54 protein-coding genes, 1 tRNA gene and 1 pseudogene (2 of these 56 cut by a window edge) are annotated in these 57,671 nt (G+C 47.4%); 27 read left to right on the top strand and 29 right to left on the bottom strand.

Annotation, left to right across the window (positions count from 1 at the left end; translation table 11 throughout):
• Positions 1-256, bottom strand: the 5' end (the start) of a protein-coding gene (locus Q365_RS0112180; RefSeq protein WP_028023605.1) for a YjgN family protein. The gene continues 911 nt to the left of window position 1, outside the view; only the first 256 of its 1,167 coding nucleotides appear in the window; the start codon lies at positions 254-256; its stop codon lies beyond the left edge, outside the window.
• A 204-nt stretch (positions 257-460) separates the two neighbouring features.
• Between Q365_RS0112180 and Q365_RS26465 the strand changes: the two genes are divergently transcribed.
• Positions 461-1,375 (top strand): bifunctional helix-turn-helix transcriptional regulator/GNAT family N-acetyltransferase, encoded by a 915-nt coding sequence (locus Q365_RS26465; RefSeq protein WP_081796239.1) that lies wholly within the window; start codon positions 461-463, stop codon positions 1,373-1,375.
• Between the two features lie 104 nt (positions 1,376-1,479).
• Here Q365_RS26465 and rraB read toward each other — a convergent pair whose 3' ends face one another.
• Positions 1,480-1,887: a ribonuclease E inhibitor RraB gene (rraB, locus tag Q365_RS0112170; RefSeq protein ID WP_028023603.1), complete on the bottom strand. Its 408-nt coding sequence runs from the start codon at positions 1,885-1,887 to the stop codon at positions 1,480-1,482.
• A gap of 574 nt (positions 1,888-2,461) precedes the next feature.
• Between rraB and arcA the strand changes: the two genes are divergently transcribed.
• The 5 genes from arcA to Q365_RS0112145 all read left to right on the top strand — a co-directional run bounded on the left by arcA (position 2,462) and on the right by Q365_RS0112145 (position 7,311).
• Positions 2,462-3,682: an arginine deiminase gene (gene arcA / locus Q365_RS0112165; protein WP_028023602.1), complete on the top strand. Its 1,221-nt coding sequence runs from the start codon at positions 2,462-2,464 to the stop codon at positions 3,680-3,682.
• A gap of 206 nt (positions 3,683-3,888) precedes the next feature.
• Positions 3,889-4,893 carry an ornithine carbamoyltransferase gene (gene argF / locus Q365_RS0112160; protein WP_028023601.1) on the top strand — a complete coding sequence of 335 codons (1,005 nt, stop codon included), beginning with the start codon at positions 3,889-3,891 and terminating at the stop codon, positions 4,891-4,893.
• A 385-nt stretch (positions 4,894-5,278) separates the two neighbouring features.
• Entirely contained in the window at positions 5,279-6,208 is a 930-nt protein-coding gene (gene pyrB / locus Q365_RS0112155) for an aspartate carbamoyltransferase (protein ID WP_028023600.1), read from the top strand.
• A 16-nt stretch (positions 6,209-6,224) separates the two neighbouring features.
• Complete coding sequence (gene pyrI / locus Q365_RS0112150) at positions 6,225-6,692, top strand: aspartate carbamoyltransferase regulatory subunit (RefSeq protein WP_028023599.1); 468 nt, start codon at positions 6,225-6,227, stop codon at positions 6,690-6,692.
• 229 nt (positions 6,693-6,921) lie between these two features.
• A complete protein-coding gene (locus Q365_RS0112145; RefSeq protein ID WP_028023598.1) occupies positions 6,922-7,311 on the top strand; it encodes a RidA family protein in 390 nt (129 codons plus the stop codon).
• Between the two features lie 90 nt (positions 7,312-7,401).
• Here the strand turns inward: Q365_RS0112145 and idi are convergent, their stop codons facing one another.
• The 8 genes from idi to nudF form a co-directional block, all read right to left on the bottom strand.
• Positions 7,402-7,938, bottom strand: coding sequence for an isopentenyl-diphosphate Delta-isomerase (gene idi / locus Q365_RS0112140; RefSeq protein WP_028023597.1), 537 nt, complete (start codon positions 7,936-7,938; stop codon positions 7,402-7,404).
• Positions 7,939-8,071: 133 nt separating this feature from the next.
• On the bottom strand, positions 8,072-8,800 hold the full coding sequence (locus Q365_RS0112135; protein ID WP_028023596.1) for a 1-acylglycerol-3-phosphate O-acyltransferase: 729 nt from the start codon (positions 8,798-8,800) through the stop codon (positions 8,072-8,074).
• Positions 8,801-9,020: 220 nt separating this feature from the next.
• Positions 9,021-11,300 carry a DNA topoisomerase IV subunit A gene (gene parC, locus Q365_RS0112130; protein WP_028023595.1) on the bottom strand — a complete coding sequence of 760 codons (2,280 nt, stop codon included), beginning with the start codon at positions 11,298-11,300 and terminating at the stop codon, positions 9,021-9,023.
• Between the two features lie 26 nt (positions 11,301-11,326).
• Entirely contained in the window at positions 11,327-13,219 is a 1,893-nt protein-coding gene (gene parE, locus Q365_RS0112125; RefSeq protein ID WP_028023594.1) for a DNA topoisomerase IV subunit B, read from the bottom strand.
• A gap of 96 nt (positions 13,220-13,315) precedes the next feature.
• Complete coding sequence (gene yqiA, locus Q365_RS0112120) at positions 13,316-13,894, bottom strand: esterase YqiA (protein ID WP_028023593.1); 579 nt, start codon at positions 13,892-13,894, stop codon at positions 13,316-13,318.
• Positions 13,895-13,896: 2 nt separating this feature from the next.
• The gene (cpdA, locus tag Q365_RS0112115; RefSeq protein WP_028023592.1) at positions 13,897-14,721 is read right to left on the bottom strand and encodes a 3',5'-cyclic-AMP phosphodiesterase; all 825 of its coding nucleotides are present in this window, start codon (positions 14,719-14,721) and stop codon (positions 13,897-13,899) included.
• Positions 14,722-14,772: 51 nt separating this feature from the next.
• Complete coding sequence (locus Q365_RS0112110; RefSeq protein ID WP_028023591.1) at positions 14,773-15,201, bottom strand: DUF1249 family protein; 429 nt, start codon at positions 15,199-15,201, stop codon at positions 14,773-14,775.
• Between the two features lie 35 nt (positions 15,202-15,236).
• Positions 15,237-15,869, bottom strand: a complete 633-nt coding sequence (gene nudF, locus Q365_RS0112105) for an ADP-ribose diphosphatase (RefSeq protein ID WP_035024899.1) — start codon at positions 15,867-15,869, stop codon at positions 15,237-15,239.
• 243 nt (positions 15,870-16,112) lie between these two features.
• Between nudF and tolC the strand changes: the two genes are divergently transcribed.
• Positions 16,113-17,441 (top strand): outer membrane channel protein TolC, encoded by a 1,329-nt coding sequence (gene tolC / locus Q365_RS0112100; protein WP_028023589.1) that lies wholly within the window; start codon positions 16,113-16,115, stop codon positions 17,439-17,441.
• Positions 17,442-17,614: 173 nt separating this feature from the next.
• On the opposite strand, the gene hldE is transcribed toward tolC, so the two are convergent.
• On the bottom strand, positions 17,615-19,045 hold the full coding sequence (gene hldE / locus Q365_RS0112095) for a bifunctional D-glycero-beta-D-manno-heptose-7-phosphate kinase/D-glycero-beta-D-manno-heptose 1-phosphate adenylyltransferase HldE (RefSeq protein ID WP_028023588.1): 1,431 nt from the start codon (positions 19,043-19,045) through the stop codon (positions 17,615-17,617).
• Positions 19,046-19,261: 216 nt separating this feature from the next.
• On the opposite strand from hldE, the gene lpxL reads away from it, so the two are divergent.
• Positions 19,262-20,191: an LpxL/LpxP family Kdo(2)-lipid IV(A) lauroyl/palmitoleoyl acyltransferase gene (lpxL, locus tag Q365_RS0112090; protein WP_028023587.1), complete on the top strand. Its 930-nt coding sequence runs from the start codon at positions 19,262-19,264 to the stop codon at positions 20,189-20,191.
• Positions 20,192-20,288: 97 nt separating this feature from the next.
• Here lpxL and glnE read toward each other — a convergent pair whose 3' ends face one another.
• Entirely contained in the window at positions 20,289-23,135 is a 2,847-nt protein-coding gene (glnE, locus tag Q365_RS0112085) for a bifunctional [glutamate--ammonia ligase]-adenylyl-L-tyrosine phosphorylase/[glutamate--ammonia-ligase] adenylyltransferase (RefSeq protein WP_028023586.1), read from the bottom strand.
• A gap of 173 nt (positions 23,136-23,308) precedes the next feature.
• The gene (locus tag Q365_RS0112080; protein WP_028023585.1) at positions 23,309-24,907 is read right to left on the bottom strand and encodes a methyl-accepting chemotaxis protein; all 1,599 of its coding nucleotides are present in this window, start codon (positions 24,905-24,907) and stop codon (positions 23,309-23,311) included.
• Positions 24,908-25,021: 114 nt separating this feature from the next.
• On the opposite strand from Q365_RS0112080, the gene Q365_RS0112075 reads away from it, so the two are divergent.
• Entirely contained in the window at positions 25,022-25,822 is an 801-nt protein-coding gene (locus Q365_RS0112075) for a potassium channel family protein (protein ID WP_028023584.1), read from the top strand.
• A 61-nt stretch (positions 25,823-25,883) separates the two neighbouring features.
• Here the strand turns inward: Q365_RS0112075 and Q365_RS0112070 are convergent, their stop codons facing one another.
• A complete protein-coding gene (locus Q365_RS0112070; RefSeq protein ID WP_028023583.1) occupies positions 25,884-27,410 on the bottom strand; it encodes a CYTH and CHAD domain-containing protein in 1,527 nt (508 codons plus the stop codon).
• Positions 27,411-27,589: 179 nt separating this feature from the next.
• On the opposite strand from Q365_RS0112070, the gene Q365_RS0112065 reads away from it, so the two are divergent.
• The 3 genes from Q365_RS0112065 (at position 27,590) to Q365_RS0112055 (ending at position 30,417) form a co-directional block, all read left to right on the top strand.
• Positions 27,590-28,270 (top strand): TIGR00153 family protein, encoded by a 681-nt coding sequence (locus Q365_RS0112065; protein ID WP_028023582.1) that lies wholly within the window; start codon positions 27,590-27,592, stop codon positions 28,268-28,270.
• A 35-nt stretch (positions 28,271-28,305) separates the two neighbouring features.
• A complete protein-coding gene (locus Q365_RS0112060) occupies positions 28,306-29,574 on the top strand; it encodes an inorganic phosphate transporter (RefSeq protein ID WP_028023581.1) in 1,269 nt (422 codons plus the stop codon).
• Between the two features lie 228 nt (positions 29,575-29,802).
• On the top strand, positions 29,803-30,417 hold the full coding sequence (locus Q365_RS0112055) for a TIGR04211 family SH3 domain-containing protein (RefSeq protein WP_028023580.1): 615 nt from the start codon (positions 29,803-29,805) through the stop codon (positions 30,415-30,417).
• 119 nt (positions 30,418-30,536) lie between these two features.
• Here Q365_RS0112055 and Q365_RS0112050 read toward each other — a convergent pair whose 3' ends face one another.
• Positions 30,537-32,879 (bottom strand): AAA family ATPase, encoded by a 2,343-nt coding sequence (locus Q365_RS0112050; protein WP_028023579.1) that lies wholly within the window; start codon positions 32,877-32,879, stop codon positions 30,537-30,539.
• A gap of 216 nt (positions 32,880-33,095) precedes the next feature.
• Between Q365_RS0112050 and Q365_RS0112045 the strand changes: the two genes are divergently transcribed.
• Entirely contained in the window at positions 33,096-34,337 is a 1,242-nt protein-coding gene (locus Q365_RS0112045) for a multifunctional CCA addition/repair protein (RefSeq protein WP_028023578.1), read from the top strand.
• Positions 34,338-34,510: 173 nt separating this feature from the next.
• On the opposite strand, the gene Q365_RS0112040 is transcribed toward Q365_RS0112045, so the two are convergent.
• From Q365_RS0112040 to folB, 3 genes are read right to left on the bottom strand one after another with little or no spacing between them, the layout of a single operon-like run.
• The gene (locus tag Q365_RS0112040) at positions 34,511-35,314 is read right to left on the bottom strand and encodes an undecaprenyl-diphosphate phosphatase (RefSeq protein WP_028023577.1); all 804 of its coding nucleotides are present in this window, start codon (positions 35,312-35,314) and stop codon (positions 34,511-34,513) included.
• 39 nt (positions 35,315-35,353) lie between these two features.
• The gene (gene folK / locus Q365_RS0112035; RefSeq protein ID WP_028023576.1) at positions 35,354-35,839 is read right to left on the bottom strand and encodes a 2-amino-4-hydroxy-6-hydroxymethyldihydropteridine diphosphokinase; all 486 of its coding nucleotides are present in this window, start codon (positions 35,837-35,839) and stop codon (positions 35,354-35,356) included.
• The gene (folB, locus tag Q365_RS0112030) at positions 35,836-36,195 is read right to left on the bottom strand and encodes a dihydroneopterin aldolase (protein WP_028023575.1); all 360 of its coding nucleotides are present in this window, start codon (positions 36,193-36,195) and stop codon (positions 35,836-35,838) included. Before folB ends, folK begins: the two co-directional genes overlap by 4 nt.
• Before the next feature lie 179 nt (positions 36,196-36,374).
• On the opposite strand from folB, the gene plsY reads away from it, so the two are divergent.
• A complete protein-coding gene (gene plsY / locus Q365_RS0112025; RefSeq protein ID WP_028023574.1) occupies positions 36,375-37,007 on the top strand; it encodes a glycerol-3-phosphate 1-O-acyltransferase PlsY in 633 nt (210 codons plus the stop codon).
• Between the two features lie 190 nt (positions 37,008-37,197).
• Here the strand turns inward: plsY and tsaD are convergent, their stop codons facing one another.
• Complete coding sequence (gene tsaD, locus Q365_RS0112020; RefSeq protein WP_028023573.1) at positions 37,198-38,217, bottom strand: tRNA (adenosine(37)-N6)-threonylcarbamoyltransferase complex transferase subunit TsaD; 1,020 nt, start codon at positions 38,215-38,217, stop codon at positions 37,198-37,200.
• 195 nt (positions 38,218-38,412) lie between these two features.
• Here tsaD and rpsU point away from each other — a divergent pair, with 195 nt between their 5' ends.
• From rpsU to Q365_RS26700, 7 genes and pseudogenes are all read left to right on the top strand, one after another.
• Positions 38,413-38,628, top strand: a complete 216-nt coding sequence (rpsU, locus tag Q365_RS0112015) for a 30S ribosomal protein S21 (protein WP_002537656.1) — start codon at positions 38,413-38,415, stop codon at positions 38,626-38,628.
• A 25-nt stretch (positions 38,629-38,653) separates the two neighbouring features.
• On the top strand, positions 38,654-39,097 hold the full coding sequence (locus Q365_RS0112010) for a GatB/YqeY domain-containing protein (RefSeq protein WP_028023572.1): 444 nt from the start codon (positions 38,654-38,656) through the stop codon (positions 39,095-39,097).
• Between the two features lie 150 nt (positions 39,098-39,247).
• Positions 39,248-41,002: a DNA primase gene (gene dnaG, locus Q365_RS0112005; protein WP_028023571.1), complete on the top strand. Its 1,755-nt coding sequence runs from the start codon at positions 39,248-39,250 to the stop codon at positions 41,000-41,002.
• A gap of 81 nt (positions 41,003-41,083) precedes the next feature.
• Positions 41,084-42,925, top strand: a pseudogene (gene rpoD / locus Q365_RS0112000) (RNA polymerase sigma factor RpoD); the annotation flags it as partial.
• Between the two features lie 154 nt (positions 42,926-43,079).
• Positions 43,080-43,155 (top strand) — tRNA-Ile (locus Q365_RS0111995).
• 237 nt (positions 43,156-43,392) lie between these two features.
• Positions 43,393-43,635, top strand: a complete 243-nt coding sequence (locus Q365_RS0111990; protein WP_028023569.1) for a hypothetical protein — start codon at positions 43,393-43,395, stop codon at positions 43,633-43,635.
• 100 nt (positions 43,636-43,735) lie between these two features.
• The gene (locus Q365_RS26700; protein ID WP_155859006.1) at positions 43,736-43,894 is read left to right on the top strand and encodes a hypothetical protein; all 159 of its coding nucleotides are present in this window, start codon (positions 43,736-43,738) and stop codon (positions 43,892-43,894) included.
• 13 nt (positions 43,895-43,907) lie between these two features.
• Here the strand turns inward: Q365_RS26700 and Q365_RS0111980 are convergent, their stop codons facing one another.
• The 8 genes from Q365_RS0111980 to Q365_RS0111945 form a co-directional block, all read right to left on the bottom strand.
• Positions 43,908-44,153, bottom strand: coding sequence for a hypothetical protein (locus Q365_RS0111980; RefSeq protein WP_028023568.1), 246 nt, complete (start codon positions 44,151-44,153; stop codon positions 43,908-43,910).
• A gap of 214 nt (positions 44,154-44,367) precedes the next feature.
• Entirely contained in the window at positions 44,368-45,906 is a 1,539-nt protein-coding gene (locus Q365_RS0111975; RefSeq protein ID WP_028023567.1) for a replication endonuclease, read from the bottom strand.
• Positions 45,890-46,156, bottom strand: a complete 267-nt coding sequence (locus tag Q365_RS0111970; RefSeq protein ID WP_028023566.1) for a hypothetical protein — start codon at positions 46,154-46,156, stop codon at positions 45,890-45,892. Before Q365_RS0111970 ends, Q365_RS0111975 begins: the two co-directional genes overlap by 17 nt.
• Complete coding sequence (locus Q365_RS0111965) at positions 46,149-46,391, bottom strand: helix-turn-helix transcriptional regulator (RefSeq protein WP_028023565.1); 243 nt, start codon at positions 46,389-46,391, stop codon at positions 46,149-46,151. The genes Q365_RS0111970 and Q365_RS0111965 overlap by 8 nt, the downstream gene beginning before the upstream one ends.
• 105 nt (positions 46,392-46,496) lie before the next feature.
• A complete protein-coding gene (locus Q365_RS0111960; RefSeq protein WP_028023564.1) occupies positions 46,497-47,441 on the bottom strand; it encodes a hypothetical protein in 945 nt (314 codons plus the stop codon).
• Positions 47,442-48,516: 1,075 nt separating this feature from the next.
• On the bottom strand, positions 48,517-49,149 hold the full coding sequence (locus tag Q365_RS0111955) for a hypothetical protein (RefSeq protein ID WP_028023563.1): 633 nt from the start codon (positions 49,147-49,149) through the stop codon (positions 48,517-48,519).
• The gene (locus Q365_RS0111950) at positions 49,146-51,008 is read right to left on the bottom strand and encodes an NACHT domain-containing protein (protein WP_028023562.1); all 1,863 of its coding nucleotides are present in this window, start codon (positions 51,006-51,008) and stop codon (positions 49,146-49,148) included. Before Q365_RS0111950 ends, Q365_RS0111955 begins: the two co-directional genes overlap by 4 nt.
• Positions 51,009-51,117: 109 nt before the next feature.
• Entirely contained in the window at positions 51,118-52,362 is a 1,245-nt protein-coding gene (locus tag Q365_RS0111945; protein WP_028023561.1) for a site-specific integrase, read from the bottom strand.
• 395 nt (positions 52,363-52,757) lie between these two features.
• Between Q365_RS0111945 and Q365_RS25690 the strand changes: the two genes are divergently transcribed.
• The 6 genes from Q365_RS25690 (at position 52,758) to Q365_RS0111915 (ending at position 56,608) form a co-directional block, all read left to right on the top strand.
• Complete coding sequence (locus tag Q365_RS25690; RefSeq protein WP_051563786.1) at positions 52,758-53,606, top strand: restriction endonuclease; 849 nt, start codon at positions 52,758-52,760, stop codon at positions 53,604-53,606.
• 143 nt (positions 53,607-53,749) lie between these two features.
• Positions 53,750-54,298, top strand: a complete 549-nt coding sequence (locus Q365_RS0111935; RefSeq protein ID WP_028023560.1) for a glutathione peroxidase — start codon at positions 53,750-53,752, stop codon at positions 54,296-54,298.
• Positions 54,299-54,415: 117 nt separating this feature from the next.
• Complete coding sequence (locus Q365_RS0111930) at positions 54,416-55,300, top strand: LysR family transcriptional regulator (protein WP_028023559.1); 885 nt, start codon at positions 54,416-54,418, stop codon at positions 55,298-55,300.
• Between the two features lie 203 nt (positions 55,301-55,503).
• The gene (locus Q365_RS0111925) at positions 55,504-55,713 is read left to right on the top strand and encodes a hypothetical protein (RefSeq protein ID WP_028023558.1); all 210 of its coding nucleotides are present in this window, start codon (positions 55,504-55,506) and stop codon (positions 55,711-55,713) included.
• Positions 55,714-55,784: 71 nt separating this feature from the next.
• Entirely contained in the window at positions 55,785-55,982 is a 198-nt protein-coding gene (locus Q365_RS0111920) for a hypothetical protein (RefSeq protein WP_028023557.1), read from the top strand.
• Positions 55,983-56,251: 269 nt separating this feature from the next.
• Positions 56,252-56,608 (top strand): hypothetical protein, encoded by a 357-nt coding sequence (locus tag Q365_RS0111915; RefSeq protein ID WP_028023556.1) that lies wholly within the window; start codon positions 56,252-56,254, stop codon positions 56,606-56,608.
• Positions 56,609-56,670: 62 nt separating this feature from the next.
• On the opposite strand, the gene Q365_RS0111910 is transcribed toward Q365_RS0111915, so the two are convergent.
• Together Q365_RS0111910 and Q365_RS0111905 are read right to left on the bottom strand one after the other, a co-directional pair.
• Complete coding sequence (locus tag Q365_RS0111910; RefSeq protein ID WP_028023555.1) at positions 56,671-57,357, bottom strand: hypothetical protein; 687 nt, start codon at positions 57,355-57,357, stop codon at positions 56,671-56,673.
• Positions 57,358-57,573: 216 nt separating this feature from the next.
• Positions 57,574-57,671 carry the 3' end of an acyl-CoA synthetase gene (locus tag Q365_RS0111905; protein ID WP_028023554.1) on the bottom strand. Its footprint extends 1,534 nt past the window's final position, so 98 of the gene's 1,632 nt are visible here — the last part of the coding sequence; its start codon lies beyond the right edge, outside the window — the gene reads right to left on this strand; the stop codon is at positions 57,574-57,576.

Raw genomic sequence — 57,671 nt, 5'->3', positions numbered from 1 at the left:
GGAAAAACTGCCCTACCACATACCAAATAATAAATGCCGACACGGCGATTATTCGTCCAATAAGGATCTGAATGGGCGTCGCATGATAATCAAACCGGCTACCCGCCAATTCCGAATTTCCATAGAAATACTTTTTAGTTCTCACTTTAGCCCACGCCGAATAAATACCGAGAGTGAGAACACTCAGCACGATATTCACAATCCAAATCCCGAAGAACTCACGGCCAGTTCCGTGAAACTGCATCTTGTTTTCCATGGTCAATCCTTTGCCAACTGATTTATCATATGTTTTCGCTATCATAAGTGAATGCCATGACTCACTCACATTGCTCAGTAGCAAGTGCGAATAAAATAAACAAATGATGCAAATACACGGCATACTCACTTACATAAAATAGTGATTGAGCAATAATCGCAAACCTCAACGCACAGGGCGTGCAACATGCAAAATGGAGAAACAATGCCTACAGGTCCGGTTGAAATCCGCTCTTTAGTCCGTCAACTGCTCAGGCATCGTGGGTTGCTAGACAACATCTACGGCACGGCAGGCCTGACGACTGTGCAATGTCATGTATTAATTGAGCTCGAACAAGGTCCTCTCAGCGCAGAAGAGCTTGCAGGGAGACTTAACATTGACGTCATCAACGCCAATCGCACCTTGGCTATCTTGATTAATAACGACACCGTCTCTTACCAAGCCGATGCCAAAAGTGCCCACCCCACCTACCTGTTGTCTGATTTTGGCCGAGCACGACTCGACCAGCATCATGTCGGGATCAATTCAGAAATCGCCTTGTACTTAGAGCAACTCGATTTGGACGAGATTGAAAACTTGTCACGCTCTCTGTACCGCTACAACCGAGCAATGGAGCAGAGTCATCACCAGAAAGGCTTCACACTGCGTTTGTTAGAACCCGCAGACAACGCCGCCATCGCAGCCGTTATTCGCAAAGTGTCGACAGAATATGGATTAACCGAGGACAAGGGGTACAGCATCGCAGATCCGACACTCGACTCACTCAGCGAATGCTACCAAGCAGAGAACGCGGCATATTGGGTGGTAGAGCATAATGGAAAGATCTTGGGTGGCGGTGGCATTGCTCCACTGAAAGGCGAAGATACCGTGTGCGAGTTGCAGAAAATGTACTTCCGTCCAGAACTTCGAGGGAAAGGGTTTGCCCGTCGCCTTGCGGCAATGGCGATGAAGTTTGCCCGAGAGAAAGGCTACACCGCATGTTATCTCGAAACCACGGCATGTTTAAAAGAAGCGATTCACCTATATGAATCGATTGGCTTTAAACACCTCGACAAGCCACTTGGCGATACCGGACATGGCGATTGCGAAGTCGTCATGCTGAAAACTTTCTCGTCATAGCACTCATAGTCACTCTCACGTAGCATTCTCAAATAGCGCCCACAAAAAAGCCGGATATATCCGGCTTTATCGTTTTTATTACGAGAGACTAAAAGAGGACGTGATTACTTCTCGTCGTCTTCTTCAAGGTCACCTTCTTCTTCGTCGTCAGATTCTTCATCTGACTCAAAGTAAGTGCCCCAACCGTCATAATCAATTTTGTGTTTTTCAGCCAATGCAGCAAGCGCTTCTACTTGCTTATCGATACGATCAGCGTCAAGCGCAGATTCCATTACCGCATCAAAACAAATCACTGTTGAACCGTCATCCAGCTCAAGCTCTTCCGCATCCAGCACTTCATAACCCAGTTTGAACGCTTCCACTGCAGCGCCTTCTAGCTCCGCAAAGCTATCCGCCGAAAAGTGGTGTTCAATCGTGTAAAGCGCATCTGGATCGCTACCATCATCTAGCAGCGCAGCAATGATTTCGCGGGTTTCCGCTTTTTGTTCTTCAATAATGTCAGCGTAAGACATTGGATAACTCCAGACTGAAATAATAACCGAGGCACTATCGCATGGATTGGCTTGGTTTGCCACGTTCAATTGATACCAATACCAAGACGCCAAGTGATCGGATTTATCGCGAAAAAGATCGCACCCGACACATGTTAACTAAAAGTAAAATTGACCTTAACCTACAAGGTTGTCATTATTTGAGAACGGGGTCATAACCATACAAGATGCTGGATATACCTAGGTTTCACCTCATCTTGCGCCAAGAAAACCCCGAATTATGGAATAGTGTGCATTTCTATCGCATAGATAAGCACAATTGAACGTGAGCATTTATTGGGATCATTGAGGTATAGCGCTCGCGCTACCCCACCCATGCCACTGTTTAGATAAATGGATTTACGACATGTTTTCAGGCGTCTTTGCTATCAAGCGCCCCTATTACAGAATTCTGTCGCTTAATCTCCCTATTTCCTCGTTGTTGCGTACATCATGCTATCACCAAAAAATCTCAGGTTTCCCCCATAAAACCGAGTAAAAGGCGAGCGTGGTAACCAACAGGCGGGTCTAATAAAAATTCAAGAGAGAGACGATAATGAGTCAGTTATATGTGGGTTCTGAAGTCGGTCAATTAAAGCGCGTATTGCTGCATCGACCAGAGCGAGCTCTTAACCACCTCACACCATCAAACTATAAAGAACTGCTATTTGATGATGTGTTAGCGGTTGAGCGTGCAGGAGAAGAGCACGACCAATTTGCACAGACATTGCGTGACCAAGATGTTGAAGTCTTGCTGCTACACGATCTTCTTGCAGAAACCTTAGCGATCCCTGAAGCCAAAACGTGGCTGCTTGATGTGCAGATAGGCGAATACCGTCTCGGCTACCAATTTGCGGGCGATGTGCGCAAGTACCTCAATGAACTGAGCAATGAAGAATTGGCGCATATTCTTTTAGGCGGCCTGAGCTACATTGATTTCCCCGTGCAATCGTCTTCCATGATGCAAGCCATGCACGAACGCACCGATTTTATTATCGACCCACTGCCCAATCACCTGTTTACCCGTGATACCTCATGCTGGATTTACGGTGGCGTATCGCTAAACCCGATGGCGAAGCCTGCTCGCCAGCGTGAAACTAACCACCTTCGCGCCATTTACCGCTGGCACCCGACCTTTGCGGGTGCAGATTTCCTTACCTACCTTGGCGCTGAGCAACGTGACTATGACAATGCCATGGTAGAAGGTGGCGACGTATTGGTTATCGGTAATGGCGCGGTCTTGGTCGGCATGTCAGAGCGCACCACCCCACAAGGTGTTGAAGCGCTGGCAAGAAACCTGTTCAAACACGGACAGGCCAAAGAAGTAATTGCAATCAATCTGCCTAAGCATCGCTCATGCATGCACTTAGACACGGTCATGACCCATATGGACATCGATACCTTTTCTGTCTATCCGCAGGTCATGCGCAAAGATCTTCAGTCTTGGCGCCTCATCAACAAAGGCAATGGCGACGTTGAAGTCAAAGAGACGGACTACTTCCTCCATGCGATTGAAAAAGCCCTCGATCTGCCACAACTCAATATCATTACCACGGGTGGTGATAGCTTCGAAGCAGAACGTGAGCAATGGAATGATGCCAATAATGTACTCACGGTACGTCCTGGTGTTGTCATTGGCTACGAAGGCAATGTCTACACCAATGAGAAATATGACAAAGCGGGTATCACGGTTCTTCCTATTCCTGGCGACCAACTCGGAAGAGGACGCGGCGGCGCACGCTGCATGAGCTGCCCTATCGAACGCGACGGCGTGTAACCATCGCAACCCCCACTCTGTTGATAACACCCATCAAGGCCACCATTCAAGGTGGCCTTTTTAATGAATAGAGATCCACAACAAATAATTATTTATTCACAGGGGTTGCATTCTTAATCATATTTGAGTGAAAATCGTGACTATTATCATAGTAGAGGATGATTCTACTATTCAGTTGTACACAAGATTTTGAAGGGAACTCATTTATGGCTTTTAATCTTCGCCACCGGAATTTTCTGAAGCTATTAGATTTCACACCTCGCGAAATCGAACACCTGTTGTCACTGTCTGCCGATCTGAAAAAAGCCAAATACAATGGTTACGAGCAGCCTCGTTTGAAAGGCAAAAACATCGCATTAATTTTCGAAAAAGCCTCCACACGGACTCGCTGTGCATTTGAAGTCGCAGCATTCGATCAAGGCGCGCAAGTCACTTACCTTGGCCCGTCAGGCTCTCAGATTGGCAATAAAGAATCGATGAAAGATACCGCCCGCGTGCTGGGTAGAATGTACGATGGCATTCAATATCGAGGATTTGGACAAGATATCGTTGAAGAACTCGGCCAGTTCGCGGGCGTTCCTGTTTGGAATGGCCTCACTGACGAATTCCACCCAACACAAATTCTCGCCGATTTCCTGACCATGCAAGAGTATGGACGCGGCAAACAGCTCCATGACATTAAGTTCGCCTACCTTGGCGATGCACGTAACAACATGGGCAATTCACTCATGGTTGGCGCAGCTAAAATGGGCATGGATATTCGCTTGGTGGCACCTAAGCAGTTTTGGCCAGAAGAAGGCCTCGTGGAACAATGTCAGTCCATTGCGAAATCAACGGGCGCACAGATCACGCTGACTGAAAATGTCGAAGAAGGTGTTAAAGGCTGTGACTTCCTTTATACCGATGTTTGGGTCTCCATGGGCGAATCTAAAGATGCATGGGATGAACGTGTCGCGCTGATGAAGCCCTATCAAGTGAATATGGACGTGGTCAAAGCCACGGGGAATCCACACGTGAAGTTCATGCACTGCCTACCAGCCTTCCACAATGACCAAACCACCATTGGTGCGGAAGTGGCTGAGAAATATGGCATGAATGGCTTGGAAGTCACCGATGATGTCTTTGAATCAGACTACTCCATCGTGTTTGATGAAGCGGAGAATCGCATGCACACCATCAAAGCCGTGCTGGTTGCCACTCTGGGCGACTAATCGCTATCTAGCCTCCTTTATATGGCCGCTGCCACTGCAGCGGCTTTTTTGTTGGCATGAATGCTATCGTCAGAGCACTCAATGAGGTTCGGCCGTTCTGTTGTGGCAGCTTTACTTCCTCGCCCTTGCACCCGCAAAAAATGGGCGTATAATTCTCCGCAATTTGTCAGAAAATCGAATCGGAATGCCACATTTAGCGACACAATTTATTGCTAAACACTGCCCAACTGCGGCAATGGCCTCCTATTTTATTTTTCATCTATTTTCAAAAAAAGCCTCCTGATCGGGAGGCTTTTTTTTGACTAAAAATTGTACCACCGAGCATTATCACGCTCAGGGTTTTACCCAAACAAGCATGATGCGCAACCATTGAGGGAAGAAAAACATGGCGACCTCGCTGTACAACAAACACATTATCTCCATCCCGGAGTTGTCCCGCGAAGAATTGGAAATCATCGTCGATGCGGCCGGCAAACTAAAAGCTGAGCCAAATCCGACATTGCTGAAAAACAAAGTGGTAGCCAGTTGCTTCTTTGAAGCCTCGACGAGAACACGCTTATCCTTCGAAACCGCCGTTCAACGCCTTGGTGGCACAGTGATCGGTTTCCCTGATGCAGGTAACACGTCATCAGGCAAAAAAGGAGAAACCCTGTCTGATTCGGTTCAGGTCATTTCTTCTTACGTCGATGCCTTTGTGATGCGCCACCCTAAAGAAGGCGCAGCGCGACTCGCATCTGAATTCTCTAAAGGTGTTCCTGTTATTAATGGCGGCGACGGTGCCAACCAGCACCCAACGCAAACCTTGCTAGACTTGTTCAGCATTTTTGAAACCCAGGGTCGTCTGGACAATCTCAATATTGCCATGGTCGGCGATCTGAAATACGGCCGCACTGTGCATTCATTGACGCAGGCGCTATCGAAGTTCGATAACAACCGCTTCTACTTCATCGCGCCAGACGCCCTTGCAATGCCAGACTATATTCTGGAAGAGCTCGACGATTCAGGGATCCCTTACAGCTTGCATGGCAGCATTGAAGACGTCGTGCCAGAGCTTGATATTTTGTACATGACTCGCGTTCAAAAAGAGCGCTTTGACGAGTCTGAATATGCGCACATCAAAGCCGCCTTTATTCTTGATACGCCCGCTTTGGAACATGCCCGCGATAACCTAAAAGTGCTTCATCCACTGCCGCGCGTTGATGAAATCACTGTCGCTGTCGATAAAACGCCATACGCCTACTACTTCCAGCAGGCTGAGAATGGTGTGTATGCACGTCAGGCACTACTCGCATTGGTTATGAACGAAGAGATTTAAGGCAGGAGCAAAGGACATGGGAAAACAAAACAAACTGCAGGTTGAAGCCATCAAGAACGGCACCGTGATCGACCACATTCCTGCCAATGTCGGCTTTAAAGTGATGAAATTGTTCAAGCTGCATAAAACCAACGAACGCATCACGGTGGGGTTAAACCTGCCGTCTTCTGCGCTAGGTGCAAAAGACATTATCAAGATCGAAAATATCTTTGTCAGTGAAGAGCAAGCACAACAATTGGCACTCTATGCACCGAACGCGACAGTGAATCAAATTGAGAACTACGAGGTGGTCGCAAAGCTTCCTCTTACTCTCCCTCAAACCATTATTGGCGTTTACCGTTGCCCGAATACCAACTGTATTACACACGACGAGCACGCGGTTGAAAGCAGCTTCAATGTGGTCAATAAAGCGGATGATATCCACTTGAAGTGTAAGTACTGCGAGAAAGTGTTCTCACGAGAAATCATGACAGAGCGCCACTAAACCTGAATTGCTATTACTGTAAAGCCAGAGCTTTCGGCGATAAATCCATCGCCACGGTATAGCGCACATAAGAAGCCGACGACAACTGTCGGCTTTTTCTTGCTCCTGATGCGCACCAAAGAGCACAACGGATGTAAAATGTGATTTAGCAGGTTTACCTATCTCCTCCCAAGATGCAGACTAGGCGACTACCCTGTTTCCGTACCAAATGTTTAATTAAGGATTGGTAATGACTAAAGTGCTTCACACTGAACATGCTCCAGCAGCAATTGGCCCTTACATTCAAGGTGTTGATCTTGGCAACATGGTACTGACGTCTGGTCAGATCCCAGTTAACCCAGTCACGGGCGAAGTGTCTCCAGATATCGCGGTGCAAGCACGTCAGTCACTTGAAAATGTGAAAGCGGTTGTTGAGTCATCTGGCCTAACCGTCACCGACATCGTGAAAATGACAGTATTCGTTAAAGATCTTAACGATTTTGGTACTGTTAACGAGGTTTACGGCAAGTTTTTCGATGAGCACAATGTTGAGCACTACCCTGCGCGCTCTTGCGTGGAAGTGGCACGTCTTCCAAAAGATGTTGGTATCGAAATCGAAGCCATCGCGGTTCGTAAATAGTCGACATCACTTTTCGCATCACAGCGAATAGAATCAAAAAAAGCGGCTAATGCCGCTTTTTTTCTGTTTGATGGAGAGAACCCACAAAGCTTAACTCGCCAATTGACCTTCCACATGCCCGACGACTTGCGCAAACCAAGCGGTGAAGTGTTCAGGGCTTGCTGCCATTGCCGTATTCATTTCTTGCTCAGGCCACCAGCGCCAATCCATAATTTCATCAGGGTTTGGCACAAGTTCAACGTCGTCAACTTCGCATAAAATAATCTGATCAAGCTCGTGCTCAGTCAGATCGTTATCCAAAGCCGCGCGATAGCAAAACGTCACCCCCATTTGATATTGCAGGGGCGCAACAATACCGAGTTCTTCATTCAAACGACGTGTCGCGGCCGCTTCGAAGGATTCCCCCTGCATAGGGTGAGAACAACACGTGTTAGTCCACAATCCACCACTGTGATATTTATGCTCTGCTCGTTGTTGAAGCAAATACTCACGGCCAGTCGCCGTTTCTCGATAAATCATCACAGAAAACGCCAAATGAAGCAGACCTTGTTGATGCGCTACCATTTTTTCAGCAAGCCCAGTGACTTCACCGCTTTCAGTGACTAAAACAACCTGATTTTTCAGCATAGTGCTTAACTTCTCTCACTCGACTGTACCCAAACAACCTCTAAATGCCAGATTCAGGTGGCTTTGGTATTTTGCGTAAAAACTAAAAAAGGATACGCATCGGCGTATCCTTTTGTTCAGCGTGAGCGGAAGTTTATGCTTTTTTATTTAGCTCAGCCACTTCAGCATCAAGCTGCGCCAACTTTTCTTCCATCACGTCGTGACAACGAGAAGCCAATTCACGCACTTGCTCTTTAGTGATGCCTTCCGTAGATATCGGATCCATAATTTCCACAATCACATGGCCATTGTCACCGCGTGACGCACTCAGATCTCGGGTTGAGCTACACACGATAGGAACAATCGGCACGCCAGCGGCGATGGCTGCGTGAAATGCGCCGGTTTTAAATGGCAGCAAACCGCGGCCACGAGAGCGTGTACCTTCAGGGAATAGCCACACTGACACGTTATTTTCTTTGATTTGGTCAACAACCTGACCAATCGTACCCATCGCTTTGCTGCGATTATTACGATCGATCAATATGTTACCGGTTAACCAATAAATCGCACCAAAGATTGGAATATAGGTAAGACTCTTTTTACCTACAGTCACAGCACGTGGGCGCACAGCGTTAGAAACGGTCACCAAGTCCCAGTTGCTCTGGTGGTTAGCAATATACACGCACGTACCCACCTCTTTAGAGGCATCGGTTTGGCGTAGATTCAGCTTAATACCAAACAAACTAGAGAGTTTGCCGAACCAGCGACCAATGGTGTAAACATTCTCTGGGTTTCTTGGACTTAACAGGCAGTAACCACAACCGAACACAAAGATGACAATCGCAAACAAGGCAACCGCCAACAGTCGCAGTATAAAGTACATTCTTCTCTCCTAATGCCTGACACCCGCTATCGGGGGTAGGAAAACATCCCTGTGAGCCCTATTCAACCTGGCGGAAGAATTACAGCGTACAGGTGTAAGCTAAAACACATTGGCGACTAGTATACTTATCCATCGGCAAAATTCACCCATCGAACGATAAAACGTCACCAAAAGCCGATAAAAAACCCTCCGATTGGAGGGTTTCGAGTGCTGATTGTGATTATGCTTCCGGTGTTTCCGAAGGCTCTGCCGCATTTGGCGATTCGATTTCAATCGTTGTGACACGTTGTAATCCACGAGGCAGCATTGCACCGCGTCTGCCACGCTCACCACGGAAGTTATCAATGTCAGTCGGCTTAAGCGATAATTTACGCTTACCTGCATGCAAGGTCACGGTTGAGCCTTGTGGGATCACACACAGCTGTGCCAACAGTTCTTCACGCGTTTTCGCTCGGGCAGCAGGAATGTTGATGATCTTATTCCCTTTACCTTTACCCAGTTGCGGCAGCTCTTTTACCGGGAAGACCAACATACGGCCTTCATTGGTAATCGCGAGAATATCGTCACTTTCAATGTCGCTGACTTTTTGCGGCGGCATCACTTCTGACGCTTGAGGCAGGCTTAACAAGGCTTTACCACTGCGGTTCTTCGACAGCAGGTCGTCATGCTTACACACAAAACCATAACCCGCATCTGACGCCATGAGCATCAGGTGGTCGTTCTCACCCATCAATACATGACGAATGGTTGTTCCTGCCGTGATATTCAAGCGGCCAGTGATCGGCTCACCTTGGCTTCGCGCAGACGGCATAGAGTGCGATTCCAGCGCATAACTACGTCCATCTGTTCCGATGAATACCGCAGGTTGACTGCTCTTTCCTCGGGCTGATGCTAAGAAGTTATCGCCAGACTTGTAGCTCAGTGTGCTCGCGTCAACGTCATGGCCTTTCGCATGGCGAATCCAGCCTTTTTCTGACAGCACAACAGTGATCGGCTCACTTGGCATCAAATCGCGTTCTGTCATGGCTTTCGCTTCAGCGCGCTCTACCAATGGTGAACGACGATCATCACCGTATTTCTCCGCATCTGCGATGATTTCTTTTTTCAGTAGCGTGTTAAGACGACGCTCAGAACCCAGCAACTTCTCAAGGTACTCACGTTCTTTATTCAGTTCGTCTTGCTCACCACGGATCTTAAATTCTTCTAACTTCGCTAATTGACGAAGTTTGATTTCAAGGATGGCTTCGGCCTGCTTTTCACTCAGGTCAAAGCGCGCCATCAATTCTTTCTTTGGCTCGTCCTCAGTGCGGATGATCTCAATCACTTCATCGATATTGAGATACGCAGCCAACAAACCTTCAAGGATGTGCAAGCGAGCAAGCACTTTATCCAAGCGGTACTGCAAGCGACGCGTCACTGTGTTACGACGGAACTCCAGCCACTCAGTGAGGATCTGCAGCAAGCCTTTCACTTGAGGTCGGCCATCAAGGCCAATCATGTTCAAGTTAGCGCGGTAGCTACGCTCAAGATCGGTAGAAGCGAACAGGTGATTCATCAGCTGATCGCAATCGACACGGTTTGAGCGCGGCACGATCACGATGCGCGTTGGGTTCTCATGATCCGATTCGTCACGAAGATCGTCCACCATCGGTAGTTTCTTCGCACGCATCTGGTTTGCGATTTGCTCAAGCAGTTTTGCGCCAGACACCTGATGCGGTAACGAGGTAATGACAATGTCGCCATTGTCTTTGTGCCAAACAGCACGCATCTTCACCGAGCCACGGCCTTCGCGGTACATCTTCTTCAATTCAACGTGCGGCGTAATGATCTCCGCTTCCGTTGGATAGTCCGGCCCTTTTACGTGCTCGAGAATACCGTCCAAATCCAATTTCGGTGAATCAATCAGTGCCACAACAGCATTGGCAATTTCACGAGCATTATGCGGCGGAATGTCCGTCGCCATGCCGACCGCGATACCCGTCACACCATTCAACAGAATGTGTGGCAAGCGTGCAGGCATGGTTTTTGGCTCTTTCATGGTGCCATCAAAGTTTGGCAGCCAATCGACAGTGCCTTGCCCTAGCTCACTCAGCAGAACCTCTGAGAAGCGCGACAAACGAGATTCGGTATAACGCATCGCTGCAAAGGATTTCGGATCATCCGGCGCACCCCAGTTACCCTGTCCATCAACCAATGGATAGCGGTAAGAGAAAGGCTGAGCCATCAATACCATGGCTTCATAACACGCCGAATCACCGTGTGGGTGGTATTTGCCCAACACGTCGCCCACAGTACGGGCAGATTTTTTATACTTAGCGGTCGCCGACAGACCTAGCTCTGACATGGCATAGATAATGCGGCGCTGTACCGGTTTTAGACCGTCACCAATAAATGGCAACGCACGGTCCATGATGACGTACATCGAGTAGTTGAGGTATGCATCCTCGGTGAACTTCCTAAGTGGAAGCTGCTCGACACCGTCATAAGTGATATCAGTCATTGAAAACGTCCGATTCTAAACTCTAATTAAATATCTGCCAGTTCGGCTTTGTCGCCTTTGTCTTGCAACCAGTGGCGACGATCTTCAGCGCGTTTCTTACCAAGAAGCATGTCCATCATGCGATCCGTTTCTTCTTGATCGTCAATGGTGAGCTGCACCAATCGGCGAGTGTTTGGATCCATGGTCGTTTCACGCAATTGCAGCGGGTTCATTTCACCCAGACCTTTGAATCGCTGGACATCAATTTTCGCGCGCTTCTTGCTCAAGCTTTCTAAGATGCCCGCTTTCTCTGCGTCATCAAGGGCATAAAACACTTCCTTGCCGCAGTCGATACGATAAAGAGGCGGCATTGCCACGTAAACGTGACCGGCTTTAACCAGCGCATGGAAATGCTTAACAAACAGTGCACAAAGTAAGGTCGCGATGTGAAGACCATCCGAGTCCGCATCCGCAAGGATACAAACCTTGCCGTAGCGAAGCCCCGTTAAATCATCATTATCAGGGTCAATACCGAGCGCGACAGAAATGTCATGAACTTCTTGTGAAGCAAGCACCTGATCGGCAGACACTTCCCACGTATTTAGGATCTTACCGCGCAGCGGCATGATGGCTTGGAACTCACGATCACGCGCTTGTTTGGCTGAGCCACCTGCCGAATCACCTTCCACGAGGAAGAGTTCGGTACGCGCCAGATCTTGCATGGAGCAATCCGTCAACTTACCCGGTAAGGCTGGGCCAGAAGCGACTTTTTTACGCACAACTTTCTTAGCAGCGCGCATACGCTTATGGGCGTTAGCAATACATACTTCGGCTAACTGCTCTGCCACTTGAGGGCGCTCGTTCAACCATAAGCTGAAGGAGTCTTTCACCACACCAGAAACAAACGCGGCGCACTGACGAGAAGACAAACGCTCTTTAGTTTGGCCTGCAAATTGGGGATCCTGCATTTTCACCGAAAGCACATAGGCACAGCGCTCCCATACATCATCAGCAGTCAGCTTCACACCACGAGGCAACAGGTTGCGGAATTCACAGAACTCACGCATTGCGTCAAGAAGACCTTGTCGCAAACCATTAACGTGCGTACCGCCTTGTGCAGTCGGGATCAAATTAACGTAGCTTTCAGTAACGAGCTCGCCGCCTTCTGGTAACCAAATAACGGCCCAGTCTGCCGCTTCATGCGGTGCGTTGAAGTCGCCCGTAAACGGTTCTGCCGGCAACAGTTCATAGCCTTTCACGCCTTCAGCGAGATAGTCTTTTAGGCCACTGTCGTAACACCACTTAATGGTTTCATTGGTGTTTTTGTCCGTGAAAACAATCTCTAAGCCTGGGCACAATACGGCTTTAGCTTTGAGGTTGCTTTTCAGACGAGAAACGGAGAATTTCGGAGAATCGAAGTACTTAGCTTCAGGCCAGAAATGTACACGCGTGCCTTTCGCTCTGCGTCCACACGTGCCTGTAACAGTTAAGTCTTGGACTTTGTCACCATGTTCAAAGGCAATTTCATATACCTGACCATCGCGTTTGACAGAGACTTCTACACGGTTCGATAGCGCATTCACCACGGAAATGCCCACACCGTGCAAACCACCACTAAATTGATAGTTGTTGTTCGAGAACTTACCACCCGCGTGCAGTTTACACATGATCAGTTCGACGCCCGACACCCCTTCTTCAGGGTGAATATCAACGGGCATGCCTCGACCGTCATCAATCACTTCAAGCGATTGATCAGCATGGAGAATAACTTCAACCTTACGTGCATGCCCCGCCAATGCCTCATCGACACTGTTATCGATAACTTCTTGTCCGAGGTGATTGGGGCGAGTCGTGTCTGTATACATACCGGGACGACGACGTACCGGTTCAAGACCATTGAGAACTTCAATGGATCCAGCGTTATAAACTTGATCTGTCATAGATGATTGGTTTCTAAATTTTGTCACATGGTCTGTGAAGGTTCGCTAGCTTGTCAAATAATGACACAGCTGGTGCGATCATTCTGTGAGTTACAGTCACAGTCCTAAGAATTGAATAATCTCAGCGGGATATCTATTAAAGCCGACGAAAGCGTGATCGCCGCCCGCTTCAACAGTTTGCTTACACCCCAGATACTTGGAGACGGCTTGCCTGTAATCAAGCACTTCATCGCCTTCCTGCTGTAACAGCCAAATTGAATTGGGATGTGTAATGAACTCTGTATCCAGCGCTTTGAGCTCATCCATATGATGAGGTTCTAGCAAATACTGTTCACCGGTATACGGATTTTGTTGCGGGCCAAGGTAATCTGCCAGCAGCGCATACGGTTTCACAGCAGGGTTAACCAATGCAGCTCGAAAGCCATATTTGCTATTGAGCCATGTTGAGAGATATCCCCCTAAAGAACTACCTACCAAACCGATACGATAGTCACCTTTATAGTGCTCAACAAGCTGCTCTAGCTGGCTCGCAGCGTCGGCAGGGTAACAGGCAAGGCGGGGAACTTCCAGCTTTATGTCAGGTCGGTGAGCGCCGCACCAAGCCTTCATTTGCTGCGCTTTTGCTGACAAGGGAGAACTATTAAAACCGTGGATATAAAGCAGTAAAGACGGCATCTTTAGTAACCTGACGAATTCATGTCAGGTTGAAATTCGCTGCCGTCCAAGCGTCCGATTGTGGAACTTATCGTGCCATCATGATGCAACGAAATTTCTCGCCATCCTGGATTGGTTGAATCGAGAGCAAAATCATCAGAATCAGGCAAGAATTGAATACACGTTGATGGCGCAGCCATCACACGACATCCATTGTGGTGAACATCCAACGCTTGATGGATATGTCCACATACCACCCCTTTCACGTTATTGTGTCTCGCAACCAAGTTCCAGAAGTCTTCTTGGTTGTGAAGCTGATGCTGATCAAGCCATGCACTGCCCGCAGGGAGCGGATGATGGTGCAACAACACTAAGGTGTAACGGTCGGGGTTAGCCGACAGCGCCGTATCCAACATTGACAATTGCTCGGGCGACAAACGACCATGAGGAACGCCTTTTACTTGGCTGTCCAACATCACCAATTGCCAATCTTCACCAATCAATACATGGTCGCAGCGTACGAGTGTCGACTGTGCCAAGACTTTTTGCATTTCTGCCTGATAGTCGTGATTGCCCGGCAGCCAATAGCAAGGTTGAGACCAAGGCGATATACCGTCCACAAAGCGTTGATAAGATTCTTCAGTGTGATCTTGAGACAAATCACCCGTCGCGATAATCGCGTCAAATTCAACGTTTTGAGCTTGGATCTCTGCCACCACGGCATGATAACTCGCAGCCGTACTCACCCCCAGCAAACAGCCATAAGGGTCGGCAAAAAGGTGGGTATCTGTAATTTGCAACAACCGGACGGTCTGGCTGTGTTGGCTAGGTTGATGGCAAGTCCGCAACGTCTTGAAAATCCTGATGGTAAATACGCGTCGACATGTTAACGCGTCAAACTAATAAATAATATTGTGTTTTGCTATTCCGTTTCGCAAACAATGTCCCAACCAGTCGGAGAGAAACGCATTAATCTGATGTTTCTCATTACGCTGGTGCATTCGTGGATTCGGATAATCATAACTCGGCTGAATTCGAGAAATCTGCTGACTAGTACACACTTCAGCGACTCGTGCATCGTGATACATCCGAACCGTGAGCCGAGGTCTCAAATAATGAGGGATCTCTCCCCGCTGCCAAATATCCAATAAGGTGGTGTAACGTGTCGACTCAACCACATCTAATTGGAATTCATTTCCCTGTATGTCATACACACAGAACTCACCGACATCATCCTGACGGGGCATCAGTCGCAGCAACTTGGCATAATTGGTTTCGTACATTCGCATCAAAGCTGATAGATCAACATGATACCCTCGTCTCAACATATTTCTTCCCGCAAGCGGTCAGATGAATGTACTACTCAATCTTCACGCCATTTCTTTAAATTTAATGCTAACCACTGTAACGCGATGATCGACGCCGCGTTTTCAATTTTGCCTTCTTCAACCCATTGCATTGCGGTCGTGCGCGGCACAAGGTGAACCAGAATATCTTCACCTTCTTCAGGCAAGCCGTGAATACCTTCGGCACGACTGGCATCAACAATGCCCAAATACAAATGAATGCGTTCTGAACAGCCGCCAGAGCTAGACAGGTAACTGGTCATTGGCACCAGTTCATTCACTGAAAGCCCAGCCTCTTCTTCGGCTTCACGAACAGCAACCGCATCTGGTGTCTCATCTTTATCGATAATACCCGCGACAATTTCCAACTGCCAAGGCGATGGGCTCGCAGCCATGGCACCTATGCGGATCTGCTCGACCAATACGACCTTGTCACTAACAGGATCATAAGGGAGCATTGCCACCGCATGCCCTCGCTCGAAAAGTTCACGCTCAATGGTCTCACTCCAACCACCCGCAAACAGGCGATGACGGAAGCGATATTTTACCATCTTAAAGTAACCATTATAGACAACGTCAGAACGTTCAATCTCGACGTCATCTTCACCAAACTGATTGGGGTGCATATTTTGTGACACGTTTTGTCCCATCATGGCCTCCGAGCGGGTTGCAAATGATAAGTCTCACAAATACGTGCCCGCAATCCTAAACCTTCACTTTTTTGGTATGGATTGCAGAAATATTTGAATGAGGTCTAGGTTTCGATGCTTTTACGACCAATTTTTCTTAATAAATCCTCATATTGTCAGTTTCAAGTAAGCGAGCATGGTTTACACTAGGCCGATTACCTTTTGGCAATTTATATAACAACGAAAAGTTCAGGGATTACCTTTATGAAGAAATTGCTTCCCTATTTCATCGGAGTAGCGCTGAGTACAGCTGCTTCTATGGCTAGCGCAGATGACTTGATCCAAGTGTACGAGCAGGCAAAACAAAGCGATCCGCAATTGCTGCAATCAGCAGCAACACGCGATGCAGCCTTCGCGGCTGTTGATACAAATCGCGGTACGCTTCTGCCTCAAATCAATCTATCAGCTGGCTACAACCTTATCCGAAACAGTGACGAAGGCTCTAACGGTCCTTTCTTCGATACAGACACGCTAACTGCAGGTGTGGATTTGAGCCAAGAGCTGTTTGACCAAAATAGCTGGATCAATTTAGACATCGCTGAAATCACTGCCCGTCAAGCAGACGCAGTTTACGCCGTTGAGCAACAAGGGCTTATCCTTCGTGTGTCGCAAGCTTACTTCAACGTGTTGCGTGCGATTGATGACCTGACGTTTGTTCGTGCAGAAAAAGCCGCGGTTGGTCGTCAGCTAGAACAAACCAAGCAGCGCTTTGAAGTGGGTTTGTCAGCCATTACTGATGTCCATGATGCGCAAGCGCAGTTTGACTCAGTACTGGCGCAAGAAATCCTGTCAGAGAACTCAGTGAGCAACAGCTACGAAGAGCTGCGTGCAATCACAGGTCAGCGCCATGAATCACTCAATGTGTTGAATACCAAATCGTTCTCGGCAACACGCCCTGACCAAACGCCAGAAGCGCTGGTTCAACAAGCAGAAGAGACTAACTTGAGCTTGTTGGCACAACGTATCTCTCGCGATGCAGCGAAAGAGCGCATCAGCTTGGCTGAATCCGGTCACATGCCATCTTTGACACTAGATGTAGGTTACGGTTACACCGACCAAAACAACAAGTCAAACTCAACGCGTGATGCAAGCAACAATCAGTTGTCTGGTGGCATTAACTTTGCGATGCCACTTTATTCAGGTGGCTCGATCACCGCTGGTGTAAAAGAAGCGCAGTACAACTATGTTGCCGCATCTGAGCAGCTTGAAGGCACTTATCGCACCACAGTGAAAGATGTTCGCGCATTCTTCAACAACATCAACGCTAGCATTGGCGCACTTCGTGCGTATGAGCAAACCGTTGTTTCACAACGCTCTGCGTTGGAAGCGACAGAAGCTGGTTTCGAAGTGGGCACACGTACCATTGTTGACGTTTTGGATGCAACGCGTCGCCTTTACGATGCAAACCGCAACTTGTCGAATGCACGTTACGACTACATCGTCAGTGTTCTTCAACTGCGCCAAGCGGTTGGCACACTGAGCGAAAACGATCTGGTTGAAGTCAACAGCGGTCTGATCACTCAGAAGAAATAAGCATTTGGTTCAAACGTTTCGTTGAAAACATACCGTTCAACGTAGCGCTCAACACATCGATCAACTTATCGATAAACGTAGATTTCTGAAAACAGAGCCTACGTTGAAACAGAAACAAAAAGGCACCGCAGATGCGGTGCCTTTTTTAATTCTTAACGCCAAAACGCAATCCGTTAGTTATGACCGCTCAGGATTGAATTGATGATTTCAGTGGTTGAACAACCGTCTTCAAAATTCAGTACTAGAACTTCACCACCTGCCGCAATCACTTCTTTGCCGCCTGCAATCTCATCCGGTTTGTAGTCACCACCTTTTACCAGCAAGCTTGGCAGCACATCACTGATCAAACGCTGAGGTGTTTCTTCACCGAAAGGCACAACCCAATCCACCGCACTCAAACCCGCCAACACCGCCATACGACGATCCGTTGGGTTCACAGGGCGACCTGGGCCTTTGAGACCGCGAACAGACTCATCCGTGTTCACAGCAACAATCAAGCGATCGCCCAATTTAGCCGCTTCGTTCAGGTAAGCCACATGACCTGCATGCAAAATATCGAAACAACCATTGGTCATCACGACTTTCTCGCCACGTGCTTTTGCCATTTGAACCGCTGCAATCAATTGGTTTTCGGTCACAACACCAAAGCCCGATTGGTGGCTACCATGTACCGCTTCGGTCAGCTCAATAGTAGAAAGCGTCGAGGTACCCAGTTTGCCCACAACCACACCGGCCGCTGCGTTAGCCAGCGCACACGCTTCAGCCAGTGATTTACCTGCAGCCAGCGATGATGCCAATACAGAAATCACGGTATCGCCAGCACCTGTCACGTCATACACTTCTTTGGCGAGTGTAGGCAAGTTCAGTGGTTCATGACCTTCTTGCAGAAGCATCATGCCGTGTTCGCTGCGCGTCACAAGCAATGCATCGAACTCAAACTTACGGATAAGCCCTAAGCCTTTTTCGATGATGTCATCTTCAGACAGACACGCACCCACAACGGTTTCAAATTCACTCATGTTCGGTGTTAACAACGTTGCACCGCGGTAGCGTTCAAAATCCGCGCCTTTCGGATCCACCAGCGTTGGGATACCCGCGCTACGCGCCAATTGGATCATTGGCTGAACATTCTCTAGCGCACCTTTCGCGTAATCTGACAAGATCATCGCTTTGGTTTGCGGCAACGCGGCTTCAATGCGCTCTAAGATCGGCTGCACATCCACGTTACGGAAGCTTTCTTCAAAATCCAGACGGATAAGTTGTTGGTTACGGCTCATCACGCGCAATTTCGTGATAGTCGGGTAATCCGCCAAACCCACAAAATGACAATCCACTTTCAGTGAACTTAAGGTGTCGTTCAGCACCTGAGCTTGTTCATCCTGACCAACAAGGCCAATCAGTCGCGCTTTACCGCCGAGCGCTGCAATGTTCATTGCCACGTTCGCCGCGCCGCCTGGACGTTCTTCAGTTTGATTGATTTGCACCACAGGAACTGGCGCTTCAGGTGAAATGCGGCCAGTTGGGCCATACCAGTAGCGGTCTAACATTACATCACCAACAACCAGAACATCGGCTTGCTGATAGTCAGGCAAAGTGAGTTTCATCGTTTTCTCCACGGACAAAGGAACGTGGCGATATTACCATATACCCGAGTAACCTCAAGATGAAGGATTCACAGCCTTAACCGCGCGGCTCTGCCAGCCTTCAAGCCAAAAAAACTCTCTGAATACTGTGTCTTCAGGTTACTTGGGTATCGTCAGCGTTAAGGTTACAATGCGTTTCTTCTGTATATCGACTGAGTCAGGAAACACATAATCGCCATGAGTCGAACACACGACGCACCGACATTCCAATGGTCTTATCTACATCCTAAGTATCTGCATACGTGGATTGGGGTTGGCTTGATGTTTCTCATCAGTTGGCTGCCTTATCGCGTTCAGCGCTTTTTAGGTCAGAACCTTGGTCTTCTGATCATGAAATTCTTCAAAAGTCGTCGCAAAATAGCCGATCGCAACCTTCAACTTTGCTTCCCTGAAATGACGGGCGGTGAACGCAATGCGATGTTGAAAGAGAACTTTCAACATATGGGGCTGGCACTTTTTGAAACCTGTATGGCATGGTTTTGGCCAAAGTGGCGCATCAGAAAACACATGAAGTTCGTGGGTTTTGAACAGCTTGATGAAATTAAAGCCGATAAAGACGGTGTGCTGATTGTCGCGGTTCACTCCTTCAACCTTGAATTAGGTGCTCGCGCATTTGGTGTGCACACATCGGGTTATGGCGTTTATCGCCCAAATACCAACCCAGTGTACGACTGGTTCCAATACCGAGGTCGTACCCGTGAAAATGGTGCCATTGAGCGCCGCGATGTAAAACGCATGGTCAAAGAGCTGCGCAAGGGTGAGCTCCTTTGGTATGCACCAGACCATGACTATGGTCGCCACCGTTATGCATGGGCACCCTTTTTTGCGGTAGAGAAAGCCTGTACAACAACAGGGACGCACCTTCTTGCTTCTGCAGGCAAAGCGAAAGTGATGACATTTACCATCACGCGTGATCGCAACGGTACCGGGTATACACTGACCCTAGATCCGCCGATGGATGCCTTCCCGTATGACGATGAAGAAGCCGCTGCAATCTATACCAACAAATTTGTAGAGCGCTCTATCATGCGAGCACCTGAGCAATACATGTGGTTGCATCGCCGTTTCAAAAGCCGTCCTGAAGGTGAGCCGTCGCTTTACGACTAACACTCTCCATCACAGACAAAGATCGCGAAAAAGCCAGCATCACTGCTGGCTTTTTTTGTGTCTAGCTATCGGGCTTATCGGGCTATTGGGCGCGCATTTATTCCATCCATGCTTTCCACGCATCACGCACCACTTCACGCTCATGACAGAAACGATCATTGGCGATTTCAACAGACGCATCCAACAAGTTGAGACGATGAATCTCATCACGCATTGCTACATAAGCATCGCGAAGAGCAAGTGCTTGGGCTGTTGCCAAAATCCCAGCTTGTGCCATGTCTTCAAGGATACGGGCATTGTCACTCCATCGGGTTAACGCCGATTCTTCATGGCTGTTAGCAAGCACCAAGAATTGCGTGAGAAATTCAATGTCAGTGATCCCGCCAGGATCTTGTTTAACGTGAAACTTCCCGCTCTCTTTACTCCCCAGATGCTCACGCATTTTCACCCGCATCTCTGCCACATCTTTTCTTAATTTATCGATGTCGCGCGCTTGGGTGAGCACTTGCTTACGCACTTTGGCAAACCCCTGCCCCAACGCTGCATCACCATAGATCAAACGCGTACGTACCAAGGCTTGGTGCTCCCACGTCCACGCTTCGGTATTCTGGTATTCTTGGAACGATTCGAGCGTCGTCACTAGCATGCCGGACGCGCCAGATGGACGAAGTCGGGTATCGATTTCGTACAAAACGCCCGAGGCTGTTCGCGTAGAAAATAGGTGAACAATACGCTGCGCCAGACGCAGGTAGAACTGACGACCATCAATCTCTTTCGGGCCATCGGTATACACATTGTCAGGGCAATCATGCAAGAAAACCACGTCCAGATCCGAACCATACCCGAGTTCGATCCCACCGACTTTTCCGTAACCCACCACCGCAAAGCCGCGACCCTCTCGACCGAGCAAATGCGTAGGTTGCCCATATTTCTCCGCCATTTGATACCACGCTTGATTCACCACCGCTTCCACAATGGCTTCAGCCAGATAGGTTAAGTGGTCGCTCACTTTCATCACGGGCAACACACCCGCGATATCTGCAGCGGCAATGCGCAGTAACTGGGTCTGCTTATATTGGCGGATCATTTCCATTTGCTGCTCCATATCCTCTTCAGGAATACGGGCCAAGAAATCAAACAGCTCGTTGCGGTATTGATCGATCGGTGTCGGATTATAGAGATGCTGGAGATCAAGCAACTCATCCAGCAGGATCGGATAGGTCGCTAATTGATCGGCAACCATTGGGCTAGCACCGCACAAGCGCACTAATTGGGTGATCGCACCATGGTGCTCATCAAGGAGTTCAAGGTAAGTCGTACGGGTGGCGATTCTCACCAACAGCTTCAACACACGCTCAAGCACCGCAAGGCTGTCTTCGCGACAGACAATTTGGCTGAGAACCACCGGCATTAAACGGGTCATCACTTCACGACCACGAGGCCCTAGTGTTCGTTTGGCCAATTCTTCTTTAAAGCTCAGTAAGGCTTGCGCCTTTTCAGCGGCATGATTAGCAGAGATATCGACAAGGATTTTCTCCACCAGCTCCGGATCGCGTGCAGCGTCCCAAATCTCAATAAAATCTTCAGCGATCTTCTCACCATCACTTTCTTCTTCATCACCGATAAGATCGTCAAAGACGGTGTGAACGCCTTGCATGTGGCTGCCAATTGCCGCCAAAAGATCGTCCCAGCTAGGCTCGCCCATCGCGATCGCCAAACGTGACTGATCGATAGGGCTATCCGGCAAGGTTTGCGTTTGTTTATCGTCAATCGCCTGCAGCAGGTTCTCAACACGGCGCAGATAGCGATAAGACGCTTCTAACGTATCCACTTCTGGCTCAGGCAACAAACCCAGTTCGCGAATCGCATAAAGGGTAAAGAACAGGCCACGTCGGCGAAGAATAGGATCTCGCCCGCCACGGATCAGCTGAAAGGATTGTGCGATGAATTCAATTTCACGAATGCCGCCCGCCCCCAACTTAATATTGTTGCTGAGCCCACGACGACGGACTTCACTGCGGATCATCGCTTTCATTCGGCGTAGTGATTGGATCGCGCTGAAATCGATATAACGACGGAACACAAAAGGACGCAACATTTGGCGTAAGGTTTGATAGCAATCAAACTGCTCTTTGCCCATGACACGCGCTTTGATCATCGCGTAACGTTCCCAATCCCGACCTTGTTCTTGGTAGTAGTCTTCCAGTGCAGCAAAGCTCATGACCAATGGGCCGCTGTCGCCAAACGGACGCAGACGCATATCAACGCGATAACAGAAGCCATCAAAGGTGTGTTGATCCAGCGCCTTGATCAAACGCTGTCCCAAACGGGTAAAGAACTGGGCGTTAGCGATACTCCGTCGCGCACCCTGCGTCTCGCCGTTTTCTGGGTAGGTGAAAATAAGATCAATATCAGATGAAAAGTTCAGCTCGCCGCCACCGAGTTTCCCCATCCCGAGGATCAACATAGGCTGCGGGTTACCCTCTGCATCGCAAGGTGTTCCCCACTCGCTGCAGCAATGACGATAGAGCCAACCATAGGCTTCCATGATCAACGCTTCAGCCAGCTTAGACAGGTGTGACAGGCTGTCATCTAATGACAAGGTGTTATTGAAATCATGCCACGCTAGCCACGTCATTTCCTGTCGGCGAAAACGACGTAATTCTCGCATCAAGCCGTTCTCATCTTGCTGCGTTTCAAGCTGTAGTTTGAGTCGTTTTCTGTACTGAGGCGCACGTAGGCCAGATGGCAGGTTTTCCTCAAGCCAAGGCAGCAAGGTGTTGTCATGCAGAATGGATTCAGCAATAAAATCGCTTAGCGCCAGCGTGCGGGTCAGCGTTTCACGCGATTCCCCCTGCCAACGGGCAAGGTTTTCCGGCTGATTCTCAAAAAGTGCTTCTAACCTGCGTGCCGCGCAAGTTTCCAGTTCCATGGGCAACGACATCTGATACTTTCCTATCAAAAATTCTATTTTGGTTTCTTTGCTAACTGTCTCGCTGATCTCCCCAAACCTTATCAAGAACCTCGTTTTTCGAAGCTAAGTTTGAGTGTCGCGTTATTAAAATATCATAAAAAAAGCCCACACAAGGTGCGGGCTTCTTGATTCGCGTGCAGAGACTAGACTGCAAACTCTTTTATTTTCAAATCCAGTGCTTCCGCATTATTTTGTATGTCGCCAGAGGTTTCTGCCAACTCCGTCACCACGGTCACCGACGCCTGTACCAGCTCTCTTACATTGTTCAGGTTCAGGTTCATTTCATCCGTCACGGATGCTTGCTGTTCCGCCGCTGAAGCAATTTGGAAGTTCATATCATTGATTTGCGCTATCTGCTCAACAATCAGGTTCAATTCATCCCCTGCTTTGCTCACCGACGCCACACTCTCAACCGCCTCCACCACGCTCTGTTCCATCAAGCCAACGGCTTGTTGAGCGGAGGATTGCAATTGGCTGATCATCTCCTGAATTTCAACCGTCGCTTTTTGTGTGCTTTGCGCAAGATTACGCACTTCATCCGCAACCACGGCAAAACCTCGACCTTGCTCACCCGCACGTGCCGCTTCAATCGCCGCATTCAATGCCAGAAGGTTCGTTTGCTCTGAGATCCCTTGAATGGTGACCACCACAGAACTGATTTTTTCCACTCGCTCTTCGACTTGATTGACCACTTGAGCCGATTCACGAATATCGTCAGACAGCTTGTTAATCGTCCCGATGGTGTTGCTCACGTATTGTTGACCGCTGACGGCCTGAGCGCGGGAGTTTTCTGTCGCTTTTGATGCTGCACGAGCGTGGCCTGCCACTTCTTGTACCGTAGAGGTCATCTCGCTCATGGCCGATGCCAGCTGATCAATTTCACCAAATTGTTCTTTCGCCGACTCTCGTGTTTCATCCATGCTGATGCTCATCACTTCAGCCATAGAAGACAGATCTTCGGAAGACGTTCGCTGCGTTTTAATCACACTCGCTAACTGAGCACGCGTTTTTTCGAGTTCACGGGCCAGCTCTCCAAACTCATCGTTACATTCCATCACTACTGGTTGGCTTAAATTTCGCTGTGCCATAGCGCGAATACAGTCAATTAAGTAGTTAATCTGACGGAGCATCAATCGAGAACCGCCGAGTAAAATCACCATAAACGCGACAATCATCAGCGCGGTTTGCCAAGCCACTTGCACAAGGTAAGCTTGGTAATACTGATTTGCTGCAGAATCAGGTTGCGATGCTATGGCTAGCCAATCCGTGCCCTTAACAGGAACGACAAAGCCATGACGCTCTTGCCCTGTCAGATGATAGGTGAAGTCGCTTTGTGCATTACGCATTTGCTCGTCCAACATACGCCCGCTTTCGAGTGACAAGTTTAACCCCTTGAAGTCACGAATCGTTGGGTGCGCGAGAACCTCACCCGTGGATGAGTTAGCGAAAAAGACATATTCATTATCGGTGCTGGTCGAATTTTCGCGGTCGGCGACGTTTTCCAACAATGTGGTTCCTTGCGGCAACGCAAGGAGGACGCTAGCAAGTTCCGCACTGCGTAATGCCTGACCGTGGCTTTGTTTTTCCGTCACCGTGGTAACAGACTCTCGAAATGTATTGGCGTCCCACAGTTGCTTTGCAATCAGCAACACGGTACTAAATACCATCAGCAGCACAAGTTTAGGGACGAGTTTGATGTTACTGACAGCCTTTTCCCAAGGCTTGAATATCATCTGGGACATTCTACGTGACTCCTTAATCATTGCATCACATCGGTTGCGATACACTAGAGCGACGAGGCATCGAGCCTTCTTTTCGCTCTACTTTTAACGGCAGCAAAGGTAATTAATTGAACGATGACTGACGACAAAACACAAAACCTAGATCTTAATCCGATGAGCTTGTTGAGCTTACTGCTCTCTTTCGTCTCATTGTGTGTTGTCAGTACCATTCTGTTATTACCCAAAAGTGATCCCCTTTATACCTTACTGCTCGGCATCGATACGCTGATTTGTCTAATTTTCTTGCTCCAACTCTCGGTACATTTTCTCAAAAGTGACAACAAGCTCAATTATTTGAAAACGCACTGGATCGACATACTTGCCAGTATTCCCGTCGTCGAAGCACTTCGATTTGCCCGCGTGTTCCAAATCTTCAGGGTGGTCAGATTGCTTAAGGTCAGCGAGCCATTACTGACCTACATGAGCAAAAATCGAAACGAAACCACACTCGCCAGCATATTGCTGCTTATGACTGTGCTGATTTCGACAGGCTCTGCCGCCATTTTTACGTTTGAAAGCCCGGCAGAAAACGCCAACATCACGAGTCTGACTGATGCAATCTGGTGGATGTTTGTCACCATTTCTACGGTTGGGTATGGCGATCATTATCCGGTAACGCCCGTGGGGCGGGCGATATCTGTCGTGGTGATCATTTGTGGGGTGGCTATTTTTGGTGCGGTGACAGGCTTGGTGGCGTCTTACATCACCAAGCCAGAGAAGAAAGAGCAGGAACAAGCTGAACGTCAGCGAGAAACCTTGAACACGCTATTGGTTCAACAAGACCAAATCCTCTCGCAGTTGTCAGCCATGGAAAAACGCCTAGAGGCGCTTTCTGCCCCGCCGGCTTCATCCATTGACGAGCAGACAAAAAAATAGCGCCATCAGGCGCTACTTTTGATGTCTAGACTTCTTGACCAAATCACGTTTCAGGCAAAGCCTACTCGTCCCAGTAAGGGTCTAGATTTAATCCAATCTGACGAGATTGCATCATGGCATGCGACAAGGATTCTTCCTTGCGGCGCAACCATTTCTCAATCTGCGCTTTGTCTTCATCACTGAAGTCTTCCTGCTCTGCTAATTTACGCACAGGATCGAGCAACAAAATATCGTCAATCCCTTGAAGAAGATCCAACCAAGGCAATCTGAATGTTTCACGATCTTCTGCATCATAAAGTGCAGCAACACAGCAACCCGACAACAAGTTACGCGTCAGACGCGGTTGTTGATCCAAGTAACCGAAACGATCCAATTCATGCTCAAGCGAAAAGACACTTAACAACTCATTCCAAGACGTCGTTAATGCACGGTTTGCAAAGCTTCGAATCGGCTCCGCCAATTTCTCGCGCGCTTTGTCATCCAAAAAAGGTTGCCAGCCACGCGTCAAAATCCAACGGCTAAGATCAAGCAGCAAATTGCAGTAGCGCGCAGAGTGAAGCAACTCGAGCACTTCAGAGCGCTCCGGCAGTGCTTCATAGCTTTCACCCAATTTTGCCAACAACGGCTTCTGCACGTTCAGCTTTCTTAGGAAGTAGCCTTTGTCATCGACCAAGCGCTCGATGGCGCGCGCTTCGTTGATCCATTCCAGCTCACCTTCAAGCCATTGCAGTTCTTGACGAAGCAACGCACTGGCGCGACGAGGAATTAAACCTCCATACAGTGCCAATGCTTGGCGGATCAATGCCACTGCATTGCACATCTCGAAAATGGCATCTGGCTCAGGCCGCTCGACGTAAATCTGCTCGTGGTAATGCCAATGCTCAAGCGCATGTTCCAAGGCGGTAACAAACGCTTGCTCGGTCGACTCTGCATCAACCACCTTTACAATCGATAACGGTTTAACGGTGTCGCCTTGATAACCTGTAGCAAGGCGATAGCCTCGCGCAGCTTTACTCAAGTTGCCCAGACGCAGTCCGCCGTTTTCAGCAAGCTCTCGGGCTAATACAAACAAAGCATCCGTTTGGCCTGATTTCAGTTCAATCTCCACCTCACAGATAGGATCGTAACCGCCATCAGTGGTGGTGACATCACCGCAATCAAAGGCGAGCTCTACCTGACTGCTGTCGGGCATCGCAAGTAACCATTGTTGGCGTTCAAAATCGGTCGAAAAGAGAGGATGAATGTTGGCACCAAGCGCCTCGATATCTAGCCCTTCAGGCCAAGCATCGGCTGGGATCAACGAGAGATCGGGAACGGGAGAATCAAGCTCCGCATTGTATTCTGGTCGTTGGTGAAGGCCTGCAACAACACGTCCGGCGGTTTTCAGGGTTTGTACAAATACATCGTCGTATCGTCTCACCCGCAAACCAATATCGTGCTGGCGCAGCAAAAAATCAGGGGTATCGTAGTAGATATTGCCGAGGTTTCGCTGGCGTTGCTGCAATACCTTTAAATCAGCAATTTTGTCTCGGATCTGTCGCGAAAAGTCCGACGAGACAAAAAACTTTAACTCTATCTCAGTTTCCATAAAGGTACCTATAACCAATAGCCAACCAAGAATATGGGTAATTGGACACTCGAGCAAGTGACTTTCATTGATCTGAAACGGTATCAATGAGAATGTGATTGCGCTAACATTCGCCGCTTGTACACCACTGTGTAAAAGTTAGTCTGCACGCCATGCTGACTTGATAGGTAGATACGGCTATGCCAGTAAATACAATCATGGGGCTATTCGCAAAGAGCCCATTAAAACCTTTGCAACGTCACGTGAGCCGCGTCAATGACTGCTGCTCTTTGCTAGTACCCTTCTTTGCCGAGTGCGAAAAAGGTGACTGGGTGGCAGCAGAGTCTTTGCGACACGAAATTTCGATGCTAGAAAAAGAAGCGGATGTCTTGAAGCGCGAAATTCGTCTCAAATTACCTCGTGGTCTTTTCCTCCCTGTAGACCGCACCGATATGCTTGATCTGCTCACCCAGCAAGACAAGCTAGCCAACCTCTCCAAAGACATTGCTGGTCGCGTTATCGGCCGACAACTTCAGGTACCTTCCCTTCTTTACCCAGACTTTGTTGCGTATGTGCAGCGTTGTCTCGATGCCGCCGATCAGGCGCGCCGCGTTATTAGTGAACTGGATGAATTGCTCGAAACTGGCTTTAAAGGACGTGAAGTTACGCTAGTGGAAGAGATGATCAATCAATTGGATGCCATCGAAGATGACACCGATACGATGCAAATTCATCTACGTCAGCAACTGATGTCAATCGAGAGTGAATACAACCCGGTTGATGTGATGTTCCTGTACAAGATCCTTGAATGGGTCGGCGAAATTGCCGATCAGGCACAACGTGTTGGCTCGCGTCTTGAGCTTATGCTTTCTCGTTCGTAGTGCAACGTTCACCGAACAAATAACAAGGTAAGACAATGGAAATCCTAGCGAATTACGGCACCATCATTATTTTGGTGGCCGCGGCTTTTGGTTTCATGATGGCTATTGGTATTGGCGCGAATGACGTCGCAAATGCCATGGGTACATCAGTTGGCTCTAAAGCATTAACCGTTAAGCAAGCCATCATCATTGCGATGATTTTTGAGTTTGCAGGCGCATATCTCGCCGGTGGCGAAGTGACCGACACCATCCGTAAAGGCGTCATCGATACCTCCTTATATGCCAGTCAGCCTGAAGTGTTAGTCTACGGCATGATGGCGGCTCTACTCGCCGCGGGTACTTGGCTACTGCTCGCCTCCTTCATGGGTTGGCCGGTTTCAACCACTCACTCTATCATTGGTGCCATCATTGGTTTCGCCTGCGTATCTGTCGGTACTGAAGCCGTAGATTGGGCGTCGGTGCAAGGTATTGTAGGCAGTTGGATTGTCACGCCGTTGATCTCGGGCATTTTTGCTTACGTGATTTTTGTCAGTGCACAACGTCTGATTTTTGATACCGACAAACCGCTGATCAACGCTAAACGCTTTGTCCCTGTTTACATGTTTTTGACGGCATTGATCATCGCCATGGTCACCATCAAAAAAGGCTTGAAGCATGTTGGTCTTCACCTAACAACCGGTGAAGCCGTCATGGTTTCAGTCGCAATATCTGCACTGATCATGATGTTTGGTTATGTGTACATCAACCGCAAATACAAAGACGATGTACCGGGAACCAATGGTTACCAAGGTGTCGAGCGCGTATTTAGCTTGCTGATGGTGGTCACCGCGTGTGCGATGGCATTTGCCCATGGTTCTAACGACGTTGCCAATGCAATTGGCCCACTTTCTGCTATCGTTTCAACGGTAGAAAACATGGGTGAACTCGCTGAGAAAACGCAGATCGCATGGTGGATTTTACCACTGGGTGGCGCGGGCATCGTGGTGGGTCTGGCAACGCTTGGTCATAAAGTAATGGCGACCGTTGGTACGGGCATTACGGAACTGACACCAAGCCGTGGTTTCGCCGCGCAGCTAGCTACCGCATCAACCGTGGTTCTGGCATCCGGTACTGGCCTGCCAATCTCTACGACACAAACGCTAGTTGGTGCCGTACTCGGGGTAGGTTTTGCTCGTGGTATTGGCGCATTGAACTTAGGTGTGGTGAGAAACATCGTGGCATCTTGGGTTGTTACCCTACCAGCAGGTGCACTGCTGGCCGTGATTTTCTTCTTCATGATGCAGGCAATCTTCGGGTTGTCATAGCCTAAAGAAAGGCATTTCCGTCACGTTTTTGTGCAGTGATGTCAGTCTTCGGTTAAAAAAGGGAGGTTATGCCTCCCTTTTGTTGTACCTAGCCCCGAAAATTTTTTAGTATCTGATACCAATCGCATGACGTTTCTGCTCGAAGATTGCCAAAGCAACCATGAGCAAGACATATAGACGAAAGAAAGACAAACTAACGACACTCACGAACAACCAAAGGAAGAATCCGTGAAGCAACTTTTCTCTGCCCTGGCTGTGTTGATGATGCTAGTGGTCTCAGCGGCACACGCGAAAGACAACTACATCTCTGACGAACTTTTCACTTACATGCATTCTGGCCCGGGCTCCCAATATCGCATTATTGGTAGCGTGGATGCGGGAACGAAGATTACAGTTGTGGACAGTAACCGTAACGCCGGTTACAGCCAAGTGATTGATGACCGTGGTCGCAAAGGCTGGGTTGAAACTAAATATGTCACCAATCAGCCGGGTCTAAAAACACGCCTACCTGCGTTGGAAGAAGAGCTAACTCAAGTCAAATCTGCACTGGAAAGTGCACAAGGCGATACTGAAGCAAAAACCAAAGGGCTGATTTCATCACTTGAGCAGCGCAACGCACAAGTGCAAGAGCTAGAGCAACACACCAGCGAACTGAACCAAAAGCTGATTGATGCTCAAACTGAAATCCGCGAATTACGTGCGCGTATCGACACTCAGAAAGACGACCTACTGATGCGCTACTTCACCTATGGTGGCATGGTTGCTGGTGGTGGTTTGCTGTTTGGTTTGATTTTGCCGCATCTGATCCCACGTCGTAAAAAGCGTAATAACGGCTGGGCGTAACGTCTGACGTTGTACTTTTAGCAACACGCTAAACGACGAATAAATAGCAAAAAGCCGCATGTTTCCATGCGGCTTTTTTGATCTTCCAAATTGTAGAAAGTGCTATTTTGTGAAATTCCCTACCACGTCGACAGCGCTGGAATAGCAATCAGCGCATCTTCAAACTGCACCACCACTTGCTGTGGTTCAATACCACGAAGTAAAACGCCATCCGCAACAAACTCCCCTTCACGTGCCTCTTGGCCATTCACCTTAACCCAGCGCGAGCTTTCATTAGAAGCATAGATATGGGTTTGGAAATCCATCTTAGGCAGACGATTTAACATCTCATTCGACAGCTCCGCAATAGACAACACATTGTCATCCGCGCGCGTGCGCTCAAGCTTAGCTTCCAAGGTTCGGGATTTGTCGCCGCTTAAAGCATTTTCTACTTTGAGCGCCAGCTCAGGTGACAGTTCAGACAAGTCGAGATCGTCTAGTGAAATCTCATCTTGTTCGATCATCGACAGTGGCGATTTCACTGGTTTACCGCGAGAAGACGTTGCATCTGAATTATCACTCACAGAGGCTGTTTCTATTGATGGCGAAGAAGGGGCAATACCAATATCGACCACGCCCTCGTCGTCTTTCGGTTCTGGCAGTTGTTGCAACGCAACGTCAAACACATCTTCGTCAGGCAACACAACAATGTCACCATCCGCAATCAGTGCTTTTTCAACCGACGTAGCATCAATACTTTTCGTCAAGCTCGGCCCCGGCATTTCAAGCACCTTGTCTAACACCATAAAAGTAATAGGCCCAGGAATGCCATCGGCATCCAAGTCGTTGTTTCGTTGGAATTCTCGGACTTTACTGCGCTCTTCAAGTCCAAACTGATTGGAAATCGGATCGGTACTACCCAACACCAAATTTAAACGCTGTTCCAACCAACGTACCCGCTCGCCACGCTGCCCCGATTTAATAGCAGACGGATTCCCCAAAGGCGGACGCCATAATATCAACGCTTCACCATTCCACATCTGCTTGAGAAACGCTTCGCTAACTAATACGCGTTGATCGCCTGCTAGCAGCTCATATTGTTGGTTGCCTTTGCTGTATAACACTGCAAACCATGAACTCCCTTCAGGGCCATTCATGGCGAGCACAGCAGGGCGACCAATGGTCATTAACTGATCAAACGGCAGCTTGCTTTTATAACAGGCCAGCTCACCACGTACTTGCGAGGAGCAACCCGCAGCAAATACATCGGCGTCAAAGCCCCACAACTTATAAAGCGACTGCATGGCAGAGCCGGCACTCAAGCTCTCCGCCACAAGCGCCGAGAAAGCGATAGTTTCAGGGGTGCTCTTGATGGTAGGTGTCACTGCCGTGTTAACTGCAGCCATTTGCGTTGTATTTGACACTGGTGCCATTGTTTGCACCGCAGCATTCTCAGTATCAATGGTCTCTACTGATTGCACGGCGGGCTGGGTCGAAACAACAGGCGCTGGTGCATTTACAGCGATTTGTGGCGAAACGTTGTCACCGCCACCACTCAAGCCAATGCGAATCGCGATGGCAAGCAGCGCAGCCCCACCAATCGCACCGACGTAGTAAGGCCAATACCGAGTCAAAGAACGTTCTGATGAGTCACCGAAAGCAGGTTTGCTCGCATCTTGCCAATCCAGTACGTCTCGGCAAGCTTGTGCAGCGATGTCTTTGTTTACGCGCTGCTTAGATTCTCTGAATGCTATCTTGAGCGATTGATCGCTGACTAAGTTAACCAACCGCGGGACACCGCCGGTTTCCTTGGCAATTTGCTTCACCGCAGCCGTATCGAACAATGGCACTAGGCCGCCAGCACAGCTAATGCGGTGGGTCATGTATTGATGCACTTCATCGGCCGTCAGTGGCATCAAGTGATAGCGCGCGGTAATGCGCTGTGCCAACTGACGCAAGTTCGGCTGACGCAGCATTTGTTGCAGCTCAGGCTGTCCGATCAAGATGACCTTCAACAGCTTGCGATAAGAGGTTTCAATGTTGGTCAGCAATCGAAGCTGCTCCAACACATCAGGCATCAGGTGTTGAGCTTCATCCACCAATAAGATGGTTTGAATGCCTTTCGATTCGTTATTAAACAACTTATCCGTAATCGCGTCATAGAGACGTTTAAAGCTGTCATCTTCACGGTATGTGACGCCAAGTTCATCACACAGCGTTTGCAATAATTCGAGCACTGAGACACTGGGGTTGAGAATGGTCGCGACCTGCGTTTTCTCAGGTAAACGCTCCAACATGGCCTTCATGGTCGTGGTTTTTCCTGTACCCACTTCCCCAGTCAACAATGCCAAGCCGCCACCGTCTTCGATACCCGACAGCACATGGCTCAACGCCTCTTTGTGTCGTTCACTCAAGAAGTAGAATTTTGGATTTGGCACGATCGCAAATGGCGACTCGGTAAGGCGGAAGAAATCTTGATACATGAAGGTTCTCTGTGTTCTCAATCCTGTTTGATTGGCACGTCACGGTATCGCGGCGCCCCAACCATGTAAAGGTTATCACTGAGTGTGACCCATGAATCAGGGGCAGGTTCGCAGCTTTTGCACACTCATACAAAATTCTACCCTCGCTGACCCCTGCATATTGGCGTTGTTTGGGTATATCATGACTACATTATTGCTTAAATATCGGATAGTCATGTGAATACCTACCTCGTTGGCGGCGCAGTAAGAGACAAATTGCTGGGGCTCAGTGTTACAGATAAAGACTGGGTAGTAGTGGGTGCCGATATCAACACCATGCTCAATTTGGGGTACCAACAAGTCGGCGCGGATTTCCCCGTGTTCCTGCACCCTAAGTCCCATGAAGAATATGCCCTTGCACGCACCGAGCGAAAATCGGGCTCGGGATATACTGGCTTCGTGTGCGACTTCGCCCCCAATGTAACGCTTGAGGAAGATCTCGCGCGTCGCGACCTGACCATCAACGCCATTGCAGAAGCCGATGATGGCAGCCTTATCGACCCTTATCATGGGCAAGATGACCTCGAAAACCGAGTATTGCGTCACGTCTCCCCCGCGTTCGTGGAAGACCCTTTACGCGTACTCCGTGTGGCGCGTTTTGCGGCGCGATTCCATCACCTTGGATTTGTGGTCGCAGACGACACTATGGGCTTAATGCGCACCATCGCAGAAAGTGGCGAGCTAGATGCATTGACGCCAGAACGCGTGTGGAAAGAGTGGGAGAAGTCGTTACAAACCGCCAACCCAGAAGTCTTTCTTCGTGTCCTGCGTGATTGCGGCGCACTTGCTGTGGTTCTGCCAGAAATCGATGCCTTGTTTGGCGTACCGCAGCCCGAACAATGGCACCCAGAAATTGATACCGGCATCCACACGCTGATGGTTGCCAAACAAGCCGCCGAACTGACCAATGACCCCGTGATCCGCTTTGCCGCGCAAGTGCACGATCTCGGAAAAGCACTGACACCACAAGAAGAGTGGCCAAGCCACAAGCTGCACACCAAGCTCGGGCTAAAGCCGGTGAAAGCGCTGTGCCAGCGAATTCGCGTACCTAACACCTATCGCGATGCAGGCTTATTGGTCTGCGCCGAGCACACCAATGTACACAATGCGGGCGAGCTAAAAGCCGCTACCTTCATCAAAATCTTTGATCGTAATGATTGTTGGCGTAAGCCAGAGAAAGTGCCGCAACTTGCCATTGCCAGCGAGGCTGACCACCAAGGAAGAACGGGCTTTGAAACCCGCGCTTATCCGCAAGCGGCTTTGTTAGAAGGCGCGTTTCAGGCAGCACTGAGCGTCGAAGTAAAACACATTGTAGCGGCGGGCTTTCAAGGGCCGCAGATCCGCGAAGAACTGACACGTCAACGAATTGAAGCAGTGAAAGGATTTCTTGCCGAGGCGAGGCCAGAAAAGCCGGAGTAATAATCAAGGTCCTAGGTCCTAGGTCCTAGGTCCTAAAATGCAGATTACATCCCAATGAAACGCAAAAAAAGCGGCACTGTCACCAGACGCCGCTTTTTCTTTCTCTAAATTCTGCTCTTCCTAGGACCTGCTCTTCCTAGGACCTTCTTTTCCTGCTCTATCTGCTCTTAACCCTATCGCGTGGCAAGAAATGCCATCAAGCCAAGACCCAGCGCAATGCGGTAAATCACAAACGGCTTCATGCCCATAGTGGTCACCAGCTTCAAGAACCAGTGAATACAAATGTAAGCACTGACAAACGACACCGCCACACCCACCAAGATAGGTGCCCACATGACAGGCACATCACTTTTCACTAGCCCTAGGCCAAGGTAGCTACCCGCCAGAACAATGATAGGGATAGACATCAAAAACGAGAAACGCGCCGCCGCTTCACGAGTGTAACCCAAGTAAAGTGCCATGGTCATGGTCGCGCCAGAGCGTGAGGTACCCGGGATCATCGCCAATGCTTGCGACAAGCCAATCAACAACGCTGATTTAGGTGTGGTCTTGTATTCATCGATTTCAGATTTTGCATTGTTGTCCACCCACCAAAGCAGAAGACCAAACACAATACAGGTCACCGCGATCACCCACGCCGAACGCAGATAAATCTCGATAATGTCTTTCATGAACAAACCAAAGATACAGGCAGGAATTGTCGCCAATGCGATCATCCATGCAAGAGTGGCATCAGAAGAACGCTCACCTTTAAAGATCGAACGGAAAAACGCACCAAGCAGTTGGGTAACTTCTTTTCGGAAGTAGCCGACAACGGCCAACAATGTACCGACATGGACCGCCACATCAAATGCCAGGCCTTGGTCTTGCCAGCCAAGAATTTCAGAAGGAAGGATAAGGTGCGCAGAGCTCGAGACAGGAAGGAATTCTGTCAGGCCCTGAATTAAAGCCAGCGCAAAGGCTTCAAACATACTCATAATGAATAGTCACTCAAATTATTTATAAATAGGAATTAATCACAAAGAGAAATCGTTTACAGGCCACAGAGGTTGTTCGTCACTGAACGCATCCCAAGCTTGCTGATAAGTTTGCGAGTCACCGGGGATCACTTGGTCAGGGCAAAGCTCTGCCAGTGGCCATAGGGTAAAGGCAAATTTATACACATCTTTTCTTGGTAACACAGGGCCAGAAGGCTGCGAAAGATCGCCATAGGTCAGCAGATCAATATCTAACGTGCGATCACGGAACTTAACAGCATCACGCTCACGTCCCCAACGAGATTCAATCTCGCGCAACGCCGCCATAATACCTTCAAGGCTTAACTCCGTATGAAGTTCGACAACAAGGTTGTAGAAGTTCGGCCCGTCAAAGCCCACCGGTACGGCTTCAAAAATGCGAGAGCAACGGCAAGTTGGATCAAGCACTCTAAGCGCAGCGATCCCTTCCGCAATGTGATGCTCACGTTCAATATTCGAACCAACACTGACCAAAACTTGAATCACCGCGTGCCTCGCTCAATCACAACACCCACAGAGCGTGCTTGAGGCACCGCACCCGGTTTGTTGACCTTCACTCGCACCCAAGGCACAGAGAATTGCGTTTGAATCAGCGTGGCAATTTCTTCGGCTACGCGCTCAACCAGAAGAAAACGTCCGTTTTCGACCAAATCAAGGATCGCGCCGCTCACGGCTGAATAATCTAAGGCAAATGCAACGTCATCACTGCTGGCTGCAGGTTTGTTGTCATGTGCCATTTCAATATCAAACACCAATTTTTGTTTGATTTGCTGTTCCCAGTCATACACACCGATGGTGGTGATGACCTCTAGCTGGTCAATAAATACTAAATCCATGTTCACTCAAAAAATTCAGAGGTCGGATACCCATTATGCGCAAAAGCACGTAACATCGCTCAATCACCGCAAAGATCGCTGTGAAGCATATACACAAAATCTCTATAAAATTGGATACTTTGTGTCTGGTGCGCGAACTATAGCAAGTTCTCACCGCCCTAGCGAATGTTCAACTGGATGAAAAAATGACCGCACTCGGAATGCTGATGATTGTTGCTGCTTACTTACTGGGATCCATTTCCAGCGCAGTGCTGATCTGTCGACTTTACGGTCTCCCCGATCCACGAGAACAAGGTTCAGGAAACCCCGGTGCCACCAATGTGTTTCGTTTAGGCGGGCGACTCGCCGCCGCCTTGGTCTTACTGTGCGATATGCTAAAAGGCACCATTCCGGTGTGGGCAAGCTACTTAATGGGTATCAACCCCTTCATGCTCGGCTTGATTGGTATCGCCGCCTGCCTTGGCCACATCTACCCCATATTCTTTCATTTCCGAGGCGGTAAAGGCGTCGCGACCGCCCTTGGTGCTATCGCCCCAATAGGCTTAGACCTCACAGGCATGATGCTAGGCACATGGATAGCCACCTTACTGCTCACGGGCTACTCATCACTTGGCGCGCTGATGGCGTCCTTGTTTGCTCCACTCTTTACGTGGTTAGTGAAACCCCAGTTCACTATGCCTGTTGCTATGCTGTCGTGTCTTATCATCTTCCGTCATCAAGAAAACATAAAGCGACTGCTCAGCGGCTCAGAGCAAAAAGTGTGGAACAAAAAGAAAAGGGCTAACGCGGATAAAGAGCAGGAAGAACAAGAGGGATAGATCTTAGGAATAGCAGGTCCTAGGTCCTAGGGAAAGTATCATTACTTCCAATACATAAAAAAAAGCGGCACTGAAAATCAGTCGCCGCTTTTTTTAATTCTGTTTATCGCATTTCCTAGGCTCTGCTCTTACTCTTCCTAGGCTCTAGGACCTTTCTTTTCCTAGGACCCGCTCTTCCTAGGAACTGATTTTATTCTTCAACCGGCTTAAGTTGATCGATCGGCCAACGCGGGAATGCTTTCACACCCAAATCGTTGTGCTCACCGTTCTTCAAACGCTGCATACCTGCATACGCGATCATCGCGCCGTTGTCCGTACAGAATTCGGTACGTGGGTAATACACCTCACCACCGATAGACGTCGCCAAGGCTTCCAGCTTCAAACGAAGGAAACGGTTAGCGCTCACGCCGCCTGCAATCACAATACGCTTCATGCCGGTTTGTTTAAGGGCACGCTTCATCTTGATCACTAGCGTATCTACCACGGCATCTTCAAATGCACGAGCAATGTCTGCGCGAGTTTGATCGTCATTGTCATTCGCCGCAATGGTGTTCGCCGTGAAGGTTTTCAGGCCAGAGAAGCTCATGTCCAAACCCGGCACCGTCGTCATCGGACGTGGGAAGGTAAAGCGCGAGCTATCTCCTTTCTCTGCCAGCTTAGAAAGCAGCGGACCACCAGGGTAATCTAGCCCCATCAGTTTCGCTGTTTTATCGAACGCTTCACCGGCAGCATCATCAATAGATTCGCCAAGGATTTGGTATTCACCAATGCCTTTCACTTCCACCAACAAGGTGTGGCCGCCAGACACCAACAGAGCGATAAACGGGAACGGAGGTGGGTTATCTTCCAGCATTGGCGCCAGCAAGTGACCTTCCATATGGTGAACCGCTACCGCAGGCACGTTCCACGCATACGCCAGACTACGACCAATGGTCGCGCCAACCAACAAGGCACCAACAAGGCCAGGGCCCGCCGTATAAGCCACGCCGTCTAAATCTTCTGGGGTTAAACCCGCTTCTTCCAACGTCGCTTTGATCAGTGGAATTGTCTTCTTCACATGATCACGCGAAGCCAGTTCAGGCACCACGCCGCCGTAGTCAGCATGCACCGCTACTTGACTGTATAACTGATGCGCCAGCAGCCCTTTTTCATCATCATAAATCGCCACGCCAGTCTCGTCGCACGATGTCTCGATGCCTAGAATTCGCATAACACCTCAGCTCACTTCGTTGATATTCAATCTGTCGACTCAAAAACAGGCCGCAATATTACATGGGCACGATCAAATTCACCAGTTATGCTTTACAAGCACCCGCTTATCGGATTAGAATTCCGCACCATTTTTAATCAAAGCTGGTCATTTTGTCTCCAGCGATTAACGAACAACCCCTGAGGTGAAAGGCACATGCCAGTAGTTAAAGTACGTGAAAACGAACCATTCGACGTAGCACTGCGTCGCTTCAAGCGCTCTTGTGAAAAAGCAGGTATTCTTTCTGAAGTTCGCCGTCGTGAGCACTTCGAAAAGCCAACTACCGTTCGCAAACGCGCTAAGGCTGCCGCTGTTAAGCGTCACCTGAAGAAGCTGGCTCGCGAGAACGCTCGCCGCGTTCGCCTGTACTAATTACGATTAATACAGGAATTGTGATATGGAATTGATTGCTCGTATTAAGAGTGAACAAGTTGTAGCGATGAAGGCGAAAGATAAACCTCGCCTTGGCACAATTCGTTTGATGATCTCTGCAATTAGACAGCAAGAAATCGACGGTCAGAAAACTCTGACTGACGAAGAATCGCTGGCAGTTATCGTCAAAATGGTTAAGCAACGTCGTGACTCTGTATCGCAATACCAGTCAGCAGGTCGTGATGACCTTGCTGATGTGGAACTGGCTGAAATCTCCGTTTTAGAAGAATTCATGCCACAACCACTCAGCGACGACGAAGTGGACGCAATGGTAAAAGATGCCATTGCAGCCTCTGGTGCGAGCTCCATGCAAGACATGGGCAAAATCATGGCCATCCTGAAACCTCAAGTTCAGGGCCGTGCTGACATGGGTAAAATCAGCCAATTGGTTAAATCCAATCTGGCATAAGGTTTTTACCTAACCCTGCAAACAAGCCGTGCTATCCCTTTGGGAGTGCGCGGCTTGTTCGTATCTTTCCGTTAGTCATTCTTGTTCCTGTCTTCATATTAGAAGATACTGAATACATTCACGTTTTCATTCAAAACACGCACATAGGTTATGGCAGGAAAAATCCCACGCTCATTCATTGACGATCTACTTGCCCGACTGGACATTGTCGAGCTCATAGATGCGCGGGTAAAACTTAAAAAGCAAGGCAAGAACTATGGTGCCTGCTGCCCTTTCCATAACGAAAAAACCCCCTCATTCACGGTGAGCCAGGAAAAACAGTTCTACCACTGCTTCGGCTGTGGCGTACACGGTAATGCCATCGATTTTGTGATGGAATTTGATCGTCTAGAATTTGTTGAAGCCATTGAAGAACTTGCCTCACAGCTAGGTTTAGATGTACCTCGTGAACAGAGTGACGGTGGAGCCCCAAAAGGCCCCTATGCGCGGAGTGACCAAAAACGCGACCTGTACCAGATGATGGGACAGATAGCCCAGTTCTATCAAGGTGGACTGCGCAGCGAAGCGGGAACAACTGCTATCGATTACCTCAAAGGCCGCGGCCTATCAGGGGAAATCGTGCAAAAATTTGGCATTGGCTTTGTTGCCGACGAGTGGGATCAAGTTCGCACACGCTTTGGCAAAGACAATGCAAGTCAGCAAGCGCTGGTATCAACCGGCATGCTGATCGAAAACGATAATGGGCGTCGCTATGACCGTTTCCGCGGTCGCGTTATGTTCCCTATTCGTGATCGACGAGGCCGAGTGATTGGCTTCGGTGGACGAGTATTAGGTGATGGCACACCCAAATACCTCAACTCCCCAGAAACGCCTATTTTCCATAAAGGGCGAGAGTTATACGGGCTTTACGAAGTGCTTCAAGCACACCGTGAACCCAAGCAGCTCCTGGTGGTCGAAGGGTATATGGATGTGGTTGCGTTAGCACAGTTTGATGTGGATTACGCCGTTGCTTCACTGGGTACAGCCACCACCGCAGAGCACATGCAAACCCTGTTTCGACAAACATCGAGCGTGGTTTGTTGCTATGACGGAGACCGTGCAGGACGAGATGCTGCATGGCGTGCCATGGAACAAGCTCTGCCGCACTTAGTTGATGGTCGCCAATTGAAATTCATGTTCTTGCCTGATGGCGAAGACCCGGATTCCATGGTGAGACAAGAAGGCAAAGAAGGGTTCGAACAACGTTTGGCTAGCGCCATGTCATTGTCAGAATTTCTCTTTTCCACCCTAATGGGACAAGTGGACACCAGCAGTCAAGAAGGCAAAGCCAAATTGACCACGCTAGCGGTTCCCTTGATAGACAAAGTTCCCGGCGGCACATTGCGCTTATATTTAAGGAACACCCTAGGGCAAAAACTTGGCTTACCGGACGAACAGCAACTTGAAAAACTGATCAGCAAACAAGGGCAAGCACAAACACGCAAGCCTCTACCAGAAATGAAACGCACGCCGATGCGTGAAGTCATTACACTGTTATTACAGAATCCTGGGTTTGTTGAATCTGTCCCGCCGTTAGACGGCGTGGAAGCGCTGGGAATGCCCGGTTTAAATTTATTCACCACCATGCTTGAACTTTGCCGTCATCGTCCCAATATTACGACAGGACAGCTGCTCGAACATTGGCGTGGCTCAGAACAAGAAGCATTGTTAGCCAAATTGGCCAGCTGGGAACTCCCCATCAATGAAGACAATGCGTTAGATGTATTTTTAGACTCGCTGGACAAAATATTGGCTCAGTGTGTCGCGCAACAAATAGACAAATTACAGGCTCGAGACAGAAGCGTCGGCTTATCAGCCGATGAGAGACGGGAACTGTGGCAGTTGCTTCAAAGCCGCCCCGACTAGAAAGTAGTCAGAACCTTAGTAATTTGCTAGAATTGGCGGTTTGCGTTTCCGCATACTAAATTCTTCACTCAGACCCGAAGTTGGATATCGTCTATGGATCAAAATCCGCAGTCACAGCTAAAGTTGCTTGTCGCAAAAGGTAAGGAACAAGGCTATCTAACCTATGCAGAAGTAAACGACCACCTACCAGAAGACATTGTCGATTCCGATCAGATTGAAGATATTATTCAGATGATCAACGACATGGGTATTCAGGTAGTGGAAACTGCTCCTGATGCCGATGAGCTGATGATGTCTGAAACTGTAGCTGACGAAGATGCCGTCGAAGCCGCAGCAGCAGCATTATCAAGCGTTGAATCTGAAATCGGCCGTACAACAGACCCTGTCCGCATGTACATGCGTGAGATGGGTACGGTAGAACTGCTAACCCGCGAAGGCGAAATCGACATCGCCAAACGCATCGAAGATGGTATCAACCAAGTACAGGTTTCGGTTGCCGAATATCCTGGCTCAATTGCATCCCTTCTCGATCAATTCGACAAAGTTGAAGCTGAAGAGCTTCGTCTTACTGACATCATCTCTGGCTTTGTAGACCCAAGCCAAGAAGACATCGCACCAACAGCAACTCATATCGGCTCAGAGCTGACCAATGAGCAGCTAGCGGATGAAGATAAAAACGATGATGACGACGACGAAGAAGAAGAAGACACCGGCATTGACCCGGAGCTAGCGCGTGAGAAGTTCAATGAACTTCGCGTGGCTTACGACACAATGCAATCGGCTATCAACAAAAACGGACGTTTCCACAAAGACACCGCAGAATCAGTTGCAGAACTGTCTGAAGTGTTCAAGCAATTCCGCTTGATACCGAAACAGTTCGATCGTCTGGTTAACGAAATGCGTTCCACCATGGACCGCGTTCGTACACAAGAGCGCCTTGTTATGCGCCTGTGTGTTGACCAAGCAAAAATGCCTAAGAAAACCTTCGTCCAACTCTTTGCCGGAAACGAATCATCTGACAACTGGCTGGATGCAGCAATGGCGTCAGAGAAACCATTCGTTGATCGTCTAAAGCTATACGAAGAAGATCTGCGTCGCTGCGTACAGAAGCTGAAAATCATCGAAGATGAAACTGGCCTGAACGTAGAGCGCATCAAAGACATCAGCCGTCGCATGTCAATCGGTGAAGCGAAAGCCCGCCGTGCGAAGAAAGAGATGGTTGAAGCGAACTTACGTCTGGTTATTTCTATCGCGAAGAAATACACCAACCGTGGCCTGCAATTCTTGGATCTGATCCAAGAAGGTAACATCGGCCTAATGAAAGCGGTAGACAAGTTCGAATACCGTCGTGGTTACAAGTTCTCCACGTACGCAACATGGTGGATCCGTCAGGCAATCACCCGTTCAATCGCAGACCAGGCGCGTACTATTCGTATCCCTGTTCACATGATTGAAACCATCAATAAACTGAACCGTATCTCACGTCAGATGCTTCAGGAGATGGGCCGTGAGCCACTGCCAGAAGAACTGGCAGAGCGCATGCAAATGCCAGAAGACAAGATCCGCAAAGTGCTGAAGATCGCCAAAGAGCCAATCTCCATGGAAACACCAATCGGTGATGATGAAGATTCGCATCTGGGTGACTTTATCGAGGATACCACCCTCGAGCTGCCAATGGACTCAGCGACAATGAACAACCTCCGCATGGCAACCAGCGAAGTACTTGCTGGCCTAACGCCACGTGAAGCGAAAGTTCTGCGTATGCGCTTCGGTATCGATATGAATACCGACCACACGCTGGAAGAAGTCGGCAAACAGTTTGACGTAACGCGTGAGCGTATCCGTCAGATTGAAGCGAAAGCACTGCGTAAGTTGCGTCACCCAAGCCGCTCAGAAGTTCTGCGCAGCTTCCTGGACGAGTAATCCACACGGGTTAAGCAACAAAAAATGAGAAGGCGAGCACAGCTCGCCTTTTTCATATCCAAGAATTGGTTTAAGTGGCTAAAATCCATACTGATTAGGGTGTGGTTGCGGCTAGACACCTAAACCTCCTTCCCCTATAATCAACCGCCTACACGGCCCCTTAGCTCAGTGGTTAGAGCACTCGACTCATAATCGATTGGTCCCCAGTTCAAGTCTGGGAGGGGCCACCATATACAGCAAGGCCTGAGGGGTTAGTAACCACTCAGGCCTTTCGCGTTTTTTAGCTCTGTGTAGCACCTGTGTAGCAGATTTTTGCTATAACAGACGCTCGTTATAGCAGTTCTCAAGCAATACCCTCTGCGTTTCACTTCTTTCTAAAGACCTCATCGAATACCCCACTCAACCATGTACCGAGATCTCACTGGCTGTGATTAATTAGCGGTATCGTGAATTGACGAGCGGCTGACATGCCAAAACGAAATGACCATATTCTGGTATTGCTAACCAGTGCACCTTGGTGGGTAAGCATCATTTTCTCGGCGGTTGTATACGCGGTTCTCGCTTTCCTAGCACCTTCGTGGCTGGAAAATGGTACTGCGGTGGGCGAAGAGTTAGCTCGACAGTCAGAAGGACTTGCCCCCATCTTTGGTGTGATATTTCTAATTCCTGCGGTGTTATCACTGATTAGGGATTGGCTATCGGGGCGTTGAAGCTGAACGATAAAATCAATGAAACCCAAACCGCCCCCCATTTTCTTTCACTTGAAAGTTAGTCGCGTTATTCGTACTTTTGTGGGAAGGAGGATTCGATATGACAGTCAACGCTTCGTTAAAAGGTTCTACAAATAAAACGTTTTCTTGGCACAGAAACGAGGCTAAGCGTTTTGAACTTGTGTCGGAACAAGTTGCTAAAAGGCTGGGGTTAACTAAAGAAGATTTGAGATGCCTTTATAAAAATAAGGCGCACTAGGCGCCAAATCTCTCTACGATTCTAATTCGAAGTTTGTACGATAAGGGTTGTGCCCCTCATGCTTACGCTCGACTTCTGAGTTGTACAAGTCCAGCAACTTACGATGTTTCTTCGCCATATCAAGCAACTCTTTATGAGTCTCTGCTGAGCCCATTTTTATTCCCAATTCCTTCAGCTCTTGATTCAAAAACATCAAAGCGATGTTAGTAATGTCAGATTGAATGTTTTTTGTAGTCGTCTTGCTGTGTTGCTTTAACATTATTTAATTCCTATTAGGGTTGTCAGAGGAGCATTCCTTCTACAAAAACTCGATATTCACACCACTGGTGCAAACAATGTCCTCATCAGATAGGCCTAATCGGTGTTTGGTGATCACGAAACAGTTAACAAAACCACTCCCTGTAAAATCAACCTATCACCTTTGACCAAAAATACAGTTATTCACAGAACTCCAAGTAAAAGCACATTTGCCGCTAGGACAAATGCCACTCGTTGACGCGGGTAATGATGGTTTTCCCGCCTGCTGAGATGCCTTTGAGTACCTTTAAAAGCTCCTCTTCGCTATACATGGAGCTTTTAACCTCTCCCGTCGCATAATCCACGCTGAGTTCATAATGTGGCGCTATGGCTTGCTCTGCGCGTTTACAGAACACACCACCCATTAATGCCGTGTAGGATTTCCAACAGCCGTTATCTGCGGCTTCGTGAATCTCTGTGACTAACTTGGTTTCGCCCGCCACTTCTTTAAGGCGGCGCAGTTCGCGCCACACGGTGACGGAGCAACCGCCGAGTTGCTGAAACTGGCGGATGCTCCAACAGGCCGCCCACGCTTCTACTCTTGCCGCTGCGCATTTAGGGTCTTCACCGTAAACACCCGCTTCTAGGTTTTCGCCGTCGATGTTCTTTGAAATGTATTTAGCGATGTAACCCGTTGCTGAACCCTTGTTAGGATCAATCTTCACTTCGGTAAAACGGTGTCGATCTGCGCCAGCTTCGTCGCCATCTTCGCGCAAATTGTATTCACGCATGGTATCTAGCAATACGTCATAGTGCCTTGGCTCTACAAACAACAATAAGTGCCAATGCGGAGTGCCATCGTGTTGAGGCTCCACGACACGAAAACCATAGAAACGCACCTCTTCACGTTGAAGTTTGGCGCGAATGAGTTTCCAAATGTCGTTTAGGTAAGCTTGCGCTTCGGCAGGTGTGTAGCCGCCCCATTTAGGGTTTTCATCGCCCGTGGTGGCGTAACTGCGGTGATACTTTGACGGGCAAGTCAGCGTTAAGAATGTCGCTGAATGGCCTAGTTCATTGGCAAGATCTTCAAAGCCTCTCGCTCGAACCATCAATTCCATTTTGCGAATTTTCGGATCAGAGACGCCCTTTTGTGAAAGCTCCAACAGACTAAAGCTTTGGCCTAGTTGGTTAGTGGCTATCGTATTCTCAAGGTAACGCGCTTGGTGAAACTTTTGAGCGGTTCTGGCATCGAGTGTTTCGTCTGAACAGTAAATCGCTTTCACACGATTCACTTGGTTCAAATGGCGCATCACGGTTTCAATGTTCTTGCGCAGTGCCTTTCGAAGTTTACGCAGCCACCATGACTTATCAGAAAGCCGTCTTAACCTTCCCTCTAACGTGTATTTGGTTTCGTCTGGCGGCTCAAAACCAAAGCTCAGGCAAAGCGCATGCAATGCATTGATGGTTTCATCTTCTGCACCATACAAGGCACGGCGAATAGATAGCGCAGCTTCGACCAACGCTTCCGCTTCTTCGCGCAGTTCATCTTCTGAAGTGTTGAGGTTGAGCTTTTCAGGGGAAACCGTCAGCTTCGAAACAAGGCCATCGACCGTTTCACGAAGGTAAGTATTGCGGGTGAATGCATCTGAAATTGCGCGATAGCGATTAAACAAAATGCGCTGTGCTTTAGCAGGCAAACGGCAAAGCTGCTCTTCTACGAACGGCCTATCGAATCTATCCAATGTTTCGTATTCTTCCTCAGTAATTGGAGACATCAAGCGCCCTCCCTTCCTGAGTCAGTTCATACCTTATCCATGGAATGCCGTAATATCTGACAAGCTGGCCATCAACCAATCCTTCACGCTGAAGTTTGATAATCGTTCGGTGTAGAACCCGAAAGCCGAACCCTTTAGAACATCCGTATCGGCCATGAAGGTTAGGTTTATCTGAATTACACAATTCAAACCAGTGTCCTTCCTGCATCGCTCGGATAATATCTTTTAGGTGTCTATTAAGCTTAAGCATGCTCACCCCCTTCACAGGTCAGGTGAGTGTATTTGCGATGTCGATTTAGCCAGTTATCGAGATCTTCTTTGAGGTAACGGACTGCACGACCTATTTTGATAAATGGCGGCGCGTCGGTTCGGTTTTCACGGTGGCCTTCCATGCGTGATTGACGCAGGAAGGAACGGCTCATGCCGATATAGGCGGAAGTTTCTTGCTCTGTGTATGCACGTTTCTGGGTGTGTTCTGTATGCATTGGCATCTCCATTATTGTTCATTAGGAGACACCAAGTTATTCGCTCAAAAGCCCTTAAGGGTTTAACCAAGGGTCTAGTTAAGGGCTTTTTTCAGAGGGTAGAGTTTACTGTTTGTTTAATCCTAGTTCCCCTCGGACTTTGGTAACTAAGTCGTTAAAATACTTTCGCTTCATGGGTTTTTCCTTGCCACTTTGCATCCGCCATGAAATCCCTTCTGAGTCTATTTTTTGAATAACCTCGTCAACGTCAAAGGTTTTATCCGAAAAGTCGGCTTTATTCTCGTGCTCATTATGCTCATCCCGAATCATCTTGTGGATAGTATGATAATCACCTTGGGGATTGGCCTTAAGTGCGCGCTCTATCACATCTAGAACGCGATTTCTTCGGCCTCTGCGTTGAGAAACACTTGGATTAACAATAATTGGACTTTGAAGCGCATTTTGATTGGTATCTAAACCAAATACTTTGTGAACAGATAGCAAATCAAAGCGAAGTGAATCAAAGCCAATCTCAAGTGGTTTGATTGCCAATTCTTCATCGGTATCCATAAACGCATTGAACATGCCTTGAAGCCCTTCCTTTCGAATTTCGTCTGCACCCGCTTTGGATAGTTCCTTTAACCTTTGACCTAATACTGCTGCTGTACCGATTGAGGCAAAGGCGACGAACGAATCTACAGGCTGTTTAGTCATCGTCGTAACCCGACTAAACCGAACATGTTTAGCTTTAGGGTAATCAACCAATGCACTTCGCCAATTGGTAAGGAACTCCGGTTCATGGATAACGGTTCGTTCAATACTCGTTTTATGTGAATTCACACATTCTATCGATTGCTTTGACGTAAGACTTAACACCCCACGGTAATCAAACAGATTTGCCAAAGCTGGCTGATTAGAATCAGAGCCTTTTAATTGCACACCTAAAGCTTTGGCATCAACCCACGCGCAGAGTGACAACTCACTCCGCTCTACGGCATGAAGCAAATCGCCTTTGGTTATGGTGGTTACATCGTTGATTTCATCGATACGGTAAAAACGTCTTTTTTGCATCCTTGCGTACTTCCTAACCTTTAGGTTCATCTAACCGAAACAGCCAAACCTTTAGGTCTACCTGTTTCGGTTAGAAACCTAGTGTTTATGCGGCTTCGTCGGTTAACTGACCGAACTTTGCTGATTGGAGATTTTGATTGACCTAAAAGTTCAGTAAACCGAAGATTTAGACCTTTAGGTTTAGATTGGCTTTGATTCCATTTAAACGCCAAAGCCAAAATCGCTCAATCCATCATATCTCCATGATCTCTAACGCATAACCTAACAACAAGCGATCTGGGTCGTATTCTCGTAACGTTACCTAACAGGAAGCACATTTAGTGAATTAACAGGAAACGTTCGTTACATAACGTTATGTTGGGACGATGGTAGGGGATAGAAGAAGTGTCGGCAGCCCGAATAGCCTTTAGGCTTAACCGTTTCGGTTAGAAGCCTAGTGTTTATGCGGCTTCGTCGGTTAAGAAGCCGAACATTTGATTTTGACCGAAAGGGCTAACCTAAAGGTTTATCTAACCGAAGTTGGTCGGTTAAGGAGTCGGCTTCCAAACCTAGTTTACATCCGGATAGATTAAGGCAAGTCGATAGTGACGTAACGCTGGGATAAGCGATATGGATCGTATTCTCTCCATCTAATGCAAAGTTAGTGGTCAAGGGTAGGAGTAAGAAAGTCTTTAGGCTTGTAAGCCGAACATTTGGTTTTGACCGAAATAGGCAACCTAAAGGATCATCTAACGAAGTTGATCGGTAAAATGACCCTTTTATTTGGTTAAGGAGTCGGCTTCCAAACCGACTCTACATCTGGTTAGATTAGGGGAAGTCACCAGTAACATCACAGTACCGATCTGGCCTCGCATTCCAGCAACGAACATTTGGCTTTAAGTTAATAATCAATAACTTACTACCGATTAGTCATGTTATTTTAAAAGGTCACTTAACATTTACAATCTTAGAAATCCCAAAAACACATTCGCCATGTAATTCCCAGTTAGAAAATATTAGAAATCGACACGAAAAATAAAATCCCTATTATTATACTTGCAATACATTTTGGTCATGAAATCAACAGTCCGACACCCTATGAAATAATACTATAGACAACCTTAAAAACCTTAATGTTAGGGAAAAAATATTGGAATGCAAAAGCGACATTAACAATAGAGCTTATCATTAAAAACAAAACACCTATTAAGTATGAGGATAGGGATAAAAAACAAGAGACTCTATAAGATTCATTTAAGAAATTATAAACATCCCAAAAAAAACAAGAAGCTCTATCTTTATCAACAAAGAACCATTCCTCCTCGATCTTAAGGTCAAATTTATTATCGTTTCCCTCACAGTTATCAAACTTAGACTTGAAAGTAGAGATATCTCCTTCTTTCACATCTGAAAGAAAAGATTTTTTGGATTCAACAAGGTAGTCTGATACATGCTGTGTATTTTTCCCTTCATTAAGAAACGAAGCATAGCTTTCATTCTGCTTAATAATACTTGGACATCGTAACTGATAAATCACCGTACCGAGACAAAAAAACAATGAAGCAAAGAAAAATTTAGATAAGCTAAAAGTCAACTCAAGATCGAGCCCAATGTGTGTACTTATAATATCGAAATTTTTCGCCAAGAGAGGTATAATAAATATCCATAAGTAGTTACTTCTAACTAATTTACTTTCACCAAAATAACGTACAAAGTTCCACTTATTCATACTTTAAAGAAATCCTCATCTAGAGCATTTGTAGTTGCAACTTTCGTTCTATCATAAACCGACCTCAAGGCATCGAATGGCACTAAGTTTAGGTTATCAATAGCCTCATCGATTAGATTTAACTTATCTAAAAATGGTAGAAGATCCATTGACGATATAATAAATTGATGTTTTGCGTCTAATTTCTCATGTGACTTAGAGGATTTATCAATGGCGGAAATTAATTTCTTCTTAGTTATTGATTCAAAATAAACCCTCATGCCTGAGGTAAACTTATCTAGATTTACCTTATTTACAATGATATCTGAAGATATAAAATACTTTGATGCAAACCAGTCAGTTCGTGGGACAAAGGTAATAGAAGTAAATAATATATCTCCACCAACCTTACTTCTAATAACTGTAAAAACAAAATTATGTAAGAACCTGATAGCAGAGTCTCTATTGAATAAAAACCTATTATTTTCCAGTTCTCTTCTGATAAAATAGCTTTCAATCTGCTTTTTAAGGTAAAAACGATTGAAGTTCATATCATCAATATCTTCTAAAAAATCTAAAATATTAGACCAAACATCTAATTTATTAATCCTCTCTTTGTAAAAAGCCTCAGATTGTTGATCTGAAGTGTTACTTCTAACACAGGATGCTGCAAAATAGAAAGGTATTGAATCATGAATAAATTTATGTGTATGGTTATCAATCTCTATTAAACAAGTGTTCTTTGTCAGATCATCGAGAACCTTTCTCGCAGTCCCCTTAGTAATTAATGCTTTTCTAAGTGCTCCATTCACTAGAACGACAAAATCTATCTCATTAGAACTACTATACCTTTTAGATATAAATAAAAATGAGATATATTCCAAGACAAGATGAAATTCTTCTGCAGACAGACCGCTTAGCGTTGGTCTTGTAAAGCCAATTTTCATACCATCATGTTCGGAAACCAATGTATTAAATAGCATTTTGTAGAACTTTGTTTTACTATCTGGTATTTTAACACTCCTCCTATACACTATAGCAAATAATGTTAAAACTAGAGGGGTCTGTAGTAAACATCTCAAATCCTCCTTCATTCCTGATATATTTTTACCTAGTTGAATTCTATGCTTCGAGTTCTCTTCATAACTATCCATTAGCTTACTAATAAATTTTATTTGATCCTCATTACCTAGTGGGTTTATACAAAAAACATCAAATTCAGCTGATGATTGGATCTCATTATTTGGCCGACTAGTACAAATGGTTTTTCTTGTGCCATTCCTTCTTGCCATTTCTCTTATCTCATTGGTAAGTCGAGATCTTTTTACAGGCTCCACCTCATCAAAACCATCAAAAAATAATGAGAAAACACCAATATCAATGAGCCTAGATGCTAATTCTCTTGAGCACCTCATAGATAACTCACTTTTTATATGGTTAGATATGTAATCAAGAAGACTCTCTTTACCAACATCTCTTAACTCTATAAATAATGGAATAGACTCAGCTAAAGAAAGTTCAAATCTATGAAGATATCTCAATAAAATTGATTTACCTTGACCAACTGTACCTTCAATGATTATTGAATTATCTGTACAAAAATCGGACAAACCTTCTGCATAAAAGTTAACGTGCGGATTTGCTCCTTTTTTATGCAACTGACTTGGATAGTAAAATTTGTTTACATCAACTGGATCTTCTTTTTTGAAAACATTTGCTACTATTGCAACCCTCACTGAACTTTCAACAATCTTAGCTATACTTTCTTTTTCCAGCCAGGGATTAAGCTCCGCATGGAGAGCTCCTGTAAGTTCTTTTTTCTTTTCAACTAAAAGTTTATATAAAGCTGAGGCGCATTTTTTTTCTTCACTATGTGTCATTTTTCATTATTAGCAATTGATCTCAAAGTCTGGAAAATATCATAAATTTTCAAGTTTAAAAATAAGTAAAGCAATTCTTACAGCATAGATCTGATAAATTACAGTAAGATCAATTATCACCACTGATTAAATTAACAGCAGCCGCCTTATGTTCTGGCGCTAAGTGTGCATACCTTAGCGTCATCTTTAGGTCTGAATGGCCTAGCAGCTCTCGGACTGTGTTCAAGTCTACCCCCGCCATTACCAGCTTACTTGCGAAGTGGTGGCGGAGGTCGTGAAAGTTAAAGCCTTGAATCTGCGCTAAATCCAACACCGTCGCCCACGGCTTTTTCACTTCTTTCAATGGTACGCCGCTTTTCCCTTCAAACAGATACCTCGATGCTTGGTTTTGCTCTCGCCAGTTAGTTAACGCGTTATAGGCTTCGTTGTTCAAAGGAACAATTCTCCCCTTCTTTGATTTGGCATTGCCGCCGCGCACTTGCACATACCTTTCACTAAACGATACGTCTGACCATTCAAGGCTTAGCATTTCACCACGACGAAAGCCTGTGTTCATAGCAAGCAGGATAAGCGGCTCGACGTAATCCACGAACGTCACATCATCCAAGCTTGGGTACTTTTCGTAGTTTCGGATTTCTCTATGGGTATTGGCAGAACGACGAGCAAGGCGGATATTCCAATCACGCTCTTTAATGGCATGGCGTAACCGCTTTTCTTCGTTGTCGTTGAGGTAACGAACGCGGGTATTGTCGGCTTTGATGGTCTTCACTTTGCTCAGTTCGTGGGAATCAATCAGCCCCCACTCGACCGCACGCGATAACGCGCCTTTTAGTGTGTTCACGGAATCGTTAATCGTGGCGGCGGCTTTTCCTTTTTGGCGTCGTTCGCTTCGCCACTTCTCAATCTCCCACGCGGTAATTTGATCGAGTTCTTTGTCCATCAAGAAAGCAAAGTGGCTTTTTAGGTGTTTGATGATGCGATGCGCGGTTTTGGGGTTTCTTGTCAGCAGGAACGGCAAATAGCGTTCATCTAGGTAAGTCGGCAATTTGATGTGTTTTCGGCGTTGGGCTTCTTGGCGGACTTTCTTCTTAATGTCTTGAACGTCGTTGCCTTTTGCCACTTCACCCGCTTTGGCTTTAGCGAGGTCTCGCGCTTGTGTTGGGGTGATGTCGTTCGCGTTCCCCAATTTATAATTGACCTGCTTCCCTTCGAAGCGATAAAACAGGTAATAGAAGATGCGACCCGTTGAAGAAATCCGCGCATGAAAGCCGAGAATTTCGGTATCATTGATCCGCTTATCTTCGACTTTAAATTGCTTGATACTGGTCGTGGTGATCTTCTTTTTTATGGGCATATTGATCTGCTTCCTTGCACTTAGCCGCTCGCTCTGTGTAGCACATATGTAGCAGATTCATCATATTCCCATGAATTTCAGTGAACAACTAGATACACCGAATTTCTTTCAATTTATTGATATTAAACGGTTATTTTGTGTTTCTTTGTTCATCGCCGTTCATGCTAATACACCCCTAAAACCGTCTCATAATCGCATGGTCTTAAATTCAAAAGCTCCACCATTTGTTGTCATTTGAATGGAAATGCTCGTGTCTTACATCCTGCCTATTCTATGTCTCTCACATTCGTTTCCACCCAAAAACATCGACCACATCGAGCCGTGAAAAAATCCCGATTTTCAAGGCTTCTTGCTCATGGTTAATTAGCTTTATTACCATTCTATGAGCTTTCATCGTGGCAAAGCGAAACGATCATCTTCTTGTACTTTTAACCGATGCGCCTTGGTGGGTCAGTGTTGTTGTTTCTGGCTGTGCGTTCGTCGCTCTTACTTATCTATTTCCTTATTATCTAGATAACGGCACTGTTGCCTCTGAGGGGTTTATTAACGCTTCGCAAAGTGTCGCGATTTATCTCTCTTCGATTCTTTTGCTACCTGCTCCGATTTCGCTATTAAAACGGTTTACTTCCAGGAAACGGTTACTAAAAACAGCGTCGCATGCACACTTACACCAAATGCATTGGTTGGACTTTGAGGCGTTGGTCGGCGAGTACTACAGGCAAAAAGGGTTCCGAGTAACTCAAAGCCTTTCACATGCACCGGATGGTGGCGTGGATATAGAATTGCGAAAAGATGAGGAGTTGCAGCTTGTTCAATGCAAACACTGGAAAGCGAGAAAAGTTGGCGTAAAGGTATTGCGAGAGCTTTATGGCGTGATGCTAGATCGACGCGCAAAAAGAATGATTGTAGTGACTTCAGGGAACTTCACAACAGAAGCCATCACGTTTGCCGCGTCTAAACACTTTGAGCTTATCAATGGCGGCAAGCTATTAGCCATGATTGAAGAAACGAAACCAAAAAGGGAAGCGGTACGAGAGCAGTTGGCAACACGCGATGAACCAAACTCGCACTCCCCTGTTTGCCCAAAGTGTAAATCACCCATGGTGCTTCGAATGGCCAAGCAAGGGAAGCACCAAGGCTCGTCGTTTTATGGTTGTTCGCGCTTTCCGCAATGCAGGCATATTGAAGGTATACCCGAAGTTGGGTCGAGTCCTTCAAACAATAAAGAAAACGCACAAGCCTAATGGCTAAAGCGCCAATGCAAACGGCCATCACTCCGCACAATATGATCGCTTTTTGACTTTTAGAGTATTAATCCCTGTATCCCAAAAACCGATCACCCATTGGTTTGGGTTATTCCTATCACATCAAATTACGGTGAAAGCACATGAAAGCATTAATGGCGATTTGGGTTGGTTGGCTTTGTTTTAGTGGTGTTGCGTTTGCAGCAAGTTGCCCCGAGGTGCTTAAAGGCTCTCAGCGTAAGTTGAATTCCACCGAAACCATTAACTTATGCGAAGCGTTTCAGGGCAAAACTATCTTGGTGGTCAACACGGCAAGTCAGTGTGGCTTCACCTCGCAGTTTGAACAGTTGGAAACCCTTTACCAGCAATATAAAGATCAGAATTTCGCCGTTATTGGGTTTCCATCCAATGACTTCAATCAGGACAGGGGCGGTGAAGACGCAAGCGCCAAGGTGTGTTATCTCGACTATGGCGTCACCTTCCCGATGATGGCGAGAACCAATGTGCGAGGGAGCGGCGCTAACCCTGTTTTTGCGGAGGTGGCACGTCAGGCGGGTGTTGAACCAAGGTGGAATTTTTATAAGTATTTAATTAACCCTGATGGTGATGTCATCGCGACGTTTCCAAGCTCGGTGTCACCGCTCTCCCCTAATCTGTTGTCTGTCATAAAGAACCAATTAGACAAGGGCTAGGCAATCCCTAATAAGCCATCTTATGCGGCGCACATCACTCAAATACGCGTATTTTTCATTGAGGTAACGGTCAGTGATTTTCTATATTCCTAGGGGGATATTTGACGGATAACGACGATGGGACACAACTTAGACATTCAAAGCATGTTTGTTTTGGTGAAGATGTATGAGCTTCGCAATGTGAAGCTGGTCGCTGACGCGTTAGGTAAAACCTCAAGCGCGATCAGTAAGATCTTGTCTAAGCTCAAAGTGCATTTTGAAGATCCGCTATTCATCCAAGGTAAGCATGGCTTTGAACCCACGACGTTCATGGACACCAACCTCGCTCATTTCGAACAAATATTAGACACCTTCGATGCGATTCAGCACAGTGAATTTTCGCCCCAATCCTTAAAGCAAGAAATCGTTCTTTATGGGCATGCGCTATTTTGGGACAACTTTGGCGGTCGGCTTTATCTTGCTCTGCGAGAAGAAGCGCCTCTGGCCAAAATTTCTATGCGCCAATGGAGCCTAGAAGCACGATCACGTATGGTCGAAGGGGAAAATGCGGTGCTGTTTAGTACCTATGACGAAACGCTCCCACAGGTCATACTCCAAAAGCCGCTATGTGAAGTGTCACCGACATTTTTTGTTCGAAATGATCATCCGGCGCAATCTATGGATGAGTTAAAGCACTATCCTTTTGTTATCACTCGCAACCCTGGTTGGAACGACGTTCGCTACCCATTGCTTGAGCGCTTAGCGGCGGTGGGTTATCAAATCACTCCCACGGTGGAAGTTGAAAATACAAAATCGATAGAAAGCATTGTGAGAAATTCTGACCACTACTCTTTCACCATGTCTCGACTTATCCCTGAGGACTGTCGTGGCATTGCACTGCCAACCTTGTCTGACGATAGAGTTAACTGCGTGATGTGCTATCACCGAGCCAAGCAAAACGATCCTCAAAAAGAGTGGCTCTATCGCGTCTGTCATCGCGTTCTCAATCAACTTGAAGAGTGAGGGTTTACTTGTCGCTGCCTGGCGTGAACACCGTATTCCTCCCTCCCTGCGCTCATACGCGAAATAAAAACAAGACGTTAATCACACTGATTTCCAAAATGGAAACTTAGGGTTTCCTCTACATGTGACTCACATCTCAGTAATCTTATTCCTGTCGAGAGGGGAAACCCCAACAAACTCCCAATGAATAAGGTACTGACATTATGAAAAATGCACTCATCATCGCACTATCAATCTTCTCTTTCTCTGCGTTTGCTGCTGGCGGCGCAGGTGCCAATAACGGCCTCAACGGTGATTTGATTCAGAAAGCAACAGCCGCAGGTCTTTCTAGCGAACAAGCCACAAAAGGCGTAGCAACGGGTCACATTAGTGTTGGTGCGACCGCAGAGCAGATGCGTGAAACCGTGCGCTAACGCTTAGAAGAAAAGCTTAGTATCCCGACCAAAAAAAATAAATAAAAACAATAACTAGATAGGAAAATACGATGAAAAATATACTTATTATTGCGCTATCAATTTTCTCTTTCTCTGCATTCGCGGCAAGCGGAGCAGGCGCTAACAACGGCCTAAATGGTGATTTGATTCAGAACGTCAGTGCCAGCGGCCTGTCTATCGAACAAGCGACACAAGGCGTTGCAACCGGTCATATTACTTCAGGCTCTACAGCAGAGCTGGAGCGTTAAAACAAGAGCAGTAAGCCGACCCAAGGGATAGCAATGCACGCTATCCCTAAAGGGCGAACCAAAGATGATGGCAGCCCTCACGCCCTAAACCGCACGGAATCACCAAATACATCTCTCAATTGATACGCCACTCCACACTTATTGTTTTGCCATTACACCTATTCACACATCCCATTTCGAGTACATCGAATTTCAAACGGCCGTTTTATGTCTATAGTCAAACAGTAAGCTAGGATGTGCTTAGGCTTACTTTTAGTGGGGTTAATGGCATGTTAGACAGACTCGATTACCTGCAAAATCTCTTGCCCAGTGGGAGTACGAATCGCGTCGTGCCCATTTATATGTTTGCAACGGATGAGGGGTTACCCGTGATTCTGCGTGTGAACATGGGTAATGCACGCAGTGATATTCCTGTTGCCTTGGTCAATTTCGACATTGACCCGATTGCCCCGACGTTTCGCTGTGAAATCCAATATCCTACAGAAAACGTGAAAACCTATCTGTTTGGGAAACTCACCGGGAAAAGCTTTACTTTAGGGGCGACCGAAATAGATGATTGGTCAACACTCGAAGCATTAGTGAAAGCAAGCCTTGTTACCCAAGAACCCGAGCAGGTACCTGAATGAGCCATGGGTAGTTCTTTGCCTGCTGACCTAAAGACGAATCCGTTTTAGCCACCCACTGCGGCTCAATACATCACATACCTTTGTGTTTTTATATCCCACTTAAATGATCGCAACACAGTTTTGGTTGCGTGTTCAATGTCATCGAGAATCAGATGAATCCCTTCATCATTGATCGCTTTGAGCTTTGATATCTGGTGATAGAAAACAGTCCATGACACGGTGGCATCATCCCAGTACACCACATCTTTTCCTTGGCTCCCTTCCGTCACAAAAATGTACTCCGGTGGCTCTACTTGTTTGTCTGATCCCTTTGAGTCTAAATGATATTTAGAAATTTCTTCTTCAATTTCATCAACGAGTTGCTGCTGGCCAGCACCGCAGGCAGAAATGCTGATGAGCACTTCACCGTTGTACTGACTCATGTCTTTAAGGATCGGCGAAAGTGCGAGAAACAAACGGCGCCAATTCACGAAATCTCGGCCAAAAGAGATGCCATTTGCGTTGCCGTGAGCGGAAATATGAATACATAGCGGCACCCTTGCCTGACGTATGGCCGCATAGTTGCTATCGATGGAAGAGATGTAGTCGAGGAATTTGACTAAGTCCTGCTCAGAGAACGCGGTGAGAATAGCCACTTCATGGCCGATAGCTTTGCAGATTTTATCTAACGCTTTCGCCTCTGAACGCTCTTGAAGCAGATCTAAAGGGTCAACACACTCGATGATAAAAAGGCGTATTTTGTCTATCACTGTAAAGTCCATTTATCAGTCAATATCATTTAAAAAACTTACCATATTCAATGGGTAATTAGATGATGAAGGCTAAACGATGGGAGGGCCCTAAAAAATAAATCACGGTGAATGTTATCGCGTGGCGATGCGATGCCGTTCGCTTCGGCATCAGATCTCCAACCCCCTGCTGCATTCCGAAGGCTTCTCGGCAGGTTAGTCGCTATTTCTCGCTCGCTACTTCAGTTTCTGTTTCACTTGCTCCCGCAGCTGAAACTTTTGAATTTTCCCTGTCGGTGTGCGAGGAATAGACGTGAAAGACACATGCTTGGGCA

This window comes from Enterovibrio calviensis DSM 14347, from assembly GCF_000621165.1.
Taxonomy (GTDB): domain Bacteria; phylum Pseudomonadota; class Gammaproteobacteria; order Enterobacterales; family Vibrionaceae; genus Enterovibrio; species Enterovibrio calviensis.
This window is presented reverse-complemented; position numbering and strand designations above follow the sequence as displayed.

What these genes read in the sequence shown, in the direction of transcription:
- Q365_RS0111935 (WP_028023560.1), top strand. Translation starts at nt 53,750, where the DNA reads ATGAAAGCATTAATGGCGATTTGGGTTGGTTGGCTTTGTTTTAGTGGT.
- rraB (WP_028023603.1), bottom strand. Translation starts at nt 1,887, where the DNA reads ATGTCTTACGCTGACATTATTGAAGAACAAAAAGCGGAAACCCGCGAA.
- arcA (WP_028023602.1), top strand. Translation starts at nt 2,462, where the DNA reads ATGAGTCAGTTATATGTGGGTTCTGAAGTCGGTCAATTAAAGCGCGTA.
- Q365_RS26465 (WP_081796239.1), top strand. Translation starts at nt 461, where the DNA reads ATGCCTACAGGTCCGGTTGAAATCCGCTCTTTAGTCCGTCAACTGCTC.
- Q365_RS0112075 (WP_028023584.1), top strand. Translation starts at nt 25,022, where the DNA reads ATGACTGACGACAAAACACAAAACCTAGATCTTAATCCGATGAGCTTG.
- pyrI (WP_028023599.1), top strand. Translation starts at nt 6,225, where the DNA reads ATGGGAAAACAAAACAAACTGCAGGTTGAAGCCATCAAGAACGGCACC.
- Q365_RS0112010 (WP_028023572.1), top strand. Translation starts at nt 38,654, where the DNA reads ATGGAATTGATTGCTCGTATTAAGAGTGAACAAGTTGTAGCGATGAAG.
- lpxL (WP_028023587.1), top strand. Translation starts at nt 19,262, where the DNA reads ATGAGTCGAACACACGACGCACCGACATTCCAATGGTCTTATCTACAT.
- Q365_RS0112110 (WP_028023591.1), bottom strand. Translation starts at nt 15,201, where the DNA reads ATGTTGAGACGAGGGTATCATGTTGATCTATCAGCTTTGATGCGAATG.
- tsaD (WP_028023573.1), bottom strand. Translation starts at nt 38,217, where the DNA reads ATGCGAATTCTAGGCATCGAGACATCGTGCGACGAGACTGGCGTGGCG.
- Q365_RS0111965 (WP_028023565.1), bottom strand. Translation starts at nt 46,391, where the DNA reads ATGCATACAGAACACACCCAGAAACGTGCATACACAGAGCAAGAAACT.
- Q365_RS0112060 (WP_028023581.1), top strand. Translation starts at nt 28,306, where the DNA reads ATGGAAATCCTAGCGAATTACGGCACCATCATTATTTTGGTGGCCGCG.
- parE (WP_028023594.1), bottom strand. Translation starts at nt 13,219, where the DNA reads ATGACAGATCAAGTTTATAACGCTGGATCCATTGAAGTTCTCAATGGT.
- Q365_RS0111925 (WP_028023558.1), top strand. Translation starts at nt 55,504, where the DNA reads ATGAAAAATGCACTCATCATCGCACTATCAATCTTCTCTTTCTCTGCG.
- Q365_RS0111945 (WP_028023561.1), bottom strand. Translation starts at nt 52,362, where the DNA reads ATGCCCATAAAAAAGAAGATCACCACGACCAGTATCAAGCAATTTAAA.
- dnaG (WP_028023571.1), top strand. Translation starts at nt 39,248, where the DNA reads ATGGCAGGAAAAATCCCACGCTCATTCATTGACGATCTACTTGCCCGA.
- idi (WP_028023597.1), bottom strand. Translation starts at nt 7,938, where the DNA reads ATGCTGAAAAATCAGGTTGTTTTAGTCACTGAAAGCGGTGAAGTCACT.
- rpsU (WP_002537656.1), top strand. Translation starts at nt 38,413, where the DNA reads ATGCCAGTAGTTAAAGTACGTGAAAACGAACCATTCGACGTAGCACTG.
- Q365_RS0111990 (WP_028023569.1), top strand. Translation starts at nt 43,393, where the DNA reads ATGCCAAAACGAAATGACCATATTCTGGTATTGCTAACCAGTGCACCT.
- glnE (WP_028023586.1), bottom strand. Translation starts at nt 23,135, where the DNA reads ATGTCGTTGCCCATGGAACTGGAAACTTGCGCGGCACGCAGGTTAGAA.
- Q365_RS0111950 (WP_028023562.1), bottom strand. Translation starts at nt 51,008, where the DNA reads ATGACACATAGTGAAGAAAAAAAATGCGCCTCAGCTTTATATAAACTT.
- Q365_RS0112070 (WP_028023583.1), bottom strand. Translation starts at nt 27,410, where the DNA reads ATGGAAACTGAGATAGAGTTAAAGTTTTTTGTCTCGTCGGACTTTTCG.
- plsY (WP_028023574.1), top strand. Translation starts at nt 36,375, where the DNA reads ATGACCGCACTCGGAATGCTGATGATTGTTGCTGCTTACTTACTGGGA.
- pyrB (WP_028023600.1), top strand. Translation starts at nt 5,279, where the DNA reads ATGGCGACCTCGCTGTACAACAAACACATTATCTCCATCCCGGAGTTG.
- argF (WP_028023601.1), top strand. Translation starts at nt 3,889, where the DNA reads ATGGCTTTTAATCTTCGCCACCGGAATTTTCTGAAGCTATTAGATTTC.
- Q365_RS0111960 (WP_028023564.1), bottom strand. Translation starts at nt 47,441, where the DNA reads ATGCAAAAAAGACGTTTTTACCGTATCGATGAAATCAACGATGTAACC.
- Q365_RS0111915 (WP_028023556.1), top strand. Translation starts at nt 56,252, where the DNA reads ATGTTAGACAGACTCGATTACCTGCAAAATCTCTTGCCCAGTGGGAGT.
- Q365_RS0111980 (WP_028023568.1), bottom strand. Translation starts at nt 44,153, where the DNA reads ATGTTAAAGCAACACAGCAAGACGACTACAAAAAACATTCAATCTGAC.
- Q365_RS26700 (WP_155859006.1), top strand. Translation starts at nt 43,736, where the DNA reads ATGACAGTCAACGCTTCGTTAAAAGGTTCTACAAATAAAACGTTTTCT.
- Q365_RS0111955 (WP_028023563.1), bottom strand. Translation starts at nt 49,149, where the DNA reads ATGAATAAGTGGAACTTTGTACGTTATTTTGGTGAAAGTAAATTAGTT.
- Q365_RS0112050 (WP_028023579.1), bottom strand. Translation starts at nt 32,879, where the DNA reads ATGTATCAAGATTTCTTCCGCCTTACCGAGTCGCCATTTGCGATCGTG.
- Q365_RS0112065 (WP_028023582.1), top strand. Translation starts at nt 27,590, where the DNA reads ATGCCAGTAAATACAATCATGGGGCTATTCGCAAAGAGCCCATTAAAA.
- Q365_RS0112135 (WP_028023596.1), bottom strand. Translation starts at nt 8,800, where the DNA reads ATGTACTTTATACTGCGACTGTTGGCGGTTGCCTTGTTTGCGATTGTC.
- Q365_RS0111930 (WP_028023559.1), top strand. Translation starts at nt 54,416, where the DNA reads ATGGGACACAACTTAGACATTCAAAGCATGTTTGTTTTGGTGAAGATG.
- nudF (WP_035024899.1), bottom strand. Translation starts at nt 15,869, where the DNA reads ATGGGACAAAACGTGTCACAAAATATGCACCCCAATCAGTTTGGTGAA.
- yqiA (WP_028023593.1), bottom strand. Translation starts at nt 13,894, where the DNA reads ATGCCGTCTTTACTGCTTTATATCCACGGTTTTAATAGTTCTCCCTTG.
- tolC (WP_028023589.1), top strand. Translation starts at nt 16,113, where the DNA reads ATGAAGAAATTGCTTCCCTATTTCATCGGAGTAGCGCTGAGTACAGCT.
- Q365_RS0112145 (WP_028023598.1), top strand. Translation starts at nt 6,922, where the DNA reads ATGACTAAAGTGCTTCACACTGAACATGCTCCAGCAGCAATTGGCCCT.
- hldE (WP_028023588.1), bottom strand. Translation starts at nt 19,045, where the DNA reads ATGAAACTCACTTTGCCTGACTATCAGCAAGCCGATGTTCTGGTTGTT.
- parC (WP_028023595.1), bottom strand. Translation starts at nt 11,300, where the DNA reads ATGACTGATATCACTTATGACGGTGTCGAGCAGCTTCCACTTAGGAAG.
- Q365_RS0111975 (WP_028023567.1), bottom strand. Translation starts at nt 45,906, where the DNA reads ATGTCTCCAATTACTGAGGAAGAATACGAAACATTGGATAGATTCGAT.
- Q365_RS0112040 (WP_028023577.1), bottom strand. Translation starts at nt 35,314, where the DNA reads ATGAGTATGTTTGAAGCCTTTGCGCTGGCTTTAATTCAGGGCCTGACA.
- Q365_RS0111920 (WP_028023557.1), top strand. Translation starts at nt 55,785, where the DNA reads ATGAAAAATATACTTATTATTGCGCTATCAATTTTCTCTTTCTCTGCA.
- Q365_RS0111970 (WP_028023566.1), bottom strand. Translation starts at nt 46,156, where the DNA reads ATGCTTAAGCTTAATAGACACCTAAAAGATATTATCCGAGCGATGCAG.
- Q365_RS0112080 (WP_028023585.1), bottom strand. Translation starts at nt 24,907, where the DNA reads ATGTCCCAGATGATATTCAAGCCTTGGGAAAAGGCTGTCAGTAACATC.